Below are 56,860 nucleotides of genomic sequence, written 5' to 3'. Positions count from 1 at the left end.
TGCTCGAACACCGTCTCGGCGAGCAGCTGGTTCGCGGCGATCAGGGACGACTGCAGCGCGAACTCGGCGTCGCCGGGGGAGCCGTAGACGCGGTCCGTCTCGCGGATGCGGCGGATCGCGATCGCGGAGGCGACGTCGCCGCCCGCGTGGCCGCCCATGCCGTCGGCGACGACGAAGAGCTGGGTGCCCGCGTAGCCGCTGTCCTGGTTGTTCGAGCGGATCTTGCCCACGTGGGACAGGGCGGCGCTCTTCACCTGCGTCGTCGTCATGCCCTACCGCCGCAGCTCGAAGCTCGTCTGGCCGATCGTCACGGGGGTCTGGGCGGGCACGGGCGTGGGCACGGTGACGCGCTCGCCCGCGAGGAAGGTGCCGTTGGTGCTGTCGAGGTCCTGGACGACCCAGCGGCCGTTCCAGAGCATGAGCCGGGCGTGGTGCGTCGAGGTGTAGTCGTCGCGGATCACGAGGTTGCTCTCCTGGGAACGGCCGATGGTGAGGGGGCCGTCGCCGAGCGGCATCTCGAGGCCGGCCTTCGCACCCTTCGTGATGACGAGGCGGCGCGGCGTCGCGTCGGCCTCGGGCTGGGGGGCAGGAGGCGCGGGCGGGCGGGGCGCGGGGCGCGCGGCCGGGGCGGGCTGCTGCGCGCCTCCTGAGGCGGCGTCGGGCAGCTTGCGGGCCCGCTGGCCCATCAGGTCGGAGCGCAGCGCGACGACGATCGCGAAGATGAACGCCCAGAGCACGATGAGGAACCCGAAGCGGAGGACGAAGAGCGTGATCTCACTGGTCACCGACGGCCCCCTCGGGTGGGGTCGCTCGTCGCGGTCTGGGGGAGCACCCGGAACACCATACGCGTACGACCGATCTGGATCACGGAGTCGGGCTGCAGGAGGGCCTTCGTGAGGGGCGCGCCGTCGAGCTTGGTGCCGTTGGTCGAGCCGAGGTCGCGGACCTGGGCGCGGTCGCCGTCCCAGAGGATCTCGGCGTGCCGGCGGGAGGCCCCGGTGTCGGCCAGGGTGACGTCGGCCTCGCTGCCGCGCCCGATGACGGTGCGCCCGCGCTCGAGGCGGTGCCGCGTGCCGTCGACGTCGAGCACGGGGGCCCAGGTGACCTCGTCGCGGACGCTGGAGGAGTCGACGGCGAGGATCCCGACGCTGAGGTCGTCGTCGCGCTCCAGCCGGACGCCGAGCGGCCCCGCGAAGTGGTAGCCCTGCGCGGTCGCGTGGCGCTGGGTCAGCTGCGTGAGCTCGTCGAGGAGCGGGCGGCCGATGTCGGTCATGCGCTCGTGGTCGGCGGGGGAGAGCCGCACGACCAGCTCGTTCGGGACGAGGATGCGCTCGCGGGAGACCACGGCGGCCTTCGTGTCGAGCTCGCGGCGGAGCGCGCTCGTGATCTCGAGGGGTTGCACGCCCGAGCGGAACGTCTTGGCGAAGGCGCCGTTGACAGCGCGCTCCAGCCCGCGTTCGAAGTTGTCGAGCAGTCCCATGGGTCTCCAGGTCGGTTCTCCGGTCGCCCGATCCTACCCGGACGCGCCGACCCGTCGCCTTCGGCGGCCCTTCGGCGGCCCGGATCCGTGGTAGTGTCGACGAGTTCGCGCGAGTGGCGGAATTGGCAGACGCGCTGGCTTCAGGTGCCAGTACTCGCAAGGGTGTGGGGGTTCAAGTCCCCCCTCGCGCACGGACGAGAAGGCTCTCCCCTCCGGGAGGGCCTTTTTCTCTGCCCCCTGTGTCAAGGGCCCTTGACACGCGCAGGAGGCGCGGGCAGGGTGGAGCCATGACAAGCGACCTTGACAACCGCGGCGGTCGCGCCGAGCGCGCCGCCCACCGTCCCTACTACCGCGACCTCACGCTGGGCATGGTCGCCTACGGGCTCCTGCTCGCGGCGGCGATCGCGTTCGGCGACCTCGAGGGCGACAGCCCGTGGCGCTTCGCCTGGGCGCTGCTGCCCGTGCTGCCGCTCGCGTTCGTCCTCGTGGCCGTCGTGCGCCTCCTGCCCCGCCTCGACGAGTACCAGCGTCAGCTGCAGCTCCAGGCGCTCGCGACGGGCTTCGGCGCCGCGGTCCTCGCCGCCCTCGCGACGGGGTTCCTCGCCTTCGCCGGGCTGCAGGGCTGGTGGTCGAGCTGGGTGGTGCTCACGGTCGGCATGCTCGGTTGGGCCGTCGGCGGCGTCGTGGCGCGCGCCCGATGAGGAACGTCCTCCGCGCCCTCCGCGAGGAGCAGGGCTGGACCCAGGGCCGCTACGCCGACCTGCTCGGCGTCTCGCGGCAGACCGTCAACGCCCTCGAGACCGGACGGTACGACCCGTCGCTGCCGCTCGCGTTCCGCCTCGCGGCGCTGCACGCGCGACCCATCGAGGAGCTGTTCTTCCCCGACGACGGCACCGCCGACGCCTGAGCAGGAGGCGCGGGTCAGCCGATCGGCTCGATCAGCTCCGGCCCGTCGTTGTGGACCGAGTTCGCCGCCCGCGACACCTCGTGGTGGGCGAGGTCGTGGGCCAGCGCGTGCGAGTCGCGGTCGAGGAGGGCCAGCAGCTCGGTCGTGCCCAGGTGGTCGCCCAACCAGTCGTCGTACGACCCGGGTGCCAGGAGGGCGGGCATCCTGTCGTGGACCTCGCCCGGCGCGACGTGCGCGTCGCGCGTGACGATGGCCATCGACAGCACCCAGCGGTCGGGGTCGTCCTGCTCCTTCGTCGGATCGGCCCACGCGCTGCCCACCGCCGCCATCGCCAGGGCCCCCTCGGGGGCGTGCACGAAGTGCGGCTGCTTGCCCGTCGGCGTGACCACCCACTCGTAGTACCCCTGCGCTGGCACGATGCAGCGGGCCTGCGCGAACGGGCGGCGGAACATGCCGCTCGTCGCCACCGTCTCGATGCGGGCGTTGATCGGCTGCGGCCGCTTCTTCAGGTCGGGGTACCACGGCGGAACCAGGCCCCAGCGGACGCCCGCGAGCTCGCGCTCGCCGTGCCGCTCCCGGACCACCGGCACGACCGTGGTCGGCGCCACGTTGTAGTCCTCGCCCAGCGGGCCGAGCCCGTCGAGCAGGTCGGGGAGCAGCTCGGACGTGGCCCGGGCGATGACGTAGCGGCCGCACATGCCGCCAGTCTGCTCCCCTGCGCGTGGTCCGTCGGAAAAGGCGACCGTCCGCGGCCGCCAGGCGGCCCCGCCGGGGTGCCGTGCGGCGTGTCGCCGCCGACTCGTCGCCTTTTCCGACGAGAAGGGGGAGCAGGGGCGTTGGCTGGGGCCGTGACCGACACCATGCAGACCCCCCGCACCCCTGCCCGCCTCGCCGTCACCGGCGCGACCGGAGCCGTCGGCGGCGCCGTCGCCCGCGCGCTCGCCGCCGAGGGGGTGCCCCTGCGGCTCGTCGTGCGCGACGCCTCCCGCGCCCCCGACCTGCCCGGGGCGGAGGTGGCCGTCGCCTCCTACGCCGACGGCGACGCCGCCGAGGCCGCCCTGCGCGGGGTCGAGGTCCTCTTCATGGTCTCGGCCGGCGAGGCCGTCGACCGCCTCGACCAGCACCGCACCTTCGTCGACGCCGCCGTGCGCGCGGGCGTGCGGCACGTCGTCTACACGTCGTTCCAGGGGGCCGGCCCGGACGCCGTCTTCACGCTCGGCCGCGACCACGGCGCCACCGAGCAGCACCTGGTCGCCTCGGGCGTCGGCACGACGTTCCTCCGCGACAGCTTCTACCTCGACTCGCTCGTCGAGTTCGTCGACGAGGCCGGCGTGCTGCGCGGCCCGGCCGGCGAGGGCCGCGTCGCAGCCGTCGCGCGCGCCGACGTCGCCGCGGTGGCGGCGGCCGTGCTCCGCGATCCGGAGGCCCATCGCGGCGCCACCTACGACGTCACCGGAGGAGAGGCGCTCACCCTGTCGGAGGTCGCCGCCCGCCTGTCGGCCGCGACCGGACGCCCCGTCACGTACGCGCCCGAGACCGTCGAGGAGGCCTACGCCTCCCGCCAGGCCTGGGACCCCGAGCCGTGGCAGGCCGACGCGTGGGTCAGCACGTACACGGCCATGGCCGCCGGCGAGGTGTCGACCGTGTCGACGACGGTCCGCGACCTCACCGGGCGGGCGCCCCTGCGGCTCGAGGACGTCGTGGCGGGCTGAGGACGGGCCTCCTGCGGGGGCCGTCCTCCCGGGCACGGGCGCGTGCGTCGTCGCCGGGCGTGCACGGACGCCCGTGGGCGACGCACACGCCCGTCGAGGCACCGGCACCGGCACCGGCACCCGTACCCGCACCGGCGGCGCCGCCGACCCGACCCGAGCCGACCCGACCCGAGCCGACCGGGGCCGTGCGCGGACGCCCGGCTCAGGCCACGCGGCGGGAGGAGAGCACGCCGCTGACGCCGAGCACGAGCACGCTCGCGAAGACGGCGAGCAGCGGCACGGTCCAGGCGCCGGAGGCGTCGTGCAGACCGCCGATCGCGAGCGGCCCGAGCGCCGCGAGGGCGTAGCCGCCGCCCTGCACGAGCGCCGACAGGCGTCGGGCGTCGGTGTCCGTCGTGGCCATGCGCACGATGACGATGAACACGATCGTGATGCCACCGCCCTGGGCCGCGCCTCCGAGCACCGACCAGAGCAGCCACGCCTCGGGCGCGAAGAGCAGGCCGAGCGGCATGGCGGTCCAGAACACGGCGACGAGCGCGATGACGAGGGCGGGCCGGAGGCGCAGTGCCAGCAGCGGGACGCCGAGCGCCCCGACGACGGCCAGGATCTGGAAGACGGCCGAGCTCGCCCCGGCACCCTCGCGGGTGAGGCCGACCTCGTCGGCGAGGAGGGTGGGCATCCAGGCGGTGAGCCCGTAGTAGCCGAAGGCCTGCCCGGCGAACGCCAGCGTGAGGCCCCAGGTGGTCCAGCGGCGCAGCAGGGGGACGGCGGCACGGCGGGCGGCGGCGGCCTCCTCGTCGGAGACGACCCTCACCTCGCCGGTCACGACGTCGACCCCCGCGGCCTCGGCCTCGTCGAGCGCCCGGCGCCCGAAGGCCGCGCGCGGGCCGACCGCGGCCGACCACACGGCCACCGCGAGCACGACGAGCACGCCCCAGGCGACGAGCGCCCACGGCCAGCCGACGACGTTCGCCAAGGGCGCCGTGCCGAGCGACGTGAGCATCGACCCGACGTTGAGCGCCGACGTGTAGACGCCCGTCGCGAGGCCGGCCCTCGCGGGGCTGAAGTCGCGGCGGATGACGACGGGCAGCACGACGTTGCCGATCGTGATGGCGAAGCCGATCACGATGGTGCCCGCGACGAGCCAGGCCTCGCCGCCGAGCGAGCGCAGCACCGTGCCGAGCAGCACGCCCAGCAGGCTGACCGTGACGGCGCGCTCCGGGCCGATGCGGGCGATGAGCGCCGACGCGGGCGGGCTCGCGATCGCGAAGCAGAGCACGGGGATGCTCGTCAGCAGGCCGGCCACCACGGCCGAGAGGGCCAGGTCGCTGCGGACGTCGTCGAGCACGGGCGCGACGGCCACGATGGGACCGCGGTAGTTCAGCGCGATGAGGACGATCGCGACGGTGAGCAGCCAGGCGGCGGGGGAGCGGACGGCGGACGCCGCGCCGCGGGTCACGCGGCGCCGCGCAGGAGGCTCACGCCCAGCAGGTCGGCGAGCTCGGCGGGCGTCGCCACGACGGCGACCGCACCGGCCTGCTCGGCCGGGGAGCCGTAGCCCCACCCGACCATGATCGTGGGCACGCCGTGCTCGGCCGCGCCCTCGACGTCGTGCGAGCGGTCCCCGACGAGCACCGGGCGCGAGAGGTCGGCACCGCGCTCGCCGAGCCGGCGCAGCGCCTCGGCGACCACGTCGGCCTTCGTGTTGCGCACCTCGTCGTCGCTCGCACCCGTGATGACGTCGAGCCAGCGGTCCAGACCTGCCGCGACGAGGATCGCGGTGGCCGGGGTCTCGGGCTTCGACGTGGCCGTCGACGACGGGATGCCGGCCTCGTGGACGGCACGGAGGACCTCCGGCACGCCCTCGAAGATGGCACTGTCGGCGGCGCGCTGGAGGTAGTGGGCGCGGTAGACGCGCAGGGCCTCGTCGAGACGGTCGCCCTCGAGGCCGAGGAACCGCTCGAAGCTCTGCGGCAGGGGCGGCCCGACCCACTCGAGGAGCTCGGTCGGCGTCGGCACGGGCAGCCCCAGCTCGGCGATGGTGTGCGCGAGGCTGGCGGTGATGTGCGGCGCCGAGTCCGCGATCGTGCCGTCGAGGTCGAACAGGACGACCGAGTACGGGGAGGTCATGCCCCTCAGCCTAGGAGGCGAGGGCGGAGTCCGGTCGGCGTTCCCGCCGACCGCGCCGCGCGCTGCCCGGCGCGACCGGGAGGACGGGGTCGACGGCCGCCCGACGGGCCCGGAGCTCTCGCCGCGACAGCGCCGTGGCCGCCCCGAGCGCGGAGGAGGTCGGCGCCTCCGCCGCGGCCCGGGCCGTGCGGCTGCGGTGGAGCTCGTCGTAGAGGGGCGTCGCGGACCGGTACCGCACGAGGTCGTCGTAGATGGTCATGGTCGAGGCCTCCCCTGGGTCACCCCCATGATGGACCCGACATGTCACATGCGCAACCCTCGGGGTCAGAAGAGGCGGGAGTGCGAGTCGTCCAGCCCGCGCATGGCGTCGTAGTCGAGCAGGAGGCAGCGGATGCCCCGGTCCTGCGCCAGCGTGCGCGCCTGCGGCTTGATCTCCTGCGCGGCGAACACGCCCGTCACGGGAGCCAGGTGGGGGTCGCGGTTCATGAGCTCGAGGTAGCGGGTGAGCTGCTCGACGCCGTCGATGTCGCCGCGGCGCTTCAGCTCGACCGCCACCGCGCCTCCTGAGGCGTCGCGCGCCAGGATGTCGACGGGGCCGATCGCCGTCATGTACTCGCGCCGCACGAGGGTGTGGCCCTCGCCCAGCAGGTCGATCTGCTCGGCGAGCAGCTTCTGCAGGTCGGCCTCGACGCCGTCCTTCGTGAGGCCGGGATCGACCCCCATCTCGTGGGACGAGTCGTGCAGCACCTCGTGGATCGACACGAGCAGGATGTCCGCCGTCTTGGCCTGGCTGACCTTCCAGACCTCGGTGACGCCCGCGGCCCGCTGGTCGTCGTCGGGCTCGATCGACCGGAGCGTGCAGGGCGGGCTCATCCAGTTGAGCGGCTTGTAGCTGCCGCCGTCGCTGTGGACGAGCAGGCTGCCGTCGCTCTTGACCATGAGGAGGCGGGTGGCGAGGGGGAGGTGGGCCGAGAGGCGTCCGGCGTAGTCGACGGAGCAACGGGCGATGACGAGGCGCACCGGACGAGCGTAGCCGTCCGCGCCCGACCGTCGGCTCGCCGGGGTCGTCGGCCCCATATGTCGCGCATCTGATGTGGTACTCGGTAAGGTCGGTGCATGCGCCCCGTCCCCCTCCCCGACCGCGAACCGCAGGAGGCCCCGTGACCGCCCCCGACGTGCCCGACGTGCCCGACGTGCCCGACGCCCCCGACGTGCTCGACGCTCCCGACGCCCCCGAGGTGCCCGACGTGCCGGGCGCCCGGCGCCCCGACGACGCTCGGTCCGGGCCGCCCGCCGACCCGACGGCCGGGTCCCGCGGCCCGGACGGCCGCACGGCGCCGGACGACGTGGGAGCGGCGACGCGCCGCCTGCTCCTCGACCTCGTGAGCGGCCGCCGTCCGCACGGCAGTCCGGTGCGCGTGGCCGAGCTGGTCCGCGAGCACGAGGTCGAGGCCGGCGCCGCCCGGCTCGCGATCGCCCGGCTCCGCGACGCCGGCCTGCTCACCTGCTCGACGTGGAGCACGGACATTGTCGTCAGCTGGCACCCGGCCCGGTCCCGCCTGCTGCTGAGGCGACTGGTCCGCCTCGTGGAGGCCGTGGTCGACCGCGCTCCCGACGTCGCGGGGCTGCCCGAGCGGCCCCTGCGCCCCGCGACGGCCGACGCCCTCGACCTCACGCTGCCCGACGACGCGGCGCGCCTCGTCGCCCTCTGCCGTTCGCTCTTCACGACGCTGCCCGAGCCCGTGCGCAGCGACGCCGGGCCCGAGCTGCTCGACCTCGTCGAGGTGCTCTGCAGCGACGAGGCCCTCGCGGTCGACGGTTCGCGGCGCTCACGGCCCGCGTCGGAGCGCGGCGCGATCGTCGACCGTCTGGAGCAGGCCGCGAGGCTCGGCGACTGGGGCGCCGTGCGCGACACGGTGCGCGAGCACGCGGTGGCGCTCAGTCCCGAGGCGCCTCCGGCTGCGGTCCCGGCTCGCTGACGGCGGGCTCCCTCGCCGCACCGGCCGCCGCTCCCGCGACGCCGATGAGCACGAGCACGACGAGCAGGGCCCGCAGCAGGCCGACGTGCTCGCCGAGCAGCCCGATGACGGGCGGCAACGCCAAGAAGGCCACGTACCCGACCGTCGCGACCGCGCTCACGCGAGCCGCCGCCGTGCGCGGGTCGTCCGCCGCCGCGGACAGCCCGACCGGGAACCCCAGGGCCGATCCGGCGCCCCAGGCCAGCACGCCGACGATCGCCAGCCACGCCCACGGCGACAGGATCACGAGCAGGAGGCCCGCGGCCGCGGCGACCGCCGAGGCACGCAGCATCGGCACCCGGCCGTACCGGTCGAGCAGGGGCCCGCCCGCGATCCGCGCCGCCGTCATCGCCGTTACGAAGACGAAGAACACCGTCGCCCCGCCCTCGTTCGTGAGGCCGTGGCCGTCGACCATCGCGAGGGCCAGCCAGTCGTTCGCCGAGCCCTCCGCGGTCGCCATCCCGAGCACGACGAGACCGAGCAGCAGCGTGCCGGGGGCGCGCCAGACGCCCAGGCGGTCGCGCCAGGTGGCAGGAGGCGCGGCCGCGGGGGACCCGGGTGCGGGGTCGCCCCGGCCGGGGAGCTCCTGGGCGGGGCCGGCCTCGCGACCGGGGCCAGCCCCCTGCGCGGCCGCGGCCCCTCGTGCTGCCGGCGTGCGCGCCTCCTGCGCCTCGGCCTCGGGACGGAGCCGGGGCACGGCGACGACCATGGCGACCACGACGCCCACCGCGACGACGCCGACGTGGACCGCGACGGGGACGCCGAGCAGCTCGGCCCCCGCGCTGAGCAGGGCTCCGGCCATGGTGCCGACGCTGAACGCGGCGTGGAACAGCGGCATCACCGTGGTCCCGAGGGCGCGCTCGGCGGCTGCGCCCGACACGTTCATGGCGACGTCGCAGAGCCCGTTGCCGAGGCCGAAGACGGCGAGGCCGACGGCGATCGCCCAGAAGCCGGCGCCCAGGCTGGCCGCGAGACCGGCGGCGGCGAGGCCGACGGCGACCGTGACCAGCGCCAGGCGCACCGCCCGGGGTGCACCCGTCGAGGCGATGACGTGGCTCGACAGCGTGATGCCGAGGATCGAGCCGACGCTGAGGCCGGCGACGAGCAGACCCATCTCGAAGGTGGTGGCATCGAGGAGGTCGCGCACGGCGGGCACGCGGCCCAGCCAGGTGGCGACGGCGAGGCCGGAGAGGCCGAAGACGACGAACAGGGCGTTCCGCCAGCGCAGGAGGACGTGGCGGGCCTCGGTCCGGGCACGGGCACGGGCGGGGGCGGTGGCGGGTCGTGGCACGGGAGCTCCGGACGTCTCGTCGTCGAATCGATTCGAGGACCACGCTAGCGGCTCGGGCGGCGCTCGCGGAAGGGCCGCGTGCCGGGCCGAGCGCGACCGCTGCCGTGCCCCGCACCTCCTGCAGGGCCGTCGGCTAGGCTCCAGCCCCATGAGCCCGACCGACGCGACGGAGCGCCGTGGCCCCTCCGGCTCGCCGGAGGCCCGCCCCACCCTGGCCGCCGTCGCACGCCTGGCCGGCGTCTCGGCCTCGACCGCGTCGCTCGCGTTCAGCGGCGGTGGCCCCGTCTCGGGCGACACGAAGCAGCGCGTGCTCGACGCGGCCGCCCAGCTCGGCTACGCGGGGCCCGACCCCCGCGCACGCTCGTTGCGCCGGGGCCGCAGCGGCATCGTCGGCACCGTGATCGAGGACTCCCTGAGCGGCGCCTTCCGCGACCCGGTCAACATCGCCATGCTCGACGGCCTCTCCGACGTCGTCGGCGCCGCGGGGGCCTCGCTGCTCCTGCTGCCCGAGCAGGCCGGCGAGCCCTCGCGCCTGCTCGACGCCCCGCTCGACGCGGTCGTGCTGTTCGGCTGCTCGATCCGCATCACCGAGTCGGTGGAGATCCTGCGCCGCCGCGGGATCCCGGTCGTCGCCATCGAGGGGCCGCCGATGGAGGGCGTGCACGACGTCGCCCTCGACAACGCCGACGCGTCGCGCGCGCTCGCCGAGCACCTCCGCGACCTCGGTCACCGTCGCGTCGCCGTCGTCACCCTCGAGCTCGGGCCGACCCGCTTCGTGGGCGCGCTCACGCCCGAGCGCGAGGCGGCCGGGACGGGCTGGACGACCCTCGAGCGCCTCCGCGGGATCCGCGCCGTGTTCCCCGACGCCGCGGGCATCGCGACCACCGGCAGCGCGTTCGACGAGGGGCGCCGGGCCGCCCTCGACCTGCTCGACGTGCCGGCCGCCGAGCGCCCCACGGCGGTGGTCGCGCAGAGCGACCTGCTCGCCGCGGGCGTCGTCGCGGCCGCCGACGAGCTCGGACTCGCCGTGCCCGGCGACCTCAGCGTCGTGGGCTTCGACGGCGTGCGCATCGACGACCCCCGGTCGGCCTGCCTCACGACGATGGTGCAGCCCTCCCAGGAGAAGGGCCGCGCCGCCGGGCGGGCCGTGCTCGCCATGCTCGCGGGCGAGGCACCGGACCCGGTCGGGTTCCGCTGCACGTTCCGGCGCGGCACGACCACCGGGCCCGCGCCCGCCTGAGCCGGGCCGCCCGGCTCGGGGCGCCTGGGCCTGGGGCGCCTGAGCCGCCTGGCTCGGGGTGCCTGGGCCTGGGCCTCCTGGCCGCCCCCCGCTGTCCCGCCCGGTGCCTGGCGGGAGGGTGTCCACGTTCGGCGGGTGCCGACGGGGTGTGCCCGCGTGTCGTGGACACCCTGGGAGGAGGGTGTCCACGATGTGCTGGTCGCGGGCCGGCGAAGGGACCGATCGTGGACACCCTCGGGGCGGCGCGGGCGGCGCGGGCGGCGCGAGCAGGGCGGCCCGGCTCAGGAGGCGCCGGTCACCTGCCAGCGCGACCCCGCCGCGCGCAGGCCCAGCGTCACGGCGCGCGCCCCGACGTAGCCGAGCCCGAACGCGAGCCACAGCCCGACGGCGCCCGCGCCCGCCGCCCCGGCCCACCACAGCAGTGGCAGGTAGACGACGACGGTCGCGACGCCGGCGAGGGCAAGGTAGCGGGCGTCGCCGGCACCGAGCAGCACGCCGTCGAGCACGAACACGAAGCCGGCGAGCGGCACGCCGACCGCCATGGCGAGCACGACGCCGGGCAGCAGGTCGCGGACCCCCTCGTCCGAGCTGAAGACGGGCGCCAGCACGGGGGCGAGCAGCGCGAGCAGGAGGCCCAGGGCGGCCCCGGCGAGCAGCCCGAACGTCACGAGGCGGCGGGTCACGGCGCGCACGCGGGCAGCGTCGCCGGCGCCGAGGGCGTGGCCGACCATGGCCTGCGCGGCCACGGCGAGGGCGTCGAGCGCGAACGCGAGCGTGGCGAAGAGCGTGAGCGCGATCTGCACGGTGGCGAGCCCGGTGACGCCGAGCCCCGCGGCGGCCGACACGGTCGCGATCATCGCCACCCGGAGGCTCGCGTTGCGCACGAGCAGCCACGCCCCCGAGCGCACGACGCGGCCGAGTCCGGCGAGTCCGGGGCGCAGCGGCGCCCCTGCGGCACGAGCCGCCCGCACGGCGATGACGACGTAGACGGCGGCCATGCCCCACTGCGCGACGACCGTCCCGGCCGCCGACCCGGCGACGCCCCAGCCGAGCAGGTAGAGGAACACCGCGTTGAGCCCGGCGTTCGCGGCGAAGCCGACGGTGGCGACGACGAGCGGGGTCCGGGTGTCCTGCAGGCCGCGGAGCAGCCCGGTCGCGGCCACGACGACGAGCATCGCGGGCACCCCGACGAGCGACACCGTGAGGTACGTCGTCGCGGCGTCGACGACGGCCGGGGTCGTGTCGAAGAGCGACAGGAGGGGGCGGGCCGTGACCGCGCCGACGAGCGCGAGCACGACGCCGAGCAGGAGTGCCGTCCAGATCCCGTCGATGCCCGCGCGGACCGCACCGGTCCGGTCGCCGGCCCCGAGCCTCCTGGCGACGGTCGGCGTCGTCGCGTAGGCGAGGAACACCAGCAGCCCGATCGCGGTCTGCAGCACCACCCCGGCGACGCCGACGCCCGCGAGGGGCACGGCGCCGAGGTGGCCGACCATCGCGGTGTCGGTGAGCAGGAAGAGCGGCTCGGCGACGAGCGCGCCGAGGGCGGGCACCGCCAGCCGGAGGATCTCCCGGTCGAGCGCGCGGCGGGCGACCCGGCGCTCGGGGCCGGCCACGGCCTCCTGCGCGCCCGGCACTGCGCCCGTCGGCGTCGGCTCGGTCCCCGGCACGTCAGTCGGTGCCGCGGAGGCGGCCGACCGCGCTCATGAGGTGGTAGACGACGATCGCCGCGACGGTGCCGAGGATGATGCCGCCGAAGCTCGCGCCGCTCAGCACGAAGGTGAAGTCCGCGATGCCCATGATGAGCGCGATGCCCGCGGTCAGCTGGTTCTTCGGCTTCGAGAAGTCGACGCGGTTCTCGACCCAGATACGGATGCCGATGACGCCGATGAGGCCGTACAGCGCCGTCGTCACGCCGCCCAGCACGCCCGGTGGGACGGTGAAGATGACGGCGCCGATCTTCGGCGACAGGCCGAGCAGGATCGCCACGATGCCCGCCACCCAGTACGCGGCGGTCGAGAAGACGCGCGTGGCGCTCATCACCCCGATGTTCTCGCCATAGGTCGTCGTCGCCGACCCGCCGCCGAGGCCCGCGAGGACCGTGCTGAGGCCGTCGGCGAAGAGGGCCCGGCCGGTGAGGGGGTCGAGGTCGCGACCGGTGAGCTGCCCGACGCCCTTGACGTGGCCCACGTTCTCGGCGACGAGCGCCAGGACGACGGGCAGGAACCCCAGGTAGATCGGCAGCTGCGCGAGGTCGAACGCCGGCGCGGTGAAGGTGGGCAGGCCCATCCAGTCGGCCTCGCCGACCTCCGAGAAGTCGACCTGGCCGGCGAGGACCGCGGCGACGTAGCCGACGACGACGCCCACGAAGATCGAGAGGCGGCCCAGGAGGCCCTTGAACAGCACGGCGCTGAGGATCACCGCGAGCAGCGTGATCGTCGCGACGCCCGGCGCCTGCGTGAAGTTGTCGCGCGCGGCCGGCGCGAGGTTGAAGCCGATGAGGGCGACGATCGCACCGCTGACCACCGGGGGCAGCAGCACGTCGATCCAGCGCGAGCCGGCCAGGTGCACGAGCACGCCGACGAGCGCGAGCATCGCGCCGACGACGACGATGCCGCTCAGGGCGAGGGGGATCCCGCCGATCTGCGTCGCGGCGCCCACGGGGGCCAGGAACGCGAACGACGAGCCGAGGTAGGAGGGCAGGCGGTTGCGGGTGACGAGGAGGAACAGCAGCGTGCCGATCCCCGAGAAGAGCAGGGTCGTGCTCGGCGGGAACCCCGTGATGATCGGCACGAGGAAGGTCGCGCCGAACATGGCTACGACGTGCTGCCCGCCGAGGCCGATCGTGCGGCCCCAGGTGAGGCGTTCCTCGGGCTGGACGACGGTCGAGGCGTCGACGGTGCGGCCGTCGCCGTGCAGGTTCCAGGGGAGCGCCATGGGAACCGACTGTATCGCCCGGCGCGGCGTCGGAGGCCTCGCCTAGGGTGGTGCGCATGACGGACGACGCGCTGCCCTCAGGGATCACGACCGACGAGCTCGACCCCGACGTGCGGCCGCAGGACGACCTGTTCCGGCACGTCAACGGGCGCTGGATCGCGCGCACCGAGATCCCGGAGGACAAGGCCCGCTACGGGTCGTTCACGCTCCTCGCCGAGGAGGCCGAGCAGGCCGTCCGCGACATCGTGCACGAGTCGCAGACCGCCGAGCCCGGCACCGAGGCGCGCAAGGTCGGCGACCTCTACACGAGCTTCCTCGACGAGGAGCGCATCGAGCGGCTCGGCGCCGAACCGCTCGTGCCGCTGCTCGCCGAGGTCGACGGTGTCGACGACGTGGCCGGCCTCCTGCGCCTCGTCGGCACGTGGGAGCGCCGCGGGCTGCCGAGCTTCGTGCAGCTCTTCGTCGACAACGACCCGGGCGACCCCGAGCGCTACGTGCTCTTCGCCGAGCAGGGCGGCCTCGGCCTGCCCGACGAGTCGTACTACCGCGACGAGAAGTTCGAGGGCGTGCGCACCGCCTACCGGGCCTTCGTCGCCGAGATGCTCGGCCTCGCCGGTCTCGACGAGCCCCAGGTGCGGGCCGACCGCGTCGTCGAGCTCGAGACCGCGCTCGCCGCCGAGCACTGGAGCAACGTCCGCACCCGCGACAGCCAGGCCACCTACAACCCCCTGCCCTGGGCCGAGGCCGCGGCGCTCGCCGAGGGCGTCGACCTCGCCGCCTGGCGCGACGCCGTGGGGGCGCCGGAGGGCGCCTTCGAGACGGTCGTCGTGCGCGAGCCGTCGTTCCTCACCGGCCTCGCGGGCCTCCTGACCACCGACCGGCTCGACGCCTGGCGCGACTGGGCCCGCTGGCAGGTCGTCCGCTCGTCGGCCGCCTACCTCTCGACGCCCTTCGTCGAGGCCAACTTCGGCTTCTACGGCCGCACGCTGAGCGGCACCCCCGTGCAGCGCGCCCGCTGGAAGCGCGGCGTCTCGCTCGTCGAGGGCTCGCTCGGCGAGGCCGTCGGCCGCATCTACGTCGAGCGGCACTTCTCGAGCACCGCCAAGGCCTCGATGGACGTCCTCGTCGACCACCTCGTCGAGGCGTACCGGCAGAGCATCGCGCAGCTGTCGTGGATGACCGACGAGAGCCGCGCGCGAGCCCTCGACAAGCTCGAGGCGTTCACGCCCAAGATCGGGTTCCCGGTGCGCTGGCGCGACTACTCGGCGCTCGAGGTCGACCCGGCCGACCTGCTCGGCAACGTGCGCGCCTCGGCCGCCTTCGGCTTCGACCGCGAGCTCGGCAAGATCGGTCGGCCGCTCGACCGCGACGAGTGGTTCATGACCCCGCAGACGATCAACGCGTACTACAACCCCGGGTTCAACGAGATCGTGTTCCCGGCCGCGATCCTGCAGTTCCCGTTCTTCGACGAGCAGCGCGACGCCGCCGCGAACTACGGGGCGATCGGGGCCGTCATCGGCCACGAGATCGGGCACGGCTTCGACGACCAGGGCTCCCGCTACGACGGCGACGGCCGGCTCACCGACTGGTGGACCGCCGACGACCGCGCGGCCTTCGAACGCCTCACCGTCTCGCTCATCGAGCAGTACGACGCGCTCGCCCCCGCACAGGTGCCCGACCACCACGTGAACGGGGCGCTCACCATCGGCGAGAACATCGGCGACCTGGGCGGTCTCGCCATCGCCTGGAAGGCCTACCTCCTGTCGCTCGACGGCACCGAGCCGCCCGTGGTCGACGGCCTCACCGGTGCCCAGCGCTTCTTCCTCAGCTGGGCGCAGGCCTGGCAGATGAAGCTGCGCGACGAAGAGGCGATCCGCCTGCTGGCGATCGACCCGCACTCGCCCAACGAGTTCCGGTGCAACCAGATCGTGCGCAACATCGACGCGTTCTACGACGCCTTCGACGTCACCGAGCGCGACGCCCTCTGGCTCGCCCCCGAGGCCCGCGTCACGATCTGGTGAGCGGGGGCGACGAGCGCCGGGGCGGCCGGAGGCGCGGGGGAGGCACCGGCGGAGCACGGCACGGCGGCGAACGGTCGTCGGCCTCGTTCGACCGGTCCTTCGGCGTGCTCGCCGAGCTCGCGCACCGCGGCGCCACCGTGTCCGCCGCCGTGCACGACCTCGACTCGGGCGAGGAGCTCTTCGCCGTCGACGAGCGCGTGGCACTGCCCATCGCCCAGGTCGGCGCCCTGCTGCTGCTCGTCGAGGTCGCGGCCCAGCTCGAGGAGGGCAGGCTGTCGCCGCTGACCAGCGTCCCCCGCGGCGGGCCGCTCGGGGACGACGTGCTGCCCGGGGCCTCCGGCCTCTGGCCCTACCTGCGGCGGGACGCCTTCAGCGTCGTCGACGCCGCGACGCTCGTCGGGGCCCTCCGGGACGCCTCCGCGATCAACGCGCTCGTGGCGCGCATCGGCCTCGACGCCGTGCGGGCCCGCGCCGAGCAGCTCGGCCTGCGCCGCACCGCGCTGCTCGACATCGCCCGGCCCGACCGGGGCCCCGACGACGCCCCCGACCTCGCGGTCGGCTCCGCGCACGAGCTCGCCGACCTCTGGGCCCGGCTGGTGCGCGGCGAGGTCGTCGACCCCGCCGTCAGCGACCGGGTGCTCGGCTGGGCGTCGCTCTCTCGGGATCTCTCGCTCGCCGCCTCGGCCTTCGGGCTCGACCCCGGCTCGCACCGTCGCCGCGACCACGACCTCCAGCTCGTGCACGTCACGGGCGCCGCGGTCGGCGTGCGCAGCGAGTCGGGCGTGCTGCGCGGGTCACGACGCGGCGTCGCCTGGGCGGTCACCGTCACCTTCGACGACCGCACGCTCGGGCAGCGGCTGCAGGTGCTCGACGCCTACCGGGTGATCGGGACGGAGCTGCTCGAGCACGTGCACTGAGCCGCCGGGCTCAGGGGTGGGCCCAGCGGGCCCGGTGGACCCGGCGGACCCGGCGGACCCGGCGGACCCGGCGGACCCGGCCCCGGTCTGCTCCTGGCGGTGTCCACGACACGCGGAGGCGGAACGGCAGCACCCGCCGTGCGTGGACACCGTCCGCGCGACGGCGTCCACGAACGGTCCTGTGGGAGAGCGGTCGTCCGCGTGTCGTGGACACCCTCCCCGGGAGCCGGGAGCCGGGAGCCGGGAGCTGGGAGCCGGGAGCTGGGAGCCGGGAGCCGGGGGCCGGGAGCTCGAGGACGGGGGCCGGAGCCTGGAGGGTCAGCCGGGATCGGGCGGCCCCGGGCCTGGAGCCCGGGCTCAGCCGGGCTGGACGGCGTTGACGGTCAGCAGCGGGACCGAGGGGTCGGCGCAGGCGGTGTACTCGCCCTCGACGAAGAGGGCGTGGGTCTCGCCGGGCGGGTAGACCCGGAACCCGTCGGCCAGCCGAGGCCGGCACTGCGCCGAGGCCCAGTCGACGGCGGGCGCGACGAGCACGAGCACGGTGGCGGCGCCTCCTGCCTCGAGGGTCACGGTGTCGTGGGGCAGGCTCACGATGTCGCGTTCCGCGGCCGCACCGAGCTGGGTGCCGTCGCCGAAGCCGACGAGGGAGACGCCCGGCCAGCCCTGCAGCGTGCACGAGGTCGAGCCGGTGTTGGTGAGGACGAGCGTCACCTGGGCGTCGCCGCCGACGGACAGCCCGTCGTCGTCGACGACGCCCGTCAGGTCGTCGGTGCGGCAGCGGTCCGTCGCGGTGCTCGTGCTGGCGCCGCCCTGGGCCGGGGCCACGCCGTGCGCGCCCGTGGGAGCGGGGGTGTCGGACGGTGCCGGATCGGAGGTGGAGGGCACGACGAGGGGCGACGCCCCCGACGGCGACAGGGTCGCGCAACCCGCGAGGGCGACGACGGCGGCCAGCGCCAGCAGGGTGCTGGCGGGCCGGAGCAGATCTGTCGGGGTCAGGCTCACCCGGACACGATCGCACCCTTGTCCGTGAGCGCGGTCAGCGGACGGTGGGGACCTTCCCAGGCTGGGACGATGCTGACTATCGCGACAGGTGTCGTCCCCGCTGGGCGGAGCGGCGGTGACCCCGCGGGAGCCCGCGCCAGCGGGGATCAGTCCACGAGGTCGAGCGCGTGCAGGCGCTCGAGCGTCGCGACGCCGGCCGGGGGACAACGCTCGAGGTCCGCGGTGGTGGCCCAGTGCAGGGCGCTGACCTCGGCGGACGGCACCGGCTCCGGCGATCCCTCGACGAGGCCGCCCTCGAAGAGGGTCATCTCGACCAGGCGCCCCTCGGGCTCACCGTCGGCCTGCGTGACGACCGTGAACAGGGCGCGCACCGAGGCGGGGTCGACGACGACGCCGACCTCCTCGTGCGCCTCGCGCACGGCCGCGGCGGCGCCGGTCTCGCCGGGCTCGACCTTGCCGCCGGGCAGGTACCAGAGGCTCCTGCCCCGGGCGGTGACCATCAGCAGGCGCCGGTCGCGGACGAGGGCGAGGGCGCTGACGACGAGGGGCTGCACCCGGTGATCCTCGCAGACCGACGGCGCTGGCATGATGGGCGCATGCGGCCCCGCGACGCCCCGGCCCCGCCCGCGACCCTGGTCGACGTCGCGGCCCGCGCCGGCGTGAGCATCAAGACCGCCTCGCGCGCCGTCAACGGCGAACCGCACGTCGCCGAGGCCACGCGGCGCCGCGTCGTCGAGGCCGCGACGGCCCTCGGTTTCCGGCTCAACAGCCAGGCGAGCATGCTGCGCCGCGGCGTGCGGCCCGGCGTCGTCGGCTTCGTCATGGGCGACCTCGCCAACCCCTTCTACGCGGCCATCGCGAAGGGCCTCGAGCAGGAGGCGCGCGGCCGGGGCCTGCAGGTCACCGTCGCGAGCACCGACGAGGACCCGGAGCGCGAGCGCGACCTCGTCGCCGAGCTCGTCGACCGGCAGGTGCGCGCCCTCGTCGTCGTCTCGACCCGCCCCGACCACGCCGACCTCGAGCCGGTGCAGCAGCGCGGCATCCGCGTCGTGTTCGCCGACCGTCCGCCCGTCGGGCTCGACGCCGACGCCGTGCTCCTCGACGACGAGGGCGGCGCGCGACGCGCCACCGAGGCGCTGCTCGCCCACGGCCACCGCCGCATCGGCTTCGTCGGCGACTTCTCGCGCCTGCCCACGCACCGCGACCGGCTGCACGGGCACGCCGCCGCCATGGACGCCGCGCACGTCGAGGGCTGGCGGCGCTGGGTCCGCGAGGACCGGCACGACGCCGCGTCCGCGCGGGGCGGCGTGCGCGAGCTGCTCGAGCTCGACGAGCCGCCGACCGCGCTCTTCACGAGCAACAACCGGGTGACGATCGGGGCGCTCTCGGCGCTGCGGGGCGTGGCCGCGCCTCCTGCCCTCGTGGGCTTCGACGACTTCGACCTGGCCGACGTGCTCGGCGTCACCGTCGTCGCCCACGATCCCGTCGAGATGGGCCGGCGGGCCGCCGTGCTCGCCCTCGAGCCCGCCGACGCACCGCGCCGGGTCGTGCTGCCCACGGTGCTGGTCCGCCGCGGCTCCGGCGAGGTCGCCCCTGGCGACGCCTGGCGCTGACCCGCCGCTGCCCCGGGCCCTGCACCCGCCTGCCGCGCCCTGAGTCGGAAAAGGCGACAGGCAGGAGGTGGTGGCCGGCTCCGGCAGGGACGGGGACGGCGTGTCGTAGCGGACGTGTCGCGTTCGGCGCGAACCTGCGGGCGGCGGAGGAACCACGCCTCGGCGCGGGCGTGGAGGCCGACGCGTGGTTCGCCTGCGCACAGGGCGGGGCCGCCCGCAGCTGCTGCTGAGGACGGCCCCGTCGCGGTGCTGCGGACGGCTACTCGCGGCCGGCGACCTCGGCCACCTCGACCCCCTCGCCGAGCGACCGACGCCGACGGTGGGCCCCGACGCCGAGCGCGACGAGCGCCAGGCCGGAGGCCAGGAGCACGCCCGCGAGGAGCATCCCGTCGAGCGGGGGCTCGGTGCGGCCACCGGTCCAGGCCAGCGAGCCGTCGTTCGATCCCGGCCGGACGGGGGCGACGCCCTCGTCGGCGGGAGCGACGTCGACCACCCGGAAGGCGGCACGGACCGTGGCCTGCGACGTGTCGCCCACGGCCTCGACCTCGTGCGCTCCGGTGGCGGCCTCCACCGGCACGGTGAAGCTGCCGCGGAGGACGCCGCTCGCGTCGGCGGTGACGCTGCCGAGGGCGATCGGGTCGCTGTGGAGGGTCAGCGCGACGGTCTCGCCGGGCGCGAAGCCCGACCCGTCGACCGGCACGACGGTGCCGCGCGGGGCGGCGTCGACGAGCACGCGCAGCTCGGGCGCCCAGCCGGGCTGACCGGGCTCGCCGGGCCCACCGGGCTCACCGGGCTCCCCGGGCTCCCCGGGCTCCCCGGGCTCGCCCGGTCCGGGCTCCCCGGCGGCCGACACCCGCAGCTCGCCCGAGGCGGCCGTCTGCGAGACCGCGCCGACGGCGGTGACGGGGTACGTGCCTCCTGCCGTGCCCGCGGGGACCGCGAGCGTGGTGGCGAGGGCCCCGTCGCCGTCGGTGGTGGCCGTGACCACGACGTCGTCGCCGGCCGTGCCGAGGGCTGCGGTGACCTCCACCTGCTCGTCGGGTGCGAACCCGGTGCCGGTGACGTCCGCGGTGCTCCCGGCCGGGACCTCCTGGTCGTCGGCGACGGTGATCGTCGGCGCCCAGGCGGGTGCGGCGTCGACGGTGGCCGTGGTGCGGGCGGCGGCGCTGCTGCGGCCGTCGTCGACGGTGACGGTCACGGCGTACTCGCCCTCGAGCGCGTAGACGTGGCTGCCGGTGACGCTGCCGCCCTCGACGGCGACGGTCTCGAGCGCGGTGCCGTCGCCCCAGGCCACGGTCGCGGTGGTGCCCTCGGGGGCCTCGCCGTCGATCGTGGCGAGGGTGCCGCCGAGCTCCTCGCCGGCGGTGCCGTCGAGCGCGGTGCCCGCGGTGAGGGCGAGCGGGGCAGGAGGCGCGAGCCGCGTCCCGTCCGTGGCCACCGCGAACACGTGGATGCGTCCGGCGGCCCGCGGGTCGCCGGTCTGCACCGGCAGGGTCAGCGACACGGCCTCCTTGCCCTCGGGCAGGGTGACCGGTGCCGTGGCGTAGACCGCGGCGGGCAGGTCGGCCGTGCCGGAGGCGCCGACCGTGCGGAACGCGCTCGTCGCGACGAGCAGGTTGCCAAAGGCGGGTGCGGTGGCCGCCCCGGTCCAGTCGCCGAACTCGATCGGCAGCGGCTGGGTGCTGCCGTCGTCGAAGGTCAGCGTGCCGACGGTCTGCTGGCCGCGCTCGGTGGCGGTTCCGATCACCGACAGCTGGGTGACGTCGTCCCCGAGGTGCAGGGGCAGCACCTGGCCGTTCCCGGTCGCGTTGTCGGGCTCGCCGGCCGGGATCGCCGGCAGGTCGAAGTCGAGCTCGGTGCCGGGCACCGCGACCGTCGTGCCCTGGACGAAGCCGTCCTCGGCGAGCGACGTGCGCGAGAGGCCGTTCTGCAGGTAGTCGCAGTTCGCGGCCTGCCCGGGGTCGCCGAGGCAGACGGAGTCGTACGCGCCCTCGAGGGTCCGGGCGGTGCGGCTGACCGTGACCGTGGCGGTGGTGCTGACGCGCGCGTCGCCGTCGATCGCGGTGACGATCACCGGCTGGGCGCCGGCACGGTCGAGCAGGTGCGCCGGGGCGACCACCTCGACGCCGCCGAGCGGTGCCGGGGCGAGCGTGGCGGCCTGCGGGCCCTCGCCGTCGAGCCAGTCGACCGTGGCCGTCAGCTCGTCGGTGCCGGAGGCGCCGGTCACGGTGGCGACGGTGCCCTCGAACGAGGTCCCCACCTCCGCCGTGAGGTCGGGCCGCGGCGCGATCGCGAGGTCGCCGGCGGTGGCCTCCGGGTCGACGAGCAGCTCGAGCTCGGACAGCGTCGCCGCCCGACCGTCGGTCGTGGCCGTGGTGACGATCCGGTACCAGCCCAGCGCCGTGGGCGCCTCGACGGTGAACGGCCGTGTCTGCAGCGCCGACGGGAACGCCTGCCCGGTGCGCTCGTCGAGCGTCGTCCAGGTGCTGCCGTCGCTGGAGCCCTCGAGCCGCCAGGCGGTGGGGGCCGCCGAGCCGTCGGGACCGTTCGTCAGCGTGTACCGCTCGACCGCGACGGGGCCGGACGCGCTCTGCCAGGTGACCTCGGCCTCCTGCGCGTCGAACGTCACCGAGCTGCGCGCGCTGTCGTCGACGAGCGTGCCGGTGGCCGTGCCGTCGCTGCTCGTGAGCAGCCCCTGGCCCGGTCGGGTCGCGTCGACGAGCGGGGTGGGCACCTCGACCGCCTCGGGGGCGTGCGCCGCCCAGTCGCTCGGCTGCTCGCCCATCTGGAAGGTGAGCTGGCCACCGGCCGCGACGTCGTCGTGCGAGAGCGCGACGGTGTCGATCGCGCGACCGTTCAGCGTCGCGGACTGCACGTGCACGGCGTCGACGGAGTTGCCCTCGGCGGTGATGGTGAAGTCGCCGCCCGGCAGGTGGAGCGTGGCCTCGTCGAAGAGGGGCGAGCCGATCGTGTAGTCCGACGTGCCCATCGCGAGCGGGTAGAAGCCCAGCGCCGAGAAGAGGTACCACGACGACATCTCGCCGTTGTCCTCGTCGCCCGGGTAGCCCTGGCCGATGTCGCTGCCGACGAAGAGGCGCTGCGTGATCTCGCGCACCACCGCCTGCGTCGTGGCCGGGTCGCCGTTGGCCGCCGAGATGTAGGGGATGTGGTGAGACACCTGGTTGCTCATGCCGAGCTGGCCCAGGCGGACGTCGCGCGCCTCGAGCATCTCGTGGATGACGCCGCCGTAGCCGCCGGGCTTGTCCGCCTCCTCCGGGGTGGCGTAGAACTCGGCGAGCTTCGCGTCGAGGCCCTCCGAGCCGCCGTGGAGGGAGGCGAGGCCGGGCACGTCGAAGGGTGCGTGGAAGGCGAAGTTCCACCCGTTCGTCTCGGTGTAGGCGCCGCCCCAGTCCTCGGGGTCGTACTCGGCAGCGGGCGTCGCGAAGCTGCCGTCGGCGTCCCTGGCCTGGAAGAACCCGATCTCGGGGTCGAAGAGGTACGGGTAGTCCTGGGCCCGGTCGAGCAGCCAGGCCGACTCCTCGCGCAGTTGTGCGCGGCGGTCGTCGGGCGTGGCCGGGTCCTCGGCGAGCCGGGCGGCCATCCGGCCGAGGCCGAAGTCGTTGATGTAGCCCTCGAGCGCCCACGAGACGCTCTCGTGCGTCGACTCGGGCGTGTACCCGAGGAAGAGCGACTGGTCGAGGCCCTTGCGGCCCACTCCGCTCTGGGTCGGCTGCACGCTGGCGTTCTTCAGGCCGGCGTCGTACGCCTCGAGGGCGAGCTCGCTGCTGATCGCTCCCTTGACGTAGGCGTCGGCGAAGGCGACGTCCGAGCTGGTTCCGGTCATGAGGTCGGCGTAGCCGGGGCTCGACCAGCGGGCGATCCAGCCGGAGTCGCGCTCCATCTGGACGAAGCCGTCGACGAGGCGCTCGGCGACGTCGGGATAGAGCAGCGAGTAGGCCGGCCACACCGTGCGGTAGGTGTCCCAGAACCCGTTGTTGACGTAGATCTCGCCCTCCCGCACCTGCGCGTTCGTCGTCGTGGCCGTGGCCTCGCCCTGCTTCGGGGCGACCGGGCTGGCGTAGCGGTGCACCGGCGCGGCGGCCGTGCCCGTGTTCTCGAACTGCGAGTTCGGGTAGAGGTTGAGGCGGTAGAGGCTGCCGTAGAGCGTGGCGAGCTGGTCGTCGGTCGCGCCCTGCACCTCGACCACGCCGAGGCGGTCCTCCCACGCGTCGGACGCGGCCTGGCGGACCTGCTCGAAGCTGCGGTCGGCGAGCTCGAGGTCGGCGTTGTGCCGGGCCTGGTCGAGCGAGAGGAACGAGGTCGCGAGCCGCAGCTCGACGACGCCCTCGGCGGCACCACCGGAGGCCCGGGTCGCGTCGAACGACGCGTACGAGGCCCCGGCGCGGTCACCGGCGGCGGCACCGACCGAGGTCGGCGTGCGGTCGAACTGCCCCCACACGAACATGCGCGAGGCCCCCGTGGACAGGCCGGAGCCGTTCTCCACCCAGCCGGTCACGACGCCCTCGGGCGAGACCTGCAGCTCGGAGTCCCCGGCGACGCGGTCGACGAGCACGCTGCCCGCGCGGGAGCCGTCGCCCTCCGGACCGTCCTCCTCCGGGAAGGCGAAGCGCAGGACGGCGCCGTGGTCGGTCGGCGTGACGGCGGTCTCGAGGCCGCTCGTGGTGCGGACGCTGTACAGGTCGGGGCGGGCGAGCTCGTCGCCGTGGTCGAACGGGAGCGCGCGGGCCGCGAGGGACGCGTCGGGCGCGCCCGTGCCTCCTGCCGGCACCGCCGTGGTCGAGGGGAGCAGCGCGAGCTGGTTCCGGTCGCCCATCCAGGGGCTGGGCTCGTGCGAGATGCCGACGCCCTGCAGGGTGGGCAGGTTCTGCGCGTCGTTGCCGCGCGACCAGTCGTAGAGCCAGCTCTGGCTGGACGCGGCCGTCATGGGCGTCCAGAAGTTGAAGCCGTTCGGCACGGCCGTGGCGGGGATGTTGTTGCCCCGGCTGAACGAACCGGTCGAGTTGGTGCCGCGTCGGGTGTCGACGCTCTCGACGAGCTCGTCGCCGCCGACCGCGACGGGGGCCGGGTCGAGGTCGAGGTCGTCGACCCAGCCCTGGAACCGCGTCGCGTCGGAGCCGCCGGCGTTGTCGTAGGTGAGCACGACGCTCTGGACCGTGCGCCCGGCGAGCTCGCCGAGCGGCACGCGGACCGAGTTCCAGTGGTCGGCGTAGAGGATCTTCGCGGCGCCCTGGCCGGCCGCCGAGGCGTCCTGCCCGTGACCGTCGACGATGCCCTCGACGGACGAGACGAGCGTGCCGTCGTCGAGCTGCAGGTCGACCGCCGCGTGGGTGGCGGGGTACTGCAGGTCGCCGCCCAGCTCGGGGAAGATCTTGTACGAGAAGACGGTGTCGGCGCCGATGGCGAGGTCGAGGTCGTCGTAGAGCACGTTGGTCGCCGAGGCGGGGCCGTCGGCGGTGTGCTCGCCCGCGTAGCGCAGCGACTTCGTGCCGCTGAAGCCCATCGAGGGCTTGGCGGTGAGGCCGGTGACCGGGCCGCCGGCGACCTCGGTCGCCATGGGGCCCGCCGGGGGCACGGCCGCGGAGCCGTCGTTCAGGGTCCAGTCGGCGAGCTGGGTGATGCTGCCGCCGCTGTTCTGGGTGATGTCGAGACGGTAGGCGTCGTACTCGCCGGGGGCGTCGAGCTCGTACGTGTTCACGGTCTGCCGGCCGGCGAAGGCGACGTCGGTCTGCGTGTCGAGCACGGTCCAGGTGGCGCCGCCGTCGGTCGAGCCCTGCACCGTGAACGTGCGCGGGTCGCGTTCAGGGTTGTCGTTGCCGCTCGTCAGCGAGTAGGTCGCGAGGGGGTGCGGGCCGTCGAGCAGGTAGGTGATCGTGCCGCGCGGCTCGAAGGCGAGCCACTTGCTGGCGGGGTTGTCGTCGGTGAGCGCGACGGCGGTCTCGCCGGGAGGGTTCTCGGCGCTCGCGGTGACGTCGGCGACGTACGGCGCCAGGCTGCCGGGGGCGTGACCGGTCGAACCGGTCACGGCGACCGGGTCGGTGAGCGGCGTGCTCGCGAGCGGCTGGGGGTCGGCGGCCTCGAACGAGGTGCGCCAGTCACTGCCGGCGGCGACCTGCCCGGTCCCGTCGCCCGGGGCCGCGGACGCGGTGCCCGCGGTGCCCAGGGCGAGGCCCGAGGTGGCCAGCGCGCAGGCCAGCGACATCACCCCGATGCGCTGCGCCCCGGCCCGCAGGCCGTTCCTCCCGGGGAGCCCGAGGGCTCCGTTCCCGCTGGTCCTGCCTGCCGTGCGTCGGCTGGTCGCCATCGACACTCTCCTGCACTCGTTCCGTGATGTGGACGGACGACGCTGGTCGAGCACGACTCCCCCCGGAGTGCATGACAGCGTTGTCACGGGAGATTCTTATCGTGGGCGACGGCCCCCGGTCAAGGGGCAGACCGTGCGGGTGCTCCGGGCAGGAGGCGCGCCGCGATCCGGTGCGCCGCCCCCGGACGGGCGTCGCGTCGCGACGGTCACGCGACTACTGTCTGACGGGCGTGGGCTCGAGGGAAGCCCCGAGGGGAGGCACTCGATGACCAGTCCGACACCGACCGTGGACGTCCCCGACGTCACGCTCCCGGAGTTCCTCTTCGGCGACCTCGACGACGTCGCAGCGGCCCGCACGGCCCTCGTCGACGGCGTCACGGGGGCGACCACGACCTACGGCGAGCTCGTCGCGCGCATCGACCGCGTGGCCGGCTCCCTGGCCGCCCGTGGCGTCGGGCGGGGAGACGTCGTCGCCCTGCACTGCCCCAACTCGCCGGCCTTCGTCCTGGCGTTCTTCGGCGCCCTGCGCGCCGGGGCCGTCGTCACGCCCGTCAACAGCCTGGCCGTCGCGAGCGACGTCGAGGGCCAGCTCCGCGACTCCGGGGCCTCCCTGCTCGTGACGGTCGGCGCCCTGCTGCCGCACTCGGGACCGGCGGCCGAGGCCGTGGGCCTCACTGCCGAGGCCGTCGTCGTGCTGGACGGCGCCGACGGGCACCCCGACCTGGCGACGCTGCTCGCCGACGGCCCGCCCGCTCCCGAGGTCGACGTCGACCCCGGCGACGTCGCGGTGCTGCCCTACTCCTCCGGCACGACGGGCCTGCCGAAGGGCGTGCGGCTCAGCCACCGCAACCTCGTGGCGAACGCCGTGCAGAGCCTGGCCGCCCTCGACGTCCACCCCGACGACGTGGTGCCGGCCGTGCTGCCGTTCTTCCACATCTACGGGCTGACGGTGCTCCTGGACGTGGCGCTCCGGGCCCGCGCCGTGCTCGTCACGATGCCCCGCTTCGACCTCGCCGCCTACCTGCGCCTCATCGAGGAGCACCGCGCGACGTACCTCTTCATCGCGCCCCCGGTGGCGCTCGCCCTGGCGAAGCACCCGCTCGTGGGCGAGCACGACCTGTCGAGCGTGCGGGCCGTCCTCAGCGGCGCCGCCCCCCTCGACGCCGACCTGCTGCAGGCCGTCGCGGACCGGCTCGACGCTCGCGCCAGGCAGGGCTACGGCATGACGGAGGCCAGCCCGGTCACCCACGTCGGACCGTTCGACCGCGACGACCTCTCGCTCGGGTCGATCGGTCTGCCCGTGCCGGGCACGGAGATGCGCGTCGTGTCGATCGAGACCGGCGAGGACGTTCCCGTGCCGACCGAGGGCACGAGCGAGCGCGGGGAGCTGTGGGTCCGCGGTCCGCAGGTGATGCTGGGGTACCTGGACCGCGACGACGAGACGCGGGCGACGGTCGACGCCGAGGGCTGGTTGCGCACGGGCGACGTCGTCACCGTCGACCACCTCGGCGCGACCTTCGTCGTCGACAGGCTCAAGGAGCTCATCAAGTACAAGGGCTACCAGGTGGCCCCGGCCGAGCTCGAGGGGCTCCTCCTCGGGCACCCCGGCATCGCCGACGCCGCGGTCGTCCCGGCCCTCGACGACGAGGGGCAGGAGGTCCCCAAGGCCTTCGTCGTGCTCGCCGACGGCTCCGAGCTCGACGAGGCGGCGGTCGTCGACTGGGTCGCCGAGCGCGTGGCGCCGCACAAGAAGGTGCGCGCCGTCGCGTTCGTCGGCTCGGTGCCGCGCTCGGGGACGGGCAAGATCCTGCGCCGTCAGCTGCGGGAGCCGGGGACGGTCTCCCGGTGAGCGCCGACGGCACCGCGCGCGACGGCGGCGAGGCCGTCGACCCCGTCGACCCCCGGTCCGACGACGAGCGCCGCGGCCGGGCACTGGACCGCCTCGGACTGCTCGGGACGGGCGCCGAGGAACGCTTCGACCGCATCACGCGCCTGGCCGGCGAGGAGTTCGGCGTCGACCTGGCGCTCGTGAACCTCGTGGGCGAGGACTCCCTGTACGCGAAGTCGCAGCCGGTGGGCGTCCAGTTCGGCACGACGCCGTTCGGCGTCGCGTTCTGCGAGCACACGGTCCGTGGCTCGGGCCTGCTCGAGATCCCCGACGCCGCCGCCGATCCCCGCTGGTCGCACCTGCCGGCGGTGACCGAGCACGGCATGCGCTTCTACGCGGGCGTGCCCCTGCGGGTCAGCTCCGGCGAGGCCGTGGGCACGCTCTGCCTGTACGGGACCGAGCCGCGCACGCTCGACGACGACGAGCGTGCCCTGCTCGGTCGGTTGGGCCGGTGGGCCCAGGCCGAGCTGCGCAGCGACGACCCCGCGGGCGCGCAGGAGGCGCCGGTCGCGGAGGTCGCGGACGACCCGCCCGCCCCGGTGCCGGCCGACGAGAGCCGTCCGGACGCCCGCGTCTCGACGCTGGCGATCCCGTTCGGCGAGGTCAGCGGGGACGCCAGTGCCTGGACGCGGACGGAGCAGGCCCTCGTGGTCAGCCTCGTCGACGTCATGGGCAAGGGCGAGGCGGCGGGTGCCGTCGCGCGCACCGTCGTGGACGGCCTGCAGGCCCTCGGGCCCGTGGCGCCGGCGCGAGCCCTCCACGAGGTGGAGGCCGCCGTCGGCTCGAGCCTGCGCGACGGCGACACGTTCACCACGGTGTTCCACGCGGTGCTCGACCTCGGGACGGGCGTTCTCGACTACGTCGACGCCGGGCACGGCCTGACGATGCACGTCACCGCCGACGGCCGGGGCACGCGCCTGTACTCGCGCAACCTGCCGCTGGGCCTCATGTCCGACGGCGACGAGTGGGAGGCGGGCCGCCTGCAGGTGGCGCGGGGCGACGTGATCGTGTCGGTCTCGGACGGTGCCCTCGACGCCTACGACTCGACGTTGGACAGCCTCCGGCGGCTCGCCGAGGAGCTGCTCTCCGCGTGCGACGCCGGTGCCTTCTTCGACGCCCTCGCCTCCCGCGTCGCCGAGCAGGCGGTCGACGACGACGTGACCGCCGTCGTCATCGCCCTCGACTGACGCCGGTCCCGGGCGGGGCCGGCCCGCGCCTCCTGCGCGACCGGCCCCGCCTCAGCGCGGGATCACCCGGAACAGCACCTTCCAGCGCACCAGGCACCACAGCGCCGCGATGACGACCGTGTGGATGATGGTCCCCTGCACCCAGTCGAGGCGGTCCAGCCCGGGGACGTTCGCCACGGCGAGCACGAAGAACACGTGCACGATGAACACGTAGAGGCTCGCCTGGCCGAGCGGCACCCACAGCCAGGCGGTCGTCGCCGCGATCGGCTTCCAGAACGCCGTGAGCAGGGCGTAGGTGATGACGACCACGAACGCCACGTCGACGAGGCGGCCCCACTGCAGGTCGATGCGCTGGTAGCCGGACAGGTAGAGCCGCTCGTAGAGGTCGGCGGGGAACGGCACCGGCGCGAAGCCCTGGACGTGGGCCAGCCAGAGGTAGCCCAGGAACGCCGCGTAGCCGACGACGAAGGCGGTGACCAGGACGAGGCCCAGGCGCCCGGTGAGCGCCGCGGTCACCTGGCGTCGGTACCAGCCGAGCACGAGGCCGTGCGTGAACAGCACCTGCCAGACGAACAGGGGGAACACCGCGTCGAACTGGGGCGCGATCGAGGTGGCCCCGGGGAAGGCGTAGTGGGCGGCGTAGAGCCCCCAGCTCACCAGCAGCACGACCCACCAGAGGCGGCGCCGGACGAGCCACATGATGCCGGGGACGGCCAGGCTCAGCACCACGAAGAGGCCCATGATGTTGAACGGCCAGGGGCCCATCTGGAGGGTGAGGAACTGACGGATCGCGTACCAGGGCGGCGGGTAGTCGAGCAGCCGGTCGGCGTTCGGGTAGAGGTCGTAGACCCGGCCCTCCGCGCCCTGGCCGTTCCCGCCCGTGCCCCGATCGGTGAACGTGGTGACGGCGCTCGTGTCGACGAAGGGCAGGAACCCCAGCACGAAGACGAGGAGGACGACCACGAGGGCCACCACGTACTGCTTGCGGGCCCGCGTCCAGGCGGCGACGGCGGCCGACCACTCGGTGCCGCGCCGCAGCGCCAGCGGGTAGACCATGCCGAGCACGATGCCGCTCAGGGCCACGAACATCTCCGCACCCGTGATGGCGCCGACGGCCTTGAGGGCCACGAACGACCAGGGGCTCGTCACCTCGATGTGCGTGACCACGACCATGATGATGATGAAGCCGCGGAAGAGGTCGATGCGCAGGTCGCGACCGGGCTTGCCCTCGTCGGGGTAGCGCCACGAGGGCAGGAGGCGCCCGGCGAGCCCCGCCAGCAGGAACGCCACGGCGAGGGCGACGGCGCAGCCCACGATCCACGCCATCTGCTCGTCGTTGTCGCCGTCGGCACCGTCGCGCACCTGCACGCTGGCGACCTGGCCGTCCTCGGGGGTCACCCGGTCGGTGACCGGGCCCCAGCGGATCGTCCCCTGCGACTCCAGGTCGGCACGGAGCGCGGCGGCGAGCGTCGGGTCGGCCGTGGCGCGCCAGTCGACGACGGCGCCCCCGGCCTCCGCCTCCTCGCGCTCGGACTCGATCCAGGTCACGGCGTCGATGCTCGGGTGCTCGTCGAGGGCGGCGAGCACCTGTCCCCACCAGCCCCGCTTGACGGCCTCCTCGGTGTCCCCGCCGAGGTCCGGGTCGTAGAGGGCGCCCGTGTCGAGCAGGAGGGGCAGGTCGCGGTCGTCCGCGAAGCGCTCCGTGAAGCTGGCGTCCTGGGGAACGACGTAGCCCCAGCTCTCGTCGAGGCGTGAGGCCACCTCGCCCGCCTGCGGGGCGGAGTTCTCGGTGAGGGGCACGTCGGAGCCGGCCGCGGCCTCCTGCTCGCCCTTGCCGAAGAAGAACATCGAGAGGCCGACGCGGTCGACGACGTCGTCGCCGGGCCAGTAGGGGCCGTAGGGGTCGTCGCCCTCGGTGAGGGCGCCGTCGCCGTCGGTGTCGAGGGCCTGGATCGTGTCGACCGTGAGGTCGTCGATGCGCCCGCCCGCCCGGTCGAACGGGTAGCCCGAGCCGTACGACGGCGACCAGACCATCTCGGCGTCGTCGACGGTGGCGTGCACGGCGTCGGCGACGACGCGGAACGACTCGGTGAAGCGGATCGGCTGCTGCCCCCAGGAGGCCCACGACCCGTTCATCTCGGGGGCGAAGCGGAGCAGGTGGCGCGTCGCGAAGTCCTCGTGCAGGCCCTGCACGAAGGCGCCGAGGTCGTCGGCGTCCTCGGCGGTCAGGTCGCCGAGGGGGACCTGCGGCTCGAGGCTCACCACGAGCACGGCGCCCTGCTCGGCGCTGCTGCTCGCGGCGTTCGTCCACTGCTGCCGGCCCTGCTCGTCGAGCGGGTAGGCGATGCGGATCGCGTACAGCGAGGGGGTCTCGCCGAGGCGGTCCTCGTAGCCGGCGGGGCCGTCCGAGCCCCAGTCGAGCTCGGGGCCGAAGAGGACGTGGTCGTCGGACGTCGCCGAGGGCGCGGCCGGTGCCGAGGGCGCGGCCGTCGCCGAGGGCGCGGCGGTCGCCGGGGCCGCCGGGCCCGCGACGGCCGGGGCGCCGACGCCGACGAGCGCTCCGAGGGCCACCGCCGCCGTCACCGTCGCCCGGCGCAGGCGACGGCTCAGCTGCGTCCGCACTCCAGCTCCCACACGTTCTTGCCGTCGACCACGCTGTGCTCCAGGCGGTCCAGGGCGGCGAGGGCCAGGGCCAGGCCGCGGCCGTCCTCGTCCTCGACGGAGGCCATCGACACGCTGCCGAGGTCGACCTGGGCGGGCAGGCCGTTGTCCTCGAAGCGGGCCAGCAAGGTGCGGTCGTCGGCCGTGAGGGTCAGGTGGAACCGCCGACCCGGTGCGCCGTCGACGCGGCGCGTGTGCTCCACGACGTTGCCGGCGATCTCGACGACCGCGGTCTCGAAGCCGAAGCGGGTGCGCACCGGCACCTCGCCGACCTCCGTCCACCACTCCTCGAGCAGCTCGTGCACCGCGTCGAGGCTCTCCGGTCGCACGTCGGCCTCGAGCTCGCGGCGGGCCGTCTCAGCCATGCAGGGCCTCGTCGACCGTCGTGCGGGGGCGCAGCACGCGGTCGAGGTTGGTGAGGCCCAGGACCATGGTCACCTGCTCGGTCGGGGCGGCGAGGCGGAGGTCGCCGCCGGCCTGTCGGGCCGTCTTGAGGCACGCGACGAGGGCGCCGAGGCCCGAGGAGTCGACGAACGTCGTGCCGGACATGTCGACGACGACCACGCCGCCGTCACGCTCGACGACCTCCGTCACGGTCTCGCGGAAGGCGCGCGCGGAGACCATCGTGAGACGGCCCCTCGGCGCGACGACGGTGCCACCGTCCTCCTGTCGGACGTCGAGCTCGATCATGCGGGTTCCTCTCTTCGCTCCGGGGGCCCGGAGTACGACACGGCACGGACGACGATGCTGAAGACCGCCAGGTCGAACAGGACCCAGGCGATGTTGACGAGCGGGGCGACGCCCTCGGCCTGACCGGCCGCGTAGCGGATGCCGACCACGACGAGCGAGAGCACGAGCGCGGCCATGACGACCAGCTGCGGGCGGACGAGGTCCCAGCGGCGCGTGTGCTCGGCGGTTCGGGTCTTGGGCGTCACGGCGAAGCCGAGGGCGCGCCCCCGGTAGACGTTCTGGAACGCGGTGGTCACCGAGCGGATCCACACCGGGAAGAGCGCGAGCGAGTACTGCTGGCCCCGCCAGGTCGGGCGCCCGGCGGCGACCACCAGGAAGAGCAGCTGGTTGAGCACCAGGAACGGCACGAGCCGGGCGAAGAAGTCCACGCTGAAGGCCTCGACGGGCAGCACGCCGAAGCTCAGGTACAGCACCGGCGCGGCCACGTAGACGACGGCCGCGAAGCCCGACAGGTAGCTCCACATCGTCGAGAAGTACATGAGCCGCTGGCCCCAGCTCAGCCCGCGCTGCAGCAGCGGGTTCTCGCGGAAGAGCACCTGCATGGTGCCCTGGGCCCACCGGAGGCGCTGGGTCAGCATGGTGGGGAGGTCCTCCGGCGCGAGGCCCACCGCGAGCACCTCGTCGTGGTACACCGATCGCCAGCCGAGGCCGTGCAGGCGCATCGACGTCGCCATGTCCTCGGTCACCGAGATCGTCGCCAGGGGCATGATCGCCTGCGCCTCGTCCTCACGGCCGACGTCGAAGGCGCCGACCAGCAGGCTCACCGACTCGATGGCGGCCAGCGGGGACCAGTCGGCGCGACCGAGCGCCGCGAAGGCGTCCTCGTCGGCCGCGGCCAGCGCCTCCGGCTCGCCCGTCATGGCGGCGAGCTCGGCGAGGTCCGCGCGCATCGCCGCGACGTCCTCGTCGCTGAGGGCCTGCCGGACCGCGTCGATGCGGCGCTGGAAGGCGTAGGTCACGTCCGCGAGGGCCTCGCCCTCGGCGACGTCGCGGCGCAGGTCGTCGAGCGCCGCCGAGACCTCCTCGAGGGCCCGGACGGCCCTCGGCTCGTCGGCGTGGGCGACGAGGGCCCGGTCGAGGATCTTGCGCGAGGACCGCACGGCCCGGTGGACGGCGATCGTCACCTCGCTGACGTAGCGGGAGACCCCGAGCTGCATGAGGGCCTCGCGACGCAGGATCGCGTTCGACCCGCAGAAGAAGGCCGCGTTCCAGCCGTCCTTCGACTGCTGGATCGGACCGTAGAACAGGGGGGCCTGGCTGCCCAGGGGATCGTCCTCCGGGGTGTTCTTGAACCACTGGGGCGTCTGGACGAGGGCCACGCGCTCGTCGCGGAACCAGCCGAGGGTGCGCTCGAGGATCTCGGGGCGCGGCACCTGGTCGGCGTCGAGGATCAGGAGGAACTCGCCCTCGGTCACCATGAGCGCGTTGTTGAGGTTGCCGGCCTTGGCGTGCCGGGGCACGGCCGAGGTCCACGCCGCGGAGCGCACCACGACCCCGATGCCCTCGGCCTCGGCGAGGGCGCGCAGCTCGGGCCGGTCGCCGTCGTCGAGGATCCAGGTGCGGTGCGGCGTCCGGATGCGCTGGGCCGCGCGCGCGGTCCGCATCACGAGGTCGAGGGGCTCGTCGTAGGTCGTGACGAGCACGTCCACCGTGGCCTCGGGGTCGGCGGGCGGGGCGGTCCCGCGCTCGCGGAGCCGCCAGGCGCCGAGGCCGAAGAGCAGGGAGTCGACGAGGCTGAAGGTCTCCGCCAGCACGAGCGGCACGGCGATCCACCAGGAGTCCCAGTTCACCGAGGCCAGCCAGCGCCAGACGATGTAGTTCAGGCCGAGCAGGGCGGTGAGCAGGACGATGAGCCGGACGAGCGCCTGACGCCACCACGAGGTCACGGGGGCCGGCGCGCGGTGGGCGTGGACCCTCCTGCGCGGCGGGACCACGGGGCTCGTCGCCCGGCGCCGTCCGTGCGCCGAGCGGGCGACGCTGCCTCGCGTGGTCATCCGTCCGGTCCCCCTCGGGTGCCGCACCCCGGGAGGGCCGGTCGGCCGGTCGGGCGCTGTCCCGACCACGCTAATACGACGATCGTCGCCGGGAGCGCCGCCGCGGGTCACCTCTGCGGGGGACAGGCGTGTCCCCCGGTGGCCGGGACGGGCCTCCTGCGCACGGGCCCACTGCGCACGGAGCGCGCCGACCTCAGCGCGCACGGACCAGCGCGAGGGCGAGCGCCTCGGACCAGGTCCCCGCCTCGGGCCCGCCGCCGCAGGTCCCGTCGCTCTCGCCCGGCCGCTTGATCCAGAGGAGGGCGTCGAGCCCCGAGCCGTCCTGCACGGCACGGGGTGCCTCGCCGAGCGCCGCCCCGGCGGGGTTGCACCAGGTGCCCTGCCAGCCGCGGCCGTTGCGCGAGACGTCGACGACGTAGTGCGGCGTGCCGCCGAGCCGGGCACGGAGCCGCTCGGCCCAGGCGCGCTCGCGGCCCGTGTCCTGGTAGTTGGACACGTTCGTCGAGAACCCGCGGGCACGGTCCACGCCGGCGTCGCGGAGGCGCCCGGCCATGACGTCGACGGGCACCCAGTCGGACGTGCCCGCGTCGAGGTAGGCGGCGAGCCCGGCGTCGGCGAGGGCGCCCACGGCGTGGCGCAGGAGGCCCGAGCGGTCGCCCTGCCCGGCGCACGCCCCCAGCAGGGCCAGGGCGTCCGGCTCGACGACGACCGCGGCGCCGCTGCCGCGCAGGGTGCCGGCGACGAGCGAGGACCACTGCCGGTAGCGCGCGTCGGAGAACCCGCCGGCCGAGTGCAGTCCGCAGTCCCGGGCGGGGATCGCGTACAGCACGAACACGGGCACCCGTCGCTGCGCCTGCGCGGAGGCGACCTCGGCGCGCAGCACCCGGACGAGCGTCGCGTCGTCGTACCAGTCGCCGAGCCACACGGCCGTCGGTCGGCTCGCGATGGCGTCGAGCTCGTCGGCGACGGCACGACGGCCGGAGGCACGGGCCGCGTCGCGCGCCTCGGCCGCGGCCGTCCAGGTGGGCACGGCCGGGCCGGCGGCGAGGGGGTTCGGGTCCGGACGCGGCACGGGGCTCCTCGGCGGAGTGACGGGCGGAGCGGGGGAGGGGGTCCGCCGGGCGGCGGGCGGCACGGTGACCGTGCGGCAGCCGACCCGGCGGTCGTCGCCGGGACCGACGTCCACGCCGACCAGGCAGACCGACCGCTGGCCCGCCGCGACCCCGGTCACGGTGGCCACGACGCCGTGCCGTGCACCGTGGCCGGGGCGGGCCCGGGCGACGTCGCGGCGCACGCGGTCGGCCGTCACGGTCGTCGCCGCCACGCCGTCGACGAGCACGCGGACCCGGATCGGCGCCGTCGTGTCGGGGTCGAGGGCCCAGCCGCGCACCGCCACGGACCCGACGCCCGACGCGGAGGTGGCGCCCGTCGCGGAGGCGGCGTCCAGCGCGCCGACGGGCGAGCGGTCGGCGGCGGTCGCCGGCGGCGCTCCGGCACCCACGAGGGCGGCGAGGGCGAGCGCGGCGGCCGTGCGCGCGACGAGGTCGCGACGGAGGGCGGGCAGGCGGAGCGGCACGGCGCAGGGTGTCCCTTCGGGGCGGGTGGGGTACGCGGCCCGTCGAGGGCCTCGGCCCGGGGTCGCTCCGACAGCGTAGGGAGCCCGGGGCCGCACGGCTCGGCCCAGAACGGGGGCGGTCGCGCTCAGGCGACCTGGTGCACCGCGTAGCTCGCGACGAAGCCCAGCACGACGACGAAGCCCGTCGCGGTCTGCGTCGTGCGGAACGCCTCGGGGATCATCGTGTCGCAGATCATCGCGAGGATCGCCCCGGCCGCGAAGGCCATGACGAAGGACTGGCCGGCGGCGGGCACGCCGCCCAGCAGGGCGTAACCGCCCAGGGCGGAGAGGGCGCAGACGACGGCGATGCCGGACCACAGGCCGAAGACGTAGCGTGCGCCCCGCCCCGACGACTTGAGGTCGGCGGTGCTCGACATGCCCTCCGGCAGGTTCGAGATGACGACGGCGACCAGCACGGCGACGCTCAGCGAGCCGCCCCCGGTGAGGCTGACGCCCTGCACGGCCGTCTCGGGCACGCCGTCGAGCAGGGCGCCCAGGGCGATGCCGAGCCCGGTGCCGCCTCCTGCGCCCCCGTGCCGGTGCTGCTTGCGGCGGAACCCGCCGTGCTCGAGCAGCTGGTCGGCCACCACGTAGACCACGGCGCCGGCCAGGAACCCGACGACCGTCGGCACGAAGCCGCCCTCGGCCGTCGCCTCGTCGACGAGGTCGAAGGCGAGCGCCGAGATGAGCACGCCGGCGCCGAAGGCCATCACGAGCGCGACGGTCGTGCGGGGAACCGACACGAACCAGGCGACGAGCGCGCCCACGACGAGGGCGAGACCGGACAGGAGGCCGGCCAGGCCGGCGAGGACGAGCGGGGTCACTCGTCAGGTGTACTCGCCGCGGGTGGGGCGGGGTACGCGGCACGGGGCTCGGGCGGGGGCCTCGGTGGCGGCGGCCCGCCCGGGGCGCCGGATCGCGCGCGGCGTCAGCCCGCCCGGGGCGCCGGGGCGCTCGCGGCGTCAGCCCGCGGAGGCGTGGGGCTCGTCGTCGACCGCCGGCAGGAGGCGCACCGGGTCGGCCCGGCGGGTCCCGGTGATCCCGAAGAGGGCCTCGAGGCCGTCGCGGAACTCCTCGCCGCGGCCCTCCCTGGCCAGCTCGCGCGCCCGGACGGACGGCGTGTGCAGCAGCACACCGGCGAGGTGGCGCAGGGCGGCCTCGGTGCGCTCGGACGAGTCGCCGCGGGAGCGCGCCCGCTCGATCTCGGCGTCGAGCAGGTCGAAGACGTGCCGGCGGAGGGCGACGACGGCGGGCGTGAGCGACTGCTCGCTCACGGTCGCCTGGAACTCGGCCGCCGCGCTGCTGACGAGCGCGCGGGCGTCGTCGGCGGCGGTGAGCTCGGTGAGCGGGGCGTGCAGGCTGATCGTCTCGAGGTCGAGCAGCTCGACCCCGTCGACCTCGGCCACGAGCGGGTCGACGTTGCGGGGCAGCCCGAGGTCGATGACGAGGCGGCGTCGCGCGTCGACGACGTCGGGCGTGACGACGGCCTCGGTCGTCGAGGTGCAGGTGATGAGCACGTCGGACCAGGCGATCGCCTCGGCCAGGTCGTCGTGCGCCGCGAGGTCGTGCTTGAGGCCGAACCAGGGCGCACGACCGGAGCGCGACCAGACGCCGAGGTCGGTGGCGCCGCGGTCACGGAGGGCGGCCACGGTCGTGGCGGCGTACTGGCCGGTGCCCACGATGAGCACCTTGGCCTGCGCCCAGTCGGTGACGCGCGAGCTGGCCAGCTCGAGCGCGAGGCGCACGAGGGAGCGGCCCGCGCCACCGACGTTGGTGCGGTTCTTCACGCCGCGCGACGTGTGCGAGGCCTTCTGGAAGAGCCGTTCGAGGTCGGACGAGGTGGTGCCGCGGGTGCGGGCCTGCTCGAGGGAGCGGCGCACCTGGCCCGAGATCTCGTCCTCGCCGACGACGACCGACTCGAGCCCGGCGCTCACGGCGAAGAGGTGCTCGACGACCTCGTCGCCGGTGATGACGCGGACGCTGGAGCGCAGGGCGTCGGGGTCGACGCCGCTGGCGTCGCTCATGGTCTCGATGGTCGCCTCGACCGCCACCGCGCTGGCGGCGGTGAGGGGCTCGTCGACGTCGAGGTAGGCCTCGAAGCGGTTGCAGGTGGCGAGCACGACGGCCCCGCTCACGAAGTCGCTGCCATCGACCAGGGTGCTCGCCGCCGAGGGTGCGCCGATGCTCAACTTCTCGAGGAGGTCGAAGCTGGCGTTCTGGTGGGACGCCGTGAGGCAGATGAGCACCGAGACAGGGTAACGCCCCTCCGTGGGGGTCTGCTGGGGAATGCACGACGGCTGTCGAGCCTTGTCCCCCGGGTCGCCACGAGCGACGGACCGGCCGCCACGAGCGGCCGCCGCGATGAGGAAGAAGGACAGCATGACCGTTCAGCAGAGCACCCCGCAGCAGGGCACCCCGCAGCAGAGCACCCAGTGGCACCTCGTCGCCCGCCCGACCGGCGAGCCGACGACCGACGACGTGAGGGAGGTCGTGGTCGACCTCCCCGAGCTGGCCGAGGGCGAGGTCCGCGTCGAGAACGCGTTCCTCTCGGTCGACCCCTACATGCGCGGGCGCATGAACGACGTGCCGTCGTACGTGCCGCCGTTCCGGCTCGGCGAGGCGATGACCGGAGGCGCGATCGGCACCGTCGTCGGGTCGCGCAGCGAGGACCTCGCCGTGGGCACCGTCGTGCAGCACGACCTGGGCTGGCGCGACGTCGCGCAGGGCCCGGCCGGTGCCTTCCGGACCGTGCAGCCCGCCCCGGGCGTGGAGCTGTCGGCCTACCTCGGCGCGCTGGGCCTCACGGGCCTCACCGCGTACGTCGGCCTCACCGAGATCGCGCGCATCCGCGAGGGCGACGTCGTCTTCGTGTCGGGCGCCGCGGGCGCCGTGGGCACGATGGTCGGCCAGATCGCCCGCCTCAAGGGCGCGTCGCGCGTCGTCGGCAGCGCGGGCAGCGCCGAGAAGGTCGAGCTGCTCACCTCGAAGTACGGCTTCGACGCGGCCTTCGACTACAAGCAGGGCGACGTGGCCGGCCAGCTCGCGGCCGCGGCGCCCGAGGGCATCGACGTCTACTTCGACAACGTCGGCGGGGAGCACCTGTCGGCGGCCCTCGGCGCGTTCCGCGACGGCGGTCGTGCCGCGCTCTGCGGTGCCATCGCGGGCTACAACGCCACGGGCGAGCCCGTCGGCGTGACCGGCACGACGAACATCGTCACGCGCGGGCTGATGCTGCAGGGCTTCACGCTCGGCAACTACGCGCACCTGGCCCCGGCGTTCCGCGAGGAGCTCGGCCCCTGGCTCGCCGCCGGCGACCTCGTCTGGGACGAGACCGTCACCGAGGGCATCGACAGCGCCTTCGACGCCTTCACGGGCATGATGCGCGGCCGCAACGTCGGCAAGATGGTCGTCCGCGTCTGAGCTGACCGGCACCCGTCGCCCAGCGAGCGGGTGCGAGGATGGAGCGGTGGACCTGCCCGACTCGCACCCCCTCGCCACCGGCGCCACCGCCTCGTCCCGCCTGGTGCGGGCCCTGCGCGGCGACCGCCCCGAGACCCTGCCGGTCTGGTTCATGCGCCAGGCCGGCCGCTCCCTGCCCGAGTACCGCGAGCTGCGGGTGGGCACGGCGATGCTCGACGCCTGCCTCACGCCCGAGCTGTCGAGCGAGATCACGCTCCAGCCGGTGCGCCGACACGGCGTCGACGCGGGCATCTTCTTCAGCGACATCGTGGTGCCGATCAAGCTCGCGGGCGTCGCGGTCGACATCGTGCCCGGTCGCGGCCCGGTGCTCGAGCAGCCGATCCGCACGGCGGCCGACGTCGCGGCGCTCCGCCCGCTCGAGCAGGAGGCCCTGGCCCCGATCGCGGAGGGCGTCGCCCGCACCGTGGCCGAGCTGGGCACGACGCCGCTGATCGGCTTCGCCGGTGCGCCGTTCACGCTGGCCGCGTACCTCGTCGAGGGCGGCCCCTCGAAGGACCACCTGCGCGCCCGCGCCCTGATGCATTCCGATCCCGGGACGTGGGCCGCGCTCATGGCCTGGGCGGCCGACGTGACGGGGGCGTTCCTCCGGGCGCAGGTGCTGGCCGGCACGAGCGCCGCGCAGCTGTTCGACTCCTGGGTGGGCTCGCTGTCCCTCGCCGACTACGAGGCGCACGTGGCCCCCTGGTCCGCGCGCGCGCTGTCGCACGTGACCGACCTCGACGTGCCGCGCATCCACTTCGGCGTGGGCAGCGGCGAGGTCCTCGCGGCCATGCACCGGGTGGGCGTCGACGCGGTCGGCGTCGACTGGCGCGTGCCCCTCGACGAGGCCTCGCGCCGGCTCGGCGGCGGCGTGCCCGTGCAGGGCAACGTCGACCCCGCGATGCTGCAGGCGCCGTGGGAGGTGCTCGAGGCGCACGTGCGCGACGTCGTCGAGCGTGGTCGCGCCGCACCGGCGCACGTGCTCAACCTCGGTCACGGCGTGCCGCCCGAGACCGACCCCGACGTGCTCACGCGGCTCGTCGAGCTCGCCCACTCGCTCTGATCCGTCGCCCGTGAGCACCTCCTCGCACCCCGCCGGGCCCGACGTCGTCGTGGTCGGCGGCGGCGTGGGCTCGCTCGTGGCCGCCCGCGAGCTCGCGCTGGCGGGTCGCAGCGTCGTGCTGCTCGAGGCGGGGGACCGCCTCGGCGGCGAGGTGATGCGCCTCGAGGTCGCCGGGCTCGTGCTCGACGGCGGCGCCGAGAGCTTCGCGACGAGGGCGGGCACGGTCGCCGCGCTGCTGGGCGAGCTGGGGCTGGCCGACGACGTCGTCGCCCCCGAGCCCCTGGGCGCCTGGGTGCAGGAGGCCGACGGGGCGGCGTTCCCGCTGCCGTCCACGGGCCTCCTGGGCATCCCCGGGCGGCTCGACGACCCGGGCGTCGTCGCCGTGCTCGGGGCGGAGGGCGCCGAGCGCGCCCGGCGCGACCTCGAGCTCGACCCCGCGGTCGGTGCCGACGCGCGCAGCCTCGGTGGCCTCGTGCGCGCCCGGCTCGGCGACGCCGTCGTCGACCGGCTCGTCGGGCCGGTCGTCACGGGGGTCCACTCGGTGCACCCCGACGAGCTCGACCTCGACGTCGTCGCGCCGGGCGTGCGCGCGGCGCTGCGGCGCGAGGGCTCGCTGTCGGGCGCGGTCTCGGCCCTGCGGGCGCTCGCCCCCGCGGGGACCGCCGTGCAGGGGCTGCGCGGCGGCAACTGGCGCCTCGTCGCGGCGCTGGCCGCCGACCTCGACCGGCTCGGCGTCGACGTGCGGACGGGCAGCCCCGTCGAGTCCCTCGACGCGGACGGGGTCGTCGTCGCGGGGGAGCGGACCGACGCGGGGCGGGTCGTCCTGGGCGTGGGGGCACGCGCGGCGCACGGCGTCCTCGGCCACCCGGTGCCGGCCTCCGGCCTCATCACCCTCGCCACGATCGTCGTCGACGAGCCCCGCCTCGACGCCGCGCCCCGGGGCACGGGCGTGCTCGTCGCGCCCGGCACGCCGGGCGTGCGCGCGAAGGCGCTCACGCACGGCACCGCGAAGTGGGCGTGGCTGGCCGAGGCCGCCGCCGGCCGCCACGTGCTGCGCCTCAGCTACGACTCGCCCGCCGTCGACGCGGCCACGCCCGACGACGAGCTGCGCGCCGCGGCGCTCGCCGACGCCGGCACGCTGCTCGGCGTGCCGCTCGACGGCCGCCGCGTCGAGGGCACCGCTCGCGTCACCTGGGACGCCCCGCTGCGCGGCCAGGAGGCCCGGGTCACCGCCCCCGAGGGCGTCGCCCGCGTGGGCGGTGCCGTCGCGGGCCGCGGGCTCGCCGCCGTCGTCGCGCAGGCCCGCGCCACCGCCTCCGGCCTGCTCGCCGAGGCCTGATCGGAACACCGGCCCCGCTCCGGGCTACATTGGGACGGACGCGCGCCGGACGACCGTCGCGGACCACCACGAACGGGAGCCACCGCCATGCGAGGCAAATTGATCTTCGTCGCCGGAGCAGCCGCCGGATTCGTCCTGGGCGCCCGGGCCGGCCACGAGCGCTACGAGCAGATCACCGAGCGCAGCTCGAAGGTCTGGCACTCGCGTGCGGTGCAGCGTCAGGTCGTCAAGGCCGAGGACTTCGCCGGCGAGAAGGTCGCCGACCTGGTCGACGCGGTCATCCGCGGCATCGGCGGGCTCTTCCGCCTGGTGTTCCGCGGCGGCAAGCGATGACCGGGGCCTCCGGCTCGACCCGCAGCTCGCGGGTGCGCAGCGACGGGCGGCCCCGTTCGCTGTTCGCGCTCGTGCAGGACGTCCCCTCGCTCGTCACCGACCTCGTCAAGGGCGAGATCGCGATGCTCAAGCTCGAGCTCGTGCGCACGCTCAAGGCGCTCGGCGTGGGCGCCGGGTTCTTCGTCGGCGCGATCGTCCTGATCTTCGGCATGCTCGGCGTGCTGCTCACGGCTGCCGTGCTGGCGCTGGCGATCGTGCTGCCCGGCTGGGCCGCCGCGCTGATCGTCGCGGGCGTCCTGCTGCTGCTGGCGCTGCTCCTGGCGTTCCTCGGCTACCGCCACATCAAGGCCAAGGGCCTGCCGCTGCTGCCCGAGCGCACGCTCGCCGGCCTGCAGCGCGACCTGCGCGCCGTCAAGGGCGTGGGCAGCATCCCCGCGTCCGACCTCGACCTCGACCGCCGCTGAGCGCGGCGACCCGCTGAACGGAGCACACGTGTCCGACCCCGACGACCTGCAGGCCTCCATCGACCGCACCCGCGCCGACCTGGCGGCGACCCTCAACGAGATCGAGGACAAGCTCAACGTGCCGAAGCAGCTCGGCATCGCGTCGTCGCGCGCGAAGGAGAGCTACGACCGCGACCCCGTGCCGTGGATCGCGGGCGCCGGCGTCGCCGTGCTCGCCGTCGTCGGCATCGTCGTGGCGGTCGTCCGCTCGCGCTGACCCTCTCGGCGGCCCGGCAGAGGTGCCGGAGCACCGCCCCTCCTCCCCAGGCTGACAGTCTGCTCAGGCTCGTCGTCCTGGTTCGACCGCGCCCGCGGGGCGAGAGACAATGGAGACCATGACCACCAGCGCCGACGCGCCCGTACCCGATCTGCCCTCGGCCGACTCGACCGCCGCCCTCCCCGCACCCCCGGCCCCCGCGGCCGCACCCGCCCCCACCGAGGGCGACGCCGGTGCCGAGCGGCTCGGCTACACGCTCTGGGCCGTGCTGCGCCGTGACCACGCGGGCACCTCGACCGGGTCGACCGCCGCCGTCGACGACGCTGGCTCCGACGCCTCCGTCGCCGAGCTGGAGCGGCTCGTCGACGAGCTCGCCGCCGAGGGCGTCGTGGTCCGCGGCTTCTACGACGTCAGCGCGCTCCGCGCCGACGCCGACCTCATGGTCTGGCTGCACGGCGAGGTCCCCGAGGCCATCCAGGCCGGCTACCGGCGCCTGCTGCGCACCGGGCTGCTGGCGGGCCTCCTGCCCACCTGGAACGCCATGGGCATGCACCGCGACGCCGAGTTCGCCAAGAACCACAGCCCCGCCTTCATGCGCGGCAAGGAGCCCGAGGCGTGGCTCACGGTGTACCCGTTCGTGCGCAGCTACGAGTGGTACCTGCTGCCCGAGCCCGAGCGCCGCCAGATGCTCGCCGACCACGGCAAGCAGGGGGCCGCCCACCGCGCCGTGCTCACCAACACCGTCGCCAGCTTCTCGCTCGGCGACTACGAGTGGATCCTCGCGCTCGAGGCGCCCGAGCTCGTGCAGCTCGTCGACCTCATGCGCGACCTCCGCTACACCGAGGCCCGTCGCCACGTGCGCGAAGAGGTCCCCTTCTACACCGGTCGTCGCATCAGCCCGGCCCAGATCGTCGAGGTGCTGTCGTGACCGACACCAGCAACATCACCAACGGGGCGTACGTCCTCGCAGCCACGCCCGCCGCCGCCTCCGGCCCCCAGCACGTGAGCGAGCCCACCGACTACGACGCGATCCTCCTGGCCGGCTTCGGCGGCCCCGAGGGCCAGGACGACGTCATCCCGTTCCTGCGCAACGTCACCCGCGGGCGCGGGATCCCCGACGAGCGCCTCGAAGAGGTCGCGCACCACTACCGGCACTTCGGCGGCGTCAGCCCCATCAACGAGCACAACCGCGAGCTCAAGGCGGCCCTCGAGGCCGAGCTCGCGCGGCGGGGCATCGACCTGCCCGTGATCTGGGGCAACCGCAACTGGGAGCCCTACATGCCCGACGCCGTGCGCGAGGCCCACGAGCGCGGCTTCACGAAGCTCATCGCGGTCGCCACGAGCGCGTACTCGTCGTACAGCTCCTGCCGCCAGTACCGCGAGGACTTCGCGATGGCCCTCGACGCCACGGGCCTCACCGGCACCGTGCAGATCGACAAGGTGCGCCAGTTCTTCGACCACCCCGGCTTCGTCACGCCCTTCATCGACGGCGTGCGCGACGGCCTCGAGAAGGCGCTCGCCGCGAACGAGGGCCTCGACCTCGCGACCGAGGTGCAGGTGCTCTTCTCCACGCACTCGATCCCCTCGACCGACGCCGCGAAGAGCGGCCCGGGCGAGCGCGGCTTCGACGACGAGGGCGCCTACGCCGCGCAGCACAAGGCCGTGGCCGACGTCGTCATGCACGCCGTCGAGACCGAGCTGGGCATCACCTCGCCCGACGGCGGCACGACCGTGCCGTGGCAGCTCGTCTACCAGTCGCGCAGCGGCCCCCCGACGCAGCCGTGGCTCGAGCCCGACATCAACGACGCCATCGAGGCCCTGGCAGGAGGCCCGACGCGCGCGGTCCTGATCGTGCCGCTGGGCTTCGTCAGCGACCACATGGAGGTCATGTGGGACCTCGACAACGAGGCGCTCGAGTCCTGCGAGCAGCAGGGCTTCTGGGCCGTGCGGACGCAGACGCCGGGCGTCGACCCCGCCTACGTCAGCGGCCTGGTCGACCTCGTCCTCGAGCGCCGCGACGGCACGCCCGTCGAGGAGCGCCCGCACCTCACCGACCTCGGCCCCTGGTACGACGTGTGCCGCCCGGGCTGCTGCGAGAACGTGCGCCTCGGCTTCAAGCCGGCCGTCTCCGGGCTGGTGCCGTAGGCGTGACGCTCCGCATCGGCACCCGCGGCAGCGCGCTCGCCGTCGCCCAGTCGACGACGATCGCCGAGCAGATGGCGGCCGCGACCGGCGAGCAGGTCGAGCTCGTGCGCGTGCACACCGAGGGCGACCGCTCGCAGGGCACGGGCGAGTCGCTCTCCAGCCTCGGCGGCACGGGCGTCTTCGCCAGCGCCCTGCGCGAGTCGCTGCTCGCGGGCGAGTGCGACGCGCTCGTGCACTCGCTCAAGGACCTCCCCACGGCCAAGCACCCCGGGCTCGTCATCGCGGCGACGCCCGCCAGGGCCGACGCCCGCGACGCGCTGTGCGCGCGCGACGGCCTCACGCTCGAGACCCTGCCGCAGGGTGCGCGCGTCGGCACGGGCTCGCCCCGGCGGATGGCCCAGCTCCGGGCCCGCCGCCCCGACCTCGAGGTGCTCGACATCCGGGGCAACGTCGACACGCGCCTCGGCCGCGTCGGCGTCGACCTCGATGCCGTCGTGCTCTCCGCGGCCGGCCTCGGTCGCCTCGGCCGCCTCGCTGCCGCCACCGAGCTGCTCGGCCTCGGCTGGTGGCCGAGCGCACCCGGGCAGGGCTCGCTCGCGGTCGAGGTCCGCGAGGGCGAGCGCTCCGCCGAGCTCGCGACGGCCCTCGCGGCCGTGCAGCACGACGACACGCGCCTCGTCGTCACCGCCGAGCGCATGGTGCTCGCGGGCCTCGAGGCGGGCTGTGCCGCGCCCATCGGCGCCACCGCCGTCATCGACGCCGGCCTCCTGCTGCTCAGCGCTACCGTCTACAGCCCCGCCGGCGACCGCCGCCTCAGCTCGTCGCACGCGGTGGGCCTCGACGACGACTCCGGCCTGCCCGCCCGCCTGGAGGACGTCGACGCCGTGTCCGACCGCGTGGTCACCGAGCTGCTCGAGCTCGGCGCGGCCGAGCTCGCGCCCCTCGGCGGTGGTCCCTCGGGCGGCGACGCCATGGCGAGCGCCTCGTGACCGGCGACCGGCCCCTCAAGGGCGTGCGGGTGCTCGTGCCCCGCGGTGGCACGTGGGGCGACGACGTCGCGGGCAGCCTCCGGCGCCACGGGGCCTCGCCCGTCGTGGCGCCCATGATCAACTTCGCCCCCGCCGAGACCCCCGAGCTGTTGCGCGCCGCCCTGGCGCGCCTCGAGCAGGGCGTGTACGAGTGGCTCGTCGTGACGAGCGCGACGACCGTCGACGTGCTCGTCGGCCACGGCATCCGGCCCCCCGCGAGCACGCGCATCGCCGCGGTGGGCGAGACGACCTCGTCGTCGCTGACGCTCGCCGGCTACCGCGTCGACTTCGTGCCCGAGGGCGACAACTCGGCGCGCGGGCTCGTCAAGGAGTGGCCCGCCGACTCGGTGACCGGGCGCGTGCTCGTGCCGCAGTCCGACATCGCCGAGCCGACCCTCGTCGCCGGCCTCTCGGCGCGGGGCATGGACGCCGAGTTCGTCGCCGCCTACCGCACGGTGGGCGTGCCCGTCGCCCCCGCGGTCGTCGACGACGTCCGCGCCGGTGCCATCGGCGTCGTGCTCGTCACCTCCGGCAGCGTCGCGCGCCAGATGGCCGCGCAGCTCGCCCCCCTCCCGCCGAGCACGATCGTCGCGTGCATCGGTCCCCGCACGGCCTACGACGCCCGCGCCGCCGGGCTCCCCGTGCACCTCATCGCCGAGACGCGATCCGCGGCGGCCCTCGTCGAGGCCGTCGTCGACCACGCGACGGCACAGCACCCCCCGATCGAGAGCGACTGATGTCCCAGTTCCCCCGCGTGCGCCCCCGAAGGCTGCGCGCCACCCCCGCCATGCGCCGCCTGACCGCCGAGACGCGCCTGCACCCCTCCGACCTCGTCCTGCCGATGTTCGTCCGCGAGGGCGCCACCGGCGACACCCCGATCAGCTCGATGCCGGGCGTCGTCCAGCACAGCCTGGCGACCCTCCCGCACGCCGTCGAGCGCGCGGCCGCGGCCGGCGTCGGCGGGGTCATGCTCTTCGGCGTCCCCCTCGAGAAGGACGCCGTCGGCAGCGGCGCGACCGACCCCGAGGGGATCCTCAACGTCGCCACGCGCGTGGCCGTCGACGCGGCCCAGGGCGCCCTCGTCGTGCAGACCGACCTCTGCCTCGACGAGTTCACCGACCACGGCCACTGCGGCGTGCTCGCCGCCGACGGCTCGGTCGACAACGACGCCACGCTCGCGCGCTACGACGAGATGGCCGTCGTGCAGGCCGAGGCAGGCTCGCAGCTCATCGGCATGAGCGGCATGATGGACGGCCAGATCGGCTCCGCCCGCGAGGCCCTCGACGAGGCCGGCCACGGCGGCACCGCCCTGCTCGCCTACGCGGCCAAGTACGCGTCCGCCTTCTACGGGCCGTTCCGCGAGGCCGTGCAGTCGACCCTGCAGGGCGACCGTCGCACCTACCAGATGGACGCCGCCAACGGTCGGGAGGGCCTCCGGGAGGTCGAGCTCGACGTGCAGGAGGGCGCCGACATCGTCATGGTCAAGCCGGCCATGAGCTACCTCGACGTGCTCGCCGAGACGGCGGCGTCGAGCCCCGTGCCGGTCTGGGCGTACCAGATCAGCGGCGAGTACGCGATGATCCAGGCCGCCGCCGCGAACGGCTGGATCGACCTCGACGCCGCCTCGTACGAGAGCGTCCTGTCGATCAAGCGCGCCGGAGCCGACGCGATCCTGACCTACTGGGCCACCGAGCTGGCCGAGCGACTGCGAGAGGGGCGCGTCTGATGGGCGAGCACGACAACGAGCGGTACTTCACCCGCGCCAAGCGGTCCATCCCCGGTGGCGTCAACTCGCCCGTGCGCGCCTACGGCAGCGTCGGCGGCACGCCGCGGTTCCTCGTCGGCGCGAAGGGCCCGCACGTCACCGACGCCGAGGGTCGCGAGTACGTCGACCTCGTGGCGTCGTGGGGGCCCGCGATCCTGGGCCACGCCCACCCCGAGGTCGTCGCAGCGGTCCAGCAGGCCGCAGCGCGCGGCCTCAGCTTCGGTGCCTCGACGCCGGCCGAGACCGAGCTCGCCGAGCTCGTCCGGGAACGCGTCGCCGTGGGCGACGTGCACCCGATCGAGAAGCTGCGCATGGTGTCGACGGGCACGGAGGCGACCATGACCGCCATCCGCCTCGCCCGTGGCTACACCGGTCGCGACCTGCTCGTGAAGTTCGCCGGGCACTACCACGGGCACTCCGACTCGCTCCTCGCCGAGGCGGGCTCGGGCGTGGCCACGCTGTCGATGCCCGGCTCGGCCGGCATCACCGCCGAGACCGCCGCGCAGACCCTCGTGCTGCCCTACAACGACCTCGAGGCCGTGCGCCGCGCCTTCGACGAGCACGGCGACCGCATCGCCGCCGTCATCGTCGAGGCCGCCGCCGCCAACATGGGCGTCGTCCCGCCGCAGCGCGGCTTCAACCGCAGCCTCGCCGACGTCACCCGCCGGCACGGTGCCCTGCTCATCGTCGACGAGGTGCTCACCGGGTTCCGCGTCGGCCGCGCGGGCTGGTGGGGCCTCGAGGCCGGCGCCGTCGTGCCCGACGGCCAGGGTTGGAGCCCCGACCTCGTCACCTTCGGCAAGGTCGTCGGCGGCGGCATGCCGCTCGCCGCGCTCGGCGGACGGGCCGACGTCATGGACCACCTGGCACCCCTCGGCCCCGTCTACCAGGCGGGCACGCTGAGCGGCAACCCGGTCGCCGTCGCCGCCGGCACGGCGACCCTGCGCCTGGCCACCCCCGAGGTCTACGCGACGCTCGACCGGGTCGCCGACGAGATCGCGACCGCCACCAGTGCCGCGCTCAGCGCCGAGGGCGTCGCCCACAGCCTGCAGCGAGCGGGCTCGCTCTTCTCGTTCGTCTTCTCCGAGGACGCCCCGAAGGACTACGACGACGTCCGCGCCGCCGACACCTGGCGCTACCCGCCGTTCTTCCACGCCATGCTCGACGCGGGCGTCTCGCTGCCGCCGTCGGTGTTCGAGGCCTGGTTCGTGACCGCGGCGCACGACGAGCGTGCCGTCTCGCGCGTGCTCGACGCGCTGCCCGCTGCCGCGAAGGCCGCCGCGGAGGCACAGCCCGCCTGACGGGCCGGGCCGGCCCGACCGGGTCGGTCACCCCGTGGCGTGCACTGCGCCCCGTCGCGCGGGGGTGCGGTGCACGTCCGGGGGTCCGGTAGCTCGGGCTGAGCGGGAGCGGCTCGCGGCCCGGGCGGCGCGCGCGGTCAGCGCAGGCGGGCGCTGCGGGCGCTCCAGCGGCCTCCTGCGCGGGAGACCGCGAGCGGGTGCCCGAACGCGCGCGACACGAGCTCGCCGGTGACGACCTCGTCGGCGGGCCCTCGGGCGAGCACGGCCCCGCCGCGCAGCAGCACGGCGTGGCTGGTCGACGCGGGGAGGTCCTCGAGGTGGTGCGTCACCGTCACGGAGGCGTGGTCGGGACGCGAGGCGCGGAGGTCGTCGACGACGTCGAGCAGCAGCTCGCGGGCGGCGACGTCGAGCCCGGTGGCGGGCTCGTCGAGGAGCAGGAGGTCCGGTGCGGCGACGAGGGCGCGCGCCAGGAGGGCCCTCCCGCGCTCGCCCTGCGAGAGCACGCTCCACCTGGCCCCGGCACGGGGCGCGAGCCCCACGGTGGCGACGAGCGCGTCGGCCCGGGCCGCCTCGTCGACGGTGGGCTCCCACCGGGCGGGCAGGTCGCTGCTGCCGGTGAACCCGGTGAGCACGACGTCGCGCAGCACGTGGTCGCCGAGCATGCGGTGCCGGGGGTCGACGTGGCCGATGCGTCGGCGGAGCTCGCGCAGGTCGACCCGCCCGAGGCGGTGCCCGAGCACGTCGACCGTGCCCGTCGTGGGGTGCCCGGCGGCGCCCAGGAGGGTCAGCAGCGTGGTCTTGCCGGCCCCGTTGGGGCCGAGCAGCGCCCAGTGCTCGCCGGGTCGCACGACGAGATCGACATCGGTCAGCAGGGCGCGGCCGCGTCGGACGACGCCGACGCCGCGCACGGCGAGGGCGGCAGGAGGCGCGGTCGGGGCCAGCGCTCCCGGCGGGCGTCCGTCGCCGGTCGCGACCACGGCCTCCTGACCCGTGCCCCGTGCGGGGACGGCGTGGGTCCCTCCGCCGTCGCGGGCGGGCCCCTCGGGGTCGCGGGCGGGGGCGGCCCCGTCCTCAGGGCCGGACGCGCCCCCGGCCGACGGGCCGTCGGGCAGCGGGCTCAGCCCTTGGCCCGGGCGAGGTAGGCGTCGACGTCGTCGAAGGCGGCGCGGTCGAACACGGAGAAGGCGGCGTCGGCGTCCCCGGCGGCGACGGCCTCGGCGAGGCGGTCGGTGAACACGTCGCCGTCGGGCCAGCCGGCCTTGCCGGACAGCAGGCGGAGCATGAGCGCGGCGCGCGCCCCGACGGTCTGCTCCATGCGGGTGAGCGCGGGGGACCCGGCGGCCGCGACGAGGAACGCGATGATGCGCTGGAACTCGAGGGGGTACGCGGTGGCGTCCTTCGCGAACGTGGCGCGGACCTCCTTGGCGAGCTTGGCGAACTCCTTGCGCTGGGCGGCGGTCATGACGCGCACGGCCCGGCGCGCGATGACGGCGCGGAGCTCGGTGGAGGACCGGAGGGTGTCCTCGATCTCGTCCTCGGTGGGCTGGATGATGCGCGTGTAGCGGTTGGCCTCGATCTCGACGAGGCCGTAGTCGGCGAGCTTGGCGATGGCCTCGCGGACGGGCGTGCGGCTCACGCCGAGCCAGGCGACGAGGTCGTCGTCGTTGAGGCGCTCGCCGAGCTCGAGGGTGCCGTCGGAGATGGCCGTGAGCATCTTGTCGAAGACGACGTCGCGGAGAAGTCGGCGTGGCTCGGGGGCGACGGTGGGGGTGGGGACGGGCACGGGGTTCCTCCTGGTGTCGGGGTCGATCGTGGTCGGCGGTCAGCCGTGGTCGGGACGGAGGCCGGCGGCGTGCACGGTCTCGCGGGCGCCGCGCAGGAGGCGGCACGGGGTGCCGCCGGACCGGTCGGGCCTGGTGACGGGCACGGGACCTCCTGCTCTCGGGTCGCGGGCGGCCCTGCGCCGCCCGGGGGGCCACGGATCGCCCCTCCGTGATCAGATCACGCATCCGGAACATTAGTGCAACACGTGCCGGGCGTCGAGGTCAGGAGGCGCGCGTCGCCGTGATCAGGCCCCCACGCGCACGACGGTGCGGCCCCGCACGCGGCCGGCGAGGATCTCGGGCCCGAGCGGGAGCACCCCGTCGAGCGGCACCTCGGCGGTCGTCGCGTCGAGCAGGTCGGGGTCGAGGTCGGTGGCGAGGCGGTCCCAGGCCCGCTGCCGGAGCGGCAGGGGCGCCTGCACCGAGTCGACGCCCGCGAGGGTCACGCCCCGGAGGATGAAGGGCAGCACGGTCGTGGGCAGGTCGCTGCCCTGGGCGAGCCCGCAGGCCGTGACGGTGCCGCCCCAGCGCGTCTGGGCGAGGACGGAGGCGAGGGTCGTGCTGCCGACCGAGTCGACGCCGCCGGCCCAGCGGGCCCGCTGGAGCGAGCCCTCGGCGCCGGAGAGCTCGGCGCGGTCGACGACCTCGCGCGCTCCGAGGTCGCGGAGCCGGCCGGCCTCGTCGGGCCGACCGGTGGAGGCGACGACCTCGTGGCCGAGGCGGGCCAGGAGGGCGACGGCCACCGAGCCGACGCCTCCTGCCGCGCCCGTGACGACCACGGGACCGTCGCCGGGTGCGACGTCGCGCTCGAGGCGCAGGACGCTGAGCATCGCCGTGAGGCCGGCGGTGCCGATCGCGGCGGCCCGGCGGGCGGTGAGGCCCGCGGGCAGGTGCACGAGCGAGGCGCCGTCGAGGTGGGCCCGCTCGGCGTAGCCGCCGGCCCGGGTCTCGCCGGCGCCGGCGCCCGTCAGCACGACCTCGTCGCCGGGTGCGAAGCGGTCGTCGCGGCTCGTCGTGACGGTGCCCACCACGTCGATGCCGGGCACGAGCGGGCTGGTGCGCGCGACGCCGGGCTCGCCGGCCATCGCCAGGGCGTCCTTGTAGTTGAGGCTCGACCAGGCGACGTCGACCTCGACGTCGCCCTGGCCGAGCACGGCCTCGTCGACCTCGCGCAGCTCGGTCGGACGGCCCTTCTCGACGACGATCGCGTGCACCATGCCCGGCACGTTACGCCTGACCGGCGGGCTGCTCCTGGTGGGGTGCGCTGCCGCCGCCGACGCCGGGCCCGGCGAGGCCCGAGCCGGTCGCACCGGCCTTGCCGCCGAGGTAACCGCCCAGGAGGGTCACGAGGTCGAGGCCCGTGCTGGCCTTGACGACGTCCTGCAGCTGCGTGATGTTGTTCGCGACGCCCTTCGTGAGGTCGTTCGCCCCGTCGGTCGAGACCACCGAGAGGTGCTCGATGTTGCCGAGCGGTGCCGCCATCTCGCGCGCGATGTCGGGCAGTGCGGTGATGACCTGCGAGGCGAGCGCCGCCTGGCCGTACTTGCCCTGGGCGACGGCGAGGGCGTCGACGGCCTCGGCCTCGGCGAGGCCCTTGGCGCTGATGGCGGCGGCCTCGGCGCGGCCGGCGGCCTCGACCGCGGCGGCCTCGTTCTCGGCGGCCTCGCGGGCGGCGCGGGCGGTCTCGGTGCGCCGGAAGACGTCGGCCTCGACGGTGGCCTTCTGCGTGTCGCGGTCGGCCTCGGCCTGCTGGATCGCCACGTACTTCTGGGCGGCGGCCGGCTGGCGCACCTCGATGTTGAGCCGCTCGTCGGCGACGCGGGCCTGCTCCTTGACGGCGATGCTCTCCTGTTCGGCGACGAGGCGGTCCTGCTCGGCGCGGGCGAGCTCGCCGGCCGCGAGGGCCTCGGCGTTGGCGCGGTCGGTCTCGGCCTTGATCTGCGCCTGGCGCAGGTCGAGCTGCAGCTGGCGCTCGGCGGTCTGCTGCGTGTTCTCGATGCGGGCGAGCGCGGCCGTGCGCTCGGCCTCGGCCTCGCGCACCTCGGCGTTCTGGCGGGCCTGGGCGGCCTCCGCGCGGCCGCGGTCGGCGAGGTAGGTGCTGCCGGGGGTCTCGATCTCGCGGATGTTCATCGTCTCGATCTGCAGGCCGAGCTCGGCGAGCTCGCCCTTCGTCTCGTTGACGGCGTCGGCGGCGAGGCGCGAGAAGTTCTTGACGAGGTCGTCGACGGGCTGACCGCCGACGAGGCCGCGGAGCGAGCCCTCGAGCGACTGCTGCACGATGACCGGCAGCTGGCCCTGCTGCAGCAGGTACCGCTGGGCGGCGCGGCGCACGCCGTCCTCCGTGCCGGTCACCTTGAAGTTGACCGTGGCCTTGATGGCCGTGCGGATGTAGTTGCTGTCGATCGCCTGGACCTCGACGGGCGTCTGGTACTGCTCGAGCGAGAGGCGGAAGCCCTCCTGGAAGACGGGCCAGATGAAGGTGCGGCCGCCGATGATGACCTTCTGGGGGCTCGAGATGCCGGCCTGCGTCTTCTCGGAGCCCCGCCCGACGACGATGAGCGCCTCGTTCGGCGGCACGCGGCGGATCCGGCTCGCGACGAACGCGAGCAGTGCCAGGGCGATGACGACGGCGACGAGCACGGCGACGATGGTGACGTTGGCGGTGACGAAGTCCACGCAGGGGCTCCTTCTCTCTCGGTGGGGCCCGGGCGGAGCCCGGGGTGGGGTCGGTCGGTGGTGGGGACTCAGCGGGGGCGCGGTCGGGCCGGGGCGGGGCCCGGGTCGCCGCTCGGACCGACGGCGTCGTCGGTGCCCGCGCCCGCGGCGTCACGCTCCACCTCGACGCGGAACTCCCGCTCGGCGACGACGCGCACGCGGGTGCCGCGCGGCAGCCGTTCGTCGCTCACGGCCAGGCGCCGCTCGAGCTCGCGCTCGCCCTCGAGCGCGACCTCGCCGCCCCTGGGCGTGGTGTCGCTCGTGACGACGCCGACGAGCCCCACGGGCGACCAGTGGCCACCGCTCTCGCGGCGCGTGAGCCGACGGACGAGCAGCTGCACGAGGAAGAGCACGAGGGCGGCGAGCAGCACGGCCACGAGCCAGGTCGCCCACGGCGGCAGGTCGGCCTGCGTGGTGACGATGCCGGCCAGCCCGAGCACGGAGAGCGCGGCGCCGAGCGCGACGCCGCTGACGAGGCCGTCGCCCAGCCCGACGAGGTCGAGCAGGTCGCCGACGACGATGCTCGCGACGAGCAGGAGGAGGCCGACGCAGCCGACGACGAGGAAGGGTGCCACGAGATCGATCCTGGCAGCAGGCAGGCCCGTCCACCTAGGGCGCACGGGGGAGCCGTGGACGGAGTCCCGTCCCGGTCGCCGGGGGAGGACGGGTCGACGAGGGCCCGCCGTCCCGACCCGCCGCCCTGCCGCCGGCCCGACCCGGCAGCCCCGCAGCCGGCCCGACCCGGCAGTCCCGGCTCAGCCGAAGAGGATCGCCGCCTCGTCGTACCGGCTCTGCGGCACGACCTTGAGCGAGTCGAGGGCCTCCTCGAACGACACGTGCACGATGTCGGTGCCGCGCAGGGCGACCATGCGGCCCCAGCGGCCCTCCTGCACGGAGTCGCTGGCGGCCAGGCCGAGGCGGGTGGCGAGCACCCGGTCGTACGACGTGGGGGTGCCGCCGCGCTGGATGTGGCCGAGGGTCGTGGCGCGCGTCTCGACGCCCGTGCGCTCCTCGATCATGGGCGCGAGGCGCTCGCCGATGCCGCCGAGGCGGGGCCTGCCGAAGGCGTCGAGGCCGCGCTCGGAGTGCGCGTCGCTCTCGTGGTCGAGCACGAAGCCCTCGGCCACGACGACGAGCGGGGCGCGGCCGCGGTCGTAGGCGGACCGCACCCAGGCCGCGATCTCGTCCATGCTCGTCGCCTGCTCGGGGATGAGGATCGCGTGCGCGCCGGCCGCCATGCCCGAGTGCAGGGCGATCCAGCCGACGTGGCGGCCCATGACCTCGGCGACCATGCAGCGGCTGTGCGACTCGCCCGTGGTGCGCAGGCGGTCCATCGCCTCGGTCGCGATCTGCACCGCGGTGTCGAAGCCGAAGGTGTAGTCGGTGGCGCCGAGGTCGTTGTCGACCGTCTTCGGCACGCCGACGATCTTGAGGCCCTCGTCGGTGAGCCGCTTGGCGGCCGCGAGGGTGCCCTCGCCGCCGATCGCGATCACGGCGTCGATGCCGTGCCGCTCGAGGTTGCGCTGGATCGACTCGACGCCGCCGTGGGGCCCCTCGAAGGGGTTCGTGCGGCTCGTGCCGAGGATCGTGCCGCCCTGCTTGGCGATGCCCTGGATCTCCTTCCGGCCGAGCGGCACCACGTCGGCGTCGACGACCCCGCGCCAGCCGTCGCGGAACCCGACGAACTCCTGCCCGTGGATCGTCGTGCCCTTGAGCACGGCCCCGCGGATGACCGCGTTGAGGCCGGGGCAGTCGCCGCCGCTGGTGAGGATTCCGATGCGCATGGGTCAGCTCCGTCGCTCTGGCCGGGCTGCCGGGTCGCCCGGGGGGTCGCTCCCATCATGGCGCACGCCCCGCGCGAGGGGGCAGGAGGCGCGTCCGGGTCGGGCGCGTCCCGGTCGCGAGGTGCGATGCTGGTCCGGTCCACCGGCACGGCAGGGAGCGAGCGCATGGCCACCGACGAGCACGAGGCGCGACCGGCGTCCCGCTGGGCGCGCTTCGCCCGGCCCGCTCCCGGCGAGGAGCGCCCCGCGGCCCCCGTGGAGCCGCCCCGGCCGCTGCGCGCGGCGCCCGACGCGGGGGTGCCGGGCGTGGGCCGTCCTGCCCTCGTGGGCGCTCCTCCTGCGCCCGAGGTCCGTGACGAGCAGGAGGCCCGGAACGACCGCGCCGGGACCTGGTCGGCCGCGAGCGACGGCGGCCACGTCGTCGGCCCCCACGTCGCCCCGGGCCCGGCGACGGCGTCGGCGGGCTCGCCGTTCGACCGCTGGGGCGACGACGACTGGCCGGAGCCCTCGCGAGCGGCGGACGAGGCCTCGGGCCGGTCGCTGGCGATCGCCTCGGTCGTCTTCGCGGTCTTCGCCGCCCCCGTGGGCCTCGTGCTGGGCCTCGTGGCGGCGGCGCGGGCCCGGCGGGCCGGAGCCTCGACGCGCCTCGCGGCGATCGGCATCGTGCTGGCCTGCGTCGTGATCGTGGTGAGCGTCGTCTGGGGCGTCGCGTGGCTCGACCACGTCGTGCGCCTCGCGGCGGCCTGCCGGCGCGTCGGCCCGGGCGACTACCTCACGGGCGACGGGTCGACCGTCACCTGCTCGTGAGCCGCGCCCGGGCGACCGGGCCGGTCAGAGCGTGACGGTGCCGTTCTCGCCGACGTCCTTCGGGTGCCCGCCGGACACGGCGGCCCTGGCGTACTTGAGCAGGGTGACGGCGCGGGGCTCGTCGCTGGTCCAGTACTCGGCGGTCTCGACGTCGACGTGCAGCAGGGCCACGGTCGGGTCCTCGCGGCCCTGGTCGAACCAGGCCTCGGCGCTCGCGGTCCACAGCTCGTCGATCGTCGCGGGGTCCTTGACGACCTCGGCCTTGCCCGAGAGCGACAGGTAGCCGCCCTTCGAGTCGACGGCGACGTTGACCTGCGGGTGCGCCCTGACGTCGTCGACCTTGGGCGACGGGTCCTGGGTGAAGAAGTACAGCGAGCCGTCGAAGTCGCGCTGCACGAGGGCGAGGGGGCGGCTCACGAGGTGGCTGCGGGCGCTCTGCGTGGTGAGGATCGCGATGCGGGCGCCGTCGAGCACCTCGGCGACGTGGGCGAGTTCGTTCGTGTCGGTCATGGGGCGCACGGTACGCCGGAGGCGCGGGGCCCGGCCCGGCCGTCCCGCCCGGGACCGCTCGCTCCGGGCCTGGAACACCAGTGCTCACATGCACTATGCTCACATGCATGTTCCACCGACCAGGAGGGGGTGCGTCGTGCCGGTGCCGACGACGGACGGAGCCGTGATCCGCAGGCGGCTGCAGAAGGACGAGGTCTACGAGCGCCTGCTGGCCGCCGTCCTGGACGGGACGTTGCCCGCGGGCTCCCGGTTGCGGGACCACGAGCTGGAGCAACGCCTCGGGGTGTCCCGGACCCCCGTGCGCATGGCCCTCACCAGGCTCGAGCGGCTCCGGGTCGTGTCGTCGTCGGGGTCCCGCGTGGTGCGGGTCGCCGAGCCCGATCCGT

General features: G+C 75.2%; 52 protein-coding genes and 1 tRNA gene (2 of these 53 running past the window's edge). 25 read left to right on the top strand and 28 right to left on the bottom strand.

Annotated features, from left to right (window positions below):
- The 3 genes in view from ACYVHQ_RS06350 to ACYVHQ_RS06340 are tightly spaced (at most 3 nt apart) and all read right to left on the bottom strand, a layout consistent with a single transcriptional unit that may run on beyond the window.
- A protein-coding gene (locus tag ACYVHQ_RS06350; RefSeq protein ID WP_460511345.1) for a PP2C family protein-serine/threonine phosphatase crosses the window boundary here: on the bottom strand, positions 1 to 269 show its 5' end (the start). The gene continues 979 nt to the left of window position 1, outside the view; only the first 269 of its 1,248 coding nucleotides appear in the window; the start codon lies at positions 267 to 269; its stop codon lies beyond the left edge, outside the window.
- Positions 270 to 272: 3 nt separating this feature from the next.
- Complete coding sequence (locus ACYVHQ_RS06345) at positions 273 to 785, bottom strand: FHA domain-containing protein FhaB/FipA (protein WP_460511344.1); 513 nt, start codon at positions 783 to 785, stop codon at positions 273 to 275.
- Entirely contained in the window at positions 782 to 1,480 is a 699-nt protein-coding gene (locus ACYVHQ_RS06340; RefSeq protein ID WP_460511343.1) for an FhaA domain-containing protein, read from the bottom strand. The genes ACYVHQ_RS06345 and ACYVHQ_RS06340 overlap by 4 nt, the downstream gene beginning before the upstream one ends.
- Before the next feature lie 107 nt (positions 1,481 to 1,587).
- Here ACYVHQ_RS06340 and ACYVHQ_RS06335 point away from each other — a divergent pair.
- The 3 genes from ACYVHQ_RS06335 (at position 1,588) to ACYVHQ_RS06325 (ending at position 2,387) form a co-directional block, all read left to right on the top strand.
- Positions 1,588 to 1,671 (top strand) — tRNA-Leu (locus ACYVHQ_RS06335).
- Positions 1,672 to 1,767: 96 nt separating this feature from the next.
- A complete protein-coding gene (locus ACYVHQ_RS06330; protein WP_460511342.1) occupies positions 1,768 to 2,181 on the top strand; it encodes a hypothetical protein in 414 nt (137 codons plus the stop codon).
- Complete coding sequence (locus ACYVHQ_RS06325; RefSeq protein ID WP_460511341.1) at positions 2,178 to 2,387, top strand: helix-turn-helix transcriptional regulator; 210 nt, start codon at positions 2,178 to 2,180, stop codon at positions 2,385 to 2,387. Before ACYVHQ_RS06330 ends, ACYVHQ_RS06325 begins: the two co-directional genes overlap by 4 nt.
- 14 nt (positions 2,388 to 2,401) lie before the next feature.
- Here the strand turns inward: ACYVHQ_RS06325 and ACYVHQ_RS06320 are convergent, their stop codons facing one another.
- Positions 2,402 to 3,085 (bottom strand): SOS response-associated peptidase, encoded by a 684-nt coding sequence (locus ACYVHQ_RS06320; RefSeq protein WP_460511340.1) that lies wholly within the window; start codon positions 3,083 to 3,085, stop codon positions 2,402 to 2,404.
- 150 nt (positions 3,086 to 3,235) lie between these two features.
- On the opposite strand from ACYVHQ_RS06320, the gene ACYVHQ_RS06315 reads away from it, so the two are divergent.
- Complete coding sequence (locus ACYVHQ_RS06315; protein ID WP_460511339.1) at positions 3,236 to 4,099, top strand: SDR family oxidoreductase; 864 nt, start codon at positions 3,236 to 3,238, stop codon at positions 4,097 to 4,099.
- Between the two features lie 202 nt (positions 4,100 to 4,301).
- Here ACYVHQ_RS06315 and ACYVHQ_RS06310 read toward each other — a convergent pair whose 3' ends face one another.
- From ACYVHQ_RS06310 to nucS, 4 genes are all read right to left on the bottom strand, one after another.
- Positions 4,302 to 5,558 (bottom strand): MFS transporter, encoded by a 1,257-nt coding sequence (locus tag ACYVHQ_RS06310; RefSeq protein WP_460511338.1) that lies wholly within the window; start codon positions 5,556 to 5,558, stop codon positions 4,302 to 4,304.
- Positions 5,555 to 6,229 carry an HAD hydrolase-like protein gene (locus ACYVHQ_RS06305; RefSeq protein ID WP_460511337.1) on the bottom strand — a complete coding sequence of 225 codons (675 nt, stop codon included), beginning with the start codon at positions 6,227 to 6,229 and terminating at the stop codon, positions 5,555 to 5,557. Before ACYVHQ_RS06305 ends, ACYVHQ_RS06310 begins: the two co-directional genes overlap by 4 nt.
- Before the next feature lie 10 nt (positions 6,230 to 6,239).
- A complete protein-coding gene (locus tag ACYVHQ_RS06300; protein ID WP_460511336.1) occupies positions 6,240 to 6,488 on the bottom strand; it encodes a hypothetical protein in 249 nt (82 codons plus the stop codon).
- A gap of 65 nt (positions 6,489 to 6,553) precedes the next feature.
- A complete protein-coding gene (gene nucS, locus ACYVHQ_RS06295; protein ID WP_460511335.1) occupies positions 6,554 to 7,249 on the bottom strand; it encodes an endonuclease NucS in 696 nt (231 codons plus the stop codon).
- Positions 7,250 to 7,389: 140 nt separating this feature from the next.
- On the opposite strand from nucS, the gene ACYVHQ_RS06290 reads away from it, so the two are divergent.
- Entirely contained in the window at positions 7,390 to 8,208 is an 819-nt protein-coding gene (locus tag ACYVHQ_RS06290; RefSeq protein ID WP_460511334.1) for a hypothetical protein, read from the top strand.
- Here ACYVHQ_RS06290 and ACYVHQ_RS06285 read toward each other — a convergent pair.
- The gene (locus ACYVHQ_RS06285; protein WP_460511333.1) at positions 8,168 to 9,538 is read right to left on the bottom strand and encodes an MFS transporter; all 1,371 of its coding nucleotides are present in this window, start codon (positions 9,536 to 9,538) and stop codon (positions 8,168 to 8,170) included. The genes ACYVHQ_RS06290 and ACYVHQ_RS06285 overlap by 41 nt on opposite strands.
- A 148-nt stretch (positions 9,539 to 9,686) precedes the next feature.
- Here ACYVHQ_RS06285 and ACYVHQ_RS06280 point away from each other — a divergent pair, with 148 nt between their 5' ends.
- Entirely contained in the window at positions 9,687 to 10,778 is a 1,092-nt protein-coding gene (locus ACYVHQ_RS06280) for a LacI family DNA-binding transcriptional regulator (protein WP_460511332.1), read from the top strand.
- A gap of 281 nt (positions 10,779 to 11,059) precedes the next feature.
- On the opposite strand, the gene ACYVHQ_RS06275 is transcribed toward ACYVHQ_RS06280, so the two are convergent.
- Positions 11,060 to 12,391, bottom strand: coding sequence for an MATE family efflux transporter (locus ACYVHQ_RS06275; protein WP_460511331.1), 1,332 nt, complete (start codon positions 12,389 to 12,391; stop codon positions 11,060 to 11,062).
- Positions 12,392 to 12,446: 55 nt separating this feature from the next.
- Positions 12,447 to 13,712, bottom strand: a complete 1,266-nt coding sequence (locus tag ACYVHQ_RS06270; protein WP_460511330.1) for a uracil-xanthine permease family protein — start codon at positions 13,710 to 13,712, stop codon at positions 12,447 to 12,449.
- A 56-nt stretch (positions 13,713 to 13,768) separates the two neighbouring features.
- Here ACYVHQ_RS06270 and ACYVHQ_RS06265 point away from each other — a divergent pair, with 56 nt between their 5' ends.
- Positions 13,769 to 15,733, top strand: coding sequence for a M13 family metallopeptidase (locus ACYVHQ_RS06265; RefSeq protein ID WP_460511329.1), 1,965 nt, complete (start codon positions 13,769 to 13,771; stop codon positions 15,731 to 15,733).
- A complete protein-coding gene (locus ACYVHQ_RS06260; RefSeq protein ID WP_460511328.1) occupies positions 15,730 to 16,650 on the top strand; it encodes a serine hydrolase in 921 nt (306 codons plus the stop codon). Before ACYVHQ_RS06265 ends, ACYVHQ_RS06260 begins: the two co-directional genes overlap by 4 nt.
- Positions 16,651 to 17,007: 357 nt before the next feature.
- Here ACYVHQ_RS06260 and ACYVHQ_RS06255 read toward each other — a convergent pair whose 3' ends face one another.
- Positions 17,008 to 17,652: a DUF4232 domain-containing protein gene (locus tag ACYVHQ_RS06255; protein WP_460511327.1), complete on the bottom strand. Its 645-nt coding sequence runs from the start codon at positions 17,650 to 17,652 to the stop codon at positions 17,008 to 17,010.
- 146 nt (positions 17,653 to 17,798) lie between these two features.
- Positions 17,799 to 18,206, bottom strand: a complete 408-nt coding sequence (locus ACYVHQ_RS06250) for an NUDIX hydrolase (protein ID WP_460511326.1) — start codon at positions 18,204 to 18,206, stop codon at positions 17,799 to 17,801.
- A gap of 42 nt (positions 18,207 to 18,248) precedes the next feature.
- Here ACYVHQ_RS06250 and ACYVHQ_RS06245 point away from each other — a divergent pair, with 42 nt between their 5' ends.
- Entirely contained in the window at positions 18,249 to 19,265 is a 1,017-nt protein-coding gene (locus ACYVHQ_RS06245) for a LacI family DNA-binding transcriptional regulator (protein WP_460511325.1), read from the top strand.
- Positions 19,266 to 19,524: 259 nt separating this feature from the next.
- On the opposite strand, the gene ACYVHQ_RS06240 is transcribed toward ACYVHQ_RS06245, so the two are convergent.
- Positions 19,525 to 25,587, bottom strand: coding sequence for a GH92 family glycosyl hydrolase (locus tag ACYVHQ_RS06240; RefSeq protein ID WP_460511324.1), 6,063 nt, complete (start codon positions 25,585 to 25,587; stop codon positions 19,525 to 19,527).
- A gap of 265 nt (positions 25,588 to 25,852) precedes the next feature.
- Between ACYVHQ_RS06240 and ACYVHQ_RS06235 the strand changes: the two genes are divergently transcribed.
- Together ACYVHQ_RS06235 and ACYVHQ_RS06230 are read left to right on the top strand one after the other, a co-directional pair.
- Complete coding sequence (locus ACYVHQ_RS06235; protein ID WP_460511323.1) at positions 25,853 to 27,436, top strand: AMP-binding protein; 1,584 nt, start codon at positions 25,853 to 25,855, stop codon at positions 27,434 to 27,436.
- Positions 27,433 to 28,662, top strand: coding sequence for a SpoIIE family protein phosphatase (locus ACYVHQ_RS06230; protein ID WP_460511322.1), 1,230 nt, complete (start codon positions 27,433 to 27,435; stop codon positions 28,660 to 28,662). The genes ACYVHQ_RS06235 and ACYVHQ_RS06230 overlap by 4 nt, the downstream gene beginning before the upstream one ends.
- Before the next feature lie 51 nt (positions 28,663 to 28,713).
- Here ACYVHQ_RS06230 and ACYVHQ_RS06225 read toward each other — a convergent pair whose 3' ends face one another.
- The 7 genes from ACYVHQ_RS06225 to ACYVHQ_RS06195 form a co-directional block, all read right to left on the bottom strand.
- Positions 28,714 to 31,284: an OpgC family protein gene (locus tag ACYVHQ_RS06225; RefSeq protein WP_460511321.1), complete on the bottom strand. Its 2,571-nt coding sequence runs from the start codon at positions 31,282 to 31,284 to the stop codon at positions 28,714 to 28,716.
- Entirely contained in the window at positions 31,269 to 31,688 is a 420-nt protein-coding gene (locus tag ACYVHQ_RS06220) for an ATP-binding protein (protein WP_460511320.1), read from the bottom strand. The genes ACYVHQ_RS06225 and ACYVHQ_RS06220 overlap by 16 nt, the downstream gene beginning before the upstream one ends.
- On the bottom strand, positions 31,681 to 32,013 hold the full coding sequence (locus ACYVHQ_RS06215) for an STAS domain-containing protein (RefSeq protein WP_460511319.1): 333 nt from the start codon (positions 32,011 to 32,013) through the stop codon (positions 31,681 to 31,683). Before ACYVHQ_RS06215 ends, ACYVHQ_RS06220 begins: the two co-directional genes overlap by 8 nt.
- Entirely contained in the window at positions 32,010 to 33,959 is a 1,950-nt protein-coding gene (locus ACYVHQ_RS06210; protein WP_460511866.1) for a glycosyltransferase family 2 protein, read from the bottom strand. Before ACYVHQ_RS06210 ends, ACYVHQ_RS06215 begins: the two co-directional genes overlap by 4 nt.
- Before the next feature lie 301 nt (positions 33,960 to 34,260).
- On the bottom strand, positions 34,261 to 35,643 hold the full coding sequence (locus ACYVHQ_RS06205; RefSeq protein ID WP_460511318.1) for a glycoside hydrolase family 6 protein: 1,383 nt from the start codon (positions 35,641 to 35,643) through the stop codon (positions 34,261 to 34,263).
- Positions 35,644 to 35,768: 125 nt separating this feature from the next.
- A complete protein-coding gene (locus tag ACYVHQ_RS06200; RefSeq protein ID WP_460511317.1) occupies positions 35,769 to 36,506 on the bottom strand; it encodes a ZIP family metal transporter in 738 nt (245 codons plus the stop codon).
- Positions 36,507 to 36,644: 138 nt separating this feature from the next.
- Positions 36,645 to 37,928 (bottom strand): glutamyl-tRNA reductase, encoded by a 1,284-nt coding sequence (locus ACYVHQ_RS06195; protein WP_460511316.1) that lies wholly within the window; start codon positions 37,926 to 37,928, stop codon positions 36,645 to 36,647.
- A gap of 133 nt (positions 37,929 to 38,061) precedes the next feature.
- Here ACYVHQ_RS06195 and ACYVHQ_RS06190 point away from each other — a divergent pair, with 133 nt between their 5' ends.
- The 12 genes from ACYVHQ_RS06190 to hemL all read left to right on the top strand — a co-directional run bounded on the left by ACYVHQ_RS06190 (position 38,062) and on the right by hemL (position 48,835).
- Positions 38,062 to 39,102, top strand: coding sequence for an NADP-dependent oxidoreductase (locus tag ACYVHQ_RS06190; protein ID WP_460511315.1), 1,041 nt, complete (start codon positions 38,062 to 38,064; stop codon positions 39,100 to 39,102).
- Between the two features lie 46 nt (positions 39,103 to 39,148).
- Positions 39,149 to 40,204, top strand: coding sequence for a uroporphyrinogen decarboxylase (gene hemE / locus ACYVHQ_RS06185; protein ID WP_460511314.1), 1,056 nt, complete (start codon positions 39,149 to 39,151; stop codon positions 40,202 to 40,204).
- 10 nt (positions 40,205 to 40,214) lie between these two features.
- Positions 40,215 to 41,543 (top strand): protoporphyrinogen/coproporphyrinogen oxidase, encoded by a 1,329-nt coding sequence (locus ACYVHQ_RS06180; protein WP_460511313.1) that lies wholly within the window; start codon positions 40,215 to 40,217, stop codon positions 41,541 to 41,543.
- A gap of 87 nt (positions 41,544 to 41,630) precedes the next feature.
- The gene (locus ACYVHQ_RS06175) at positions 41,631 to 41,876 is read left to right on the top strand and encodes a hypothetical protein (RefSeq protein WP_460511312.1); all 246 of its coding nucleotides are present in this window, start codon (positions 41,631 to 41,633) and stop codon (positions 41,874 to 41,876) included.
- Entirely contained in the window at positions 41,873 to 42,340 is a 468-nt protein-coding gene (locus ACYVHQ_RS06170; RefSeq protein WP_460511311.1) for a phage holin family protein, read from the top strand. The genes ACYVHQ_RS06175 and ACYVHQ_RS06170 overlap by 4 nt, the downstream gene beginning before the upstream one ends.
- A 28-nt stretch (positions 42,341 to 42,368) precedes the next feature.
- The gene (locus tag ACYVHQ_RS06165) at positions 42,369 to 42,596 is read left to right on the top strand and encodes a DUF3618 domain-containing protein (protein WP_460511310.1); all 228 of its coding nucleotides are present in this window, start codon (positions 42,369 to 42,371) and stop codon (positions 42,594 to 42,596) included.
- Positions 42,597 to 42,714: 118 nt separating this feature from the next.
- Complete coding sequence (gene hemQ, locus ACYVHQ_RS06160) at positions 42,715 to 43,524, top strand: hydrogen peroxide-dependent heme synthase (protein ID WP_460511309.1); 810 nt, start codon at positions 42,715 to 42,717, stop codon at positions 43,522 to 43,524.
- The gene (locus ACYVHQ_RS06155) at positions 43,521 to 44,741 is read left to right on the top strand and encodes a ferrochelatase (protein ID WP_460511308.1); all 1,221 of its coding nucleotides are present in this window, start codon (positions 43,521 to 43,523) and stop codon (positions 44,739 to 44,741) included. Before hemQ ends, ACYVHQ_RS06155 begins: the two co-directional genes overlap by 4 nt.
- Positions 44,742 to 44,743: 2 nt before the next feature.
- On the top strand, positions 44,744 to 45,730 hold the full coding sequence (gene hemC, locus ACYVHQ_RS06150) for a hydroxymethylbilane synthase (protein ID WP_460511307.1): 987 nt from the start codon (positions 44,744 to 44,746) through the stop codon (positions 45,728 to 45,730).
- The gene (locus tag ACYVHQ_RS06145; RefSeq protein ID WP_460511306.1) at positions 45,727 to 46,506 is read left to right on the top strand and encodes a uroporphyrinogen-III synthase; all 780 of its coding nucleotides are present in this window, start codon (positions 45,727 to 45,729) and stop codon (positions 46,504 to 46,506) included. Before hemC ends, ACYVHQ_RS06145 begins: the two co-directional genes overlap by 4 nt.
- Positions 46,506 to 47,495 carry a porphobilinogen synthase gene (gene hemB / locus ACYVHQ_RS06140; RefSeq protein WP_460511305.1) on the top strand — a complete coding sequence of 330 codons (990 nt, stop codon included), beginning with the start codon at positions 46,506 to 46,508 and terminating at the stop codon, positions 47,493 to 47,495. The genes ACYVHQ_RS06145 and hemB overlap by 1 nt, the downstream gene beginning before the upstream one ends.
- Positions 47,495 to 48,835: a glutamate-1-semialdehyde 2,1-aminomutase gene (gene hemL / locus ACYVHQ_RS06135; protein WP_460511304.1), complete on the top strand. Its 1,341-nt coding sequence runs from the start codon at positions 47,495 to 47,497 to the stop codon at positions 48,833 to 48,835. Before hemB ends, hemL begins: the two co-directional genes overlap by 1 nt.
- 137 nt (positions 48,836 to 48,972) lie before the next feature.
- Here hemL and ACYVHQ_RS06130 read toward each other — a convergent pair whose 3' ends face one another.
- The 6 genes from ACYVHQ_RS06130 to ACYVHQ_RS06105 form a co-directional block, all read right to left on the bottom strand.
- Positions 48,973 to 49,812 carry an ABC transporter ATP-binding protein gene (locus tag ACYVHQ_RS06130; protein ID WP_460511303.1) on the bottom strand — a complete coding sequence of 280 codons (840 nt, stop codon included), beginning with the start codon at positions 49,810 to 49,812 and terminating at the stop codon, positions 48,973 to 48,975.
- A gap of 140 nt (positions 49,813 to 49,952) precedes the next feature.
- Complete coding sequence (locus ACYVHQ_RS06125) at positions 49,953 to 50,618, bottom strand: GntR family transcriptional regulator (RefSeq protein WP_460511302.1); 666 nt, start codon at positions 50,616 to 50,618, stop codon at positions 49,953 to 49,955.
- A gap of 285 nt (positions 50,619 to 50,903) precedes the next feature.
- Complete coding sequence (locus ACYVHQ_RS06120) at positions 50,904 to 51,875, bottom strand: MDR family oxidoreductase (RefSeq protein ID WP_460511301.1); 972 nt, start codon at positions 51,873 to 51,875, stop codon at positions 50,904 to 50,906.
- A 10-nt stretch (positions 51,876 to 51,885) separates the two neighbouring features.
- Positions 51,886 to 53,334: a flotillin family protein gene (locus tag ACYVHQ_RS06115; protein WP_460511300.1), complete on the bottom strand. Its 1,449-nt coding sequence runs from the start codon at positions 53,332 to 53,334 to the stop codon at positions 51,886 to 51,888.
- Between the two features lie 68 nt (positions 53,335 to 53,402).
- Complete coding sequence (locus tag ACYVHQ_RS06110) at positions 53,403 to 53,948, bottom strand: NfeD family protein (protein ID WP_460511299.1); 546 nt, start codon at positions 53,946 to 53,948, stop codon at positions 53,403 to 53,405.
- Positions 53,949 to 54,128: 180 nt separating this feature from the next.
- Positions 54,129 to 55,157, bottom strand: coding sequence for a 6-phosphofructokinase (locus ACYVHQ_RS06105; RefSeq protein WP_460511298.1), 1,029 nt, complete (start codon positions 55,155 to 55,157; stop codon positions 54,129 to 54,131).
- Positions 55,158 to 55,322: 165 nt separating this feature from the next.
- Between ACYVHQ_RS06105 and ACYVHQ_RS06100 the strand changes: the two genes are divergently transcribed.
- A complete protein-coding gene (locus ACYVHQ_RS06100) occupies positions 55,323 to 55,964 on the top strand; it encodes a hypothetical protein (RefSeq protein WP_460511297.1) in 642 nt (213 codons plus the stop codon).
- Between the two features lie 24 nt (positions 55,965 to 55,988).
- Here the strand turns inward: ACYVHQ_RS06100 and ACYVHQ_RS06095 are convergent, their stop codons facing one another.
- Positions 55,989 to 56,474 (bottom strand): pyridoxamine 5'-phosphate oxidase family protein, encoded by a 486-nt coding sequence (locus tag ACYVHQ_RS06095; protein WP_460511296.1) that lies wholly within the window; start codon positions 56,472 to 56,474, stop codon positions 55,989 to 55,991.
- Positions 56,475 to 56,637: 163 nt separating this feature from the next.
- Here ACYVHQ_RS06095 and ACYVHQ_RS06090 point away from each other — a divergent pair, with 163 nt between their 5' ends.
- Positions 56,638 to 56,860 carry the 5' end (the start) of a GntR family transcriptional regulator gene (locus tag ACYVHQ_RS06090; protein ID WP_460511295.1) on the top strand. The gene runs 419 nt beyond the window's last position, so 223 of the gene's 642 nt are visible here — the first part of the coding sequence; its start codon is at positions 56,638 to 56,640; the stop codon falls past the right edge of the window.

Source organism: Frigoribacterium salinisoli (assembly GCF_054781095.1).
This window is presented reverse-complemented; position numbering and strand designations above follow the sequence as displayed.

Coding starts and splice junctions, on each gene's coding strand:
- ACYVHQ_RS06190 (WP_460511315.1), top strand. CDS start 38,062: ATGACCGTTCAGCAGAGCACCCCGCAGCAGGGCACCCCGCAGCAGAGC.
- ACYVHQ_RS06340 (WP_460511343.1), bottom strand. CDS start 1,480: ATGGGACTGCTCGACAACTTCGAACGCGGGCTGGAGCGCGCTGTCAAC.
- ACYVHQ_RS06325 (WP_460511341.1), top strand. CDS start 2,178: ATGAGGAACGTCCTCCGCGCCCTCCGCGAGGAGCAGGGCTGGACCCAG.
- hemB (WP_460511305.1), top strand. CDS start 46,506: ATGTCCCAGTTCCCCCGCGTGCGCCCCCGAAGGCTGCGCGCCACCCCC.
- ACYVHQ_RS06215 (WP_460511319.1), bottom strand. CDS start 32,013: ATGATCGAGCTCGACGTCCGACAGGAGGACGGTGGCACCGTCGTCGCG.
- ACYVHQ_RS06245 (WP_460511325.1), top strand. CDS start 18,249: ATGCGGCCCCGCGACGCCCCGGCCCCGCCCGCGACCCTGGTCGACGTC.
- ACYVHQ_RS06270 (WP_460511330.1), bottom strand. CDS start 13,712: ATGGCGCTCCCCTGGAACCTGCACGGCGACGGCCGCACCGTCGACGCC.
- ACYVHQ_RS06095 (WP_460511296.1), bottom strand. CDS start 56,474: ATGACCGACACGAACGAACTCGCCCACGTCGCCGAGGTGCTCGACGGC.
- ACYVHQ_RS06320 (WP_460511340.1), bottom strand. CDS start 3,085: ATGTGCGGCCGCTACGTCATCGCCCGGGCCACGTCCGAGCTGCTCCCC.
- ACYVHQ_RS06280 (WP_460511332.1), top strand. CDS start 9,687: ATGAGCCCGACCGACGCGACGGAGCGCCGTGGCCCCTCCGGCTCGCCG.
- ACYVHQ_RS06240 (WP_460511324.1), bottom strand. CDS start 25,587: ATGGCGACCAGCCGACGCACGGCAGGCAGGACCAGCGGGAACGGAGCC.
- ACYVHQ_RS06300 (WP_460511336.1), bottom strand. CDS start 6,488: ATGACCATCTACGACGACCTCGTGCGGTACCGGTCCGCGACGCCCCTC.
- ACYVHQ_RS06105 (WP_460511298.1), bottom strand. CDS start 55,157: ATGCGCATCGGAATCCTCACCAGCGGCGGCGACTGCCCCGGCCTCAAC.
- ACYVHQ_RS06305 (WP_460511337.1), bottom strand. CDS start 6,229: ATGACCTCCCCGTACTCGGTCGTCCTGTTCGACCTCGACGGCACGATC.
- ACYVHQ_RS06120 (WP_460511301.1), bottom strand. CDS start 51,875: ATGGTGCACGCGATCGTCGTCGAGAAGGGCCGTCCGACCGAGCTGCGC.
- ACYVHQ_RS06235 (WP_460511323.1), top strand. CDS start 25,853: ATGACCAGTCCGACACCGACCGTGGACGTCCCCGACGTCACGCTCCCG.
- hemL (WP_460511304.1), top strand. CDS start 47,495: ATGGGCGAGCACGACAACGAGCGGTACTTCACCCGCGCCAAGCGGTCC.
- ACYVHQ_RS06175 (WP_460511312.1), top strand. CDS start 41,631: ATGCGAGGCAAATTGATCTTCGTCGCCGGAGCAGCCGCCGGATTCGTC.
- ACYVHQ_RS06170 (WP_460511311.1), top strand. CDS start 41,873: ATGACCGGGGCCTCCGGCTCGACCCGCAGCTCGCGGGTGCGCAGCGAC.
- ACYVHQ_RS06220 (WP_460511320.1), bottom strand. CDS start 31,688: ATGGCTGAGACGGCCCGCCGCGAGCTCGAGGCCGACGTGCGACCGGAG.
- ACYVHQ_RS06330 (WP_460511342.1), top strand. CDS start 1,768: ATGACAAGCGACCTTGACAACCGCGGCGGTCGCGCCGAGCGCGCCGCC.
- hemQ (WP_460511309.1), top strand. CDS start 42,715: ATGACCACCAGCGCCGACGCGCCCGTACCCGATCTGCCCTCGGCCGAC.
- ACYVHQ_RS06265 (WP_460511329.1), top strand. CDS start 13,769: ATGACGGACGACGCGCTGCCCTCAGGGATCACGACCGACGAGCTCGAC.
- ACYVHQ_RS06100 (WP_460511297.1), top strand. CDS start 55,323: ATGGCCACCGACGAGCACGAGGCGCGACCGGCGTCCCGCTGGGCGCGC.